The 57,671-nt window shown below is 39.4% G+C and carries 48 protein-coding genes (2 of these 48 cut by a window edge); 31 read left to right on the top strand and 17 right to left on the bottom strand.

Translation table 11 applies throughout. The annotated features are described in order from the left end of the window. A protein-coding gene (locus ACYVHJ_RS17730) for a 1,4-dihydroxy-2-naphthoyl-CoA synthase (RefSeq protein WP_339902155.1) crosses the window boundary here: on the bottom strand, nucleotides 1-341 show its beginning. The gene continues 496 nt to the left of window position 1, outside the view; only the first 341 of its 837 coding nucleotides appear in the window; the start codon lies at nucleotides 339-341; the stop codon falls past the left edge of the window. Between the two features lie 113 nt (nucleotides 342-454). On the opposite strand from ACYVHJ_RS17730, the gene ACYVHJ_RS17725 reads away from it, so the two are divergent. Genes ACYVHJ_RS17725 through ACYVHJ_RS17715 form a run of 3 tightly spaced genes read left to right on the top strand, consistent with a single transcriptional unit; the run spans nucleotide 455 to nucleotide 2,117 of the window. Further along, on the top strand, nucleotides 455-1,516 hold the full coding sequence (locus ACYVHJ_RS17725) for an AMP-binding protein (protein ID WP_339902154.1): 1,062 nt from the start codon (nucleotides 455-457) through the stop codon (nucleotides 1,514-1,516). Then, nucleotides 1,513-1,941, top strand: a complete 429-nt coding sequence (locus ACYVHJ_RS17720) for a DUF2141 domain-containing protein (protein WP_339902153.1) — start codon at nucleotides 1,513-1,515, stop codon at nucleotides 1,939-1,941. Before ACYVHJ_RS17725 ends, ACYVHJ_RS17720 begins: the two co-directional genes overlap by 4 nt. Nucleotides 1,942-1,943: 2 nt before the next feature. Next, nucleotides 1,944-2,117, top strand: coding sequence for a hypothetical protein (locus ACYVHJ_RS17715; protein ID WP_303615485.1), 174 nt, complete (start codon nucleotides 1,944-1,946; stop codon nucleotides 2,115-2,117). A gap of 48 nt (nucleotides 2,118-2,165) precedes the next feature. On the opposite strand, the gene ACYVHJ_RS17710 is transcribed toward ACYVHJ_RS17715, so the two are convergent. Beyond that, the gene (locus ACYVHJ_RS17710) at nucleotides 2,166-3,893 is read right to left on the bottom strand and encodes a phospho-sugar mutase (RefSeq protein WP_460517422.1); all 1,728 of its coding nucleotides are present in this window, start codon (nucleotides 3,891-3,893) and stop codon (nucleotides 2,166-2,168) included. Between the two features lie 202 nt (nucleotides 3,894-4,095). Between ACYVHJ_RS17710 and ACYVHJ_RS17705 the strand changes: the two genes are divergently transcribed. Then, the gene (locus ACYVHJ_RS17705; RefSeq protein WP_339902151.1) at nucleotides 4,096-4,518 is read left to right on the top strand and encodes a hypothetical protein; all 423 of its coding nucleotides are present in this window, start codon (nucleotides 4,096-4,098) and stop codon (nucleotides 4,516-4,518) included. A gap of 231 nt (nucleotides 4,519-4,749) precedes the next feature. Here ACYVHJ_RS17705 and trpS read toward each other — a convergent pair whose 3' ends face one another. Beyond that, a complete protein-coding gene (trpS, locus tag ACYVHJ_RS17700) occupies nucleotides 4,750-5,724 on the bottom strand; it encodes a tryptophan--tRNA ligase (RefSeq protein ID WP_339902150.1) in 975 nt (324 codons plus the stop codon). 71 nt (nucleotides 5,725-5,795) lie between these two features. Between trpS and ACYVHJ_RS17695 the strand changes: the two genes are divergently transcribed. The 6 genes from ACYVHJ_RS17695 to ppk1 all read left to right on the top strand — a co-directional run bounded on the left by ACYVHJ_RS17695 (nucleotide 5,796) and on the right by ppk1 (nucleotide 14,658). After that, nucleotides 5,796-6,893 carry a DUF1573 domain-containing protein gene (locus tag ACYVHJ_RS17695; RefSeq protein WP_339902149.1) on the top strand — a complete coding sequence of 366 codons (1,098 nt, stop codon included), beginning with the start codon at nucleotides 5,796-5,798 and terminating at the stop codon, nucleotides 6,891-6,893. A 168-nt stretch (nucleotides 6,894-7,061) separates the two neighbouring features. Next, entirely contained in the window at nucleotides 7,062-8,033 is a 972-nt protein-coding gene (locus ACYVHJ_RS17690; RefSeq protein ID WP_460517417.1) for a tryptophan 2,3-dioxygenase, read from the top strand. 3 nt (nucleotides 8,034-8,036) lie between these two features. Beyond that, nucleotides 8,037-9,608, top strand: a complete 1,572-nt coding sequence (locus tag ACYVHJ_RS17685) for an NAD(P)/FAD-dependent oxidoreductase (RefSeq protein ID WP_460517414.1) — start codon at nucleotides 8,037-8,039, stop codon at nucleotides 9,606-9,608. A 37-nt stretch (nucleotides 9,609-9,645) separates the two neighbouring features. Then, nucleotides 9,646-10,023, top strand: a complete 378-nt coding sequence (locus tag ACYVHJ_RS17680; RefSeq protein WP_460517411.1) for a CoA-binding protein — start codon at nucleotides 9,646-9,648, stop codon at nucleotides 10,021-10,023. Nucleotides 10,024-10,461: 438 nt separating this feature from the next. Then, nucleotides 10,462-12,423: a DNA topoisomerase subunit B gene (gene gyrB / locus ACYVHJ_RS17675; protein ID WP_460517408.1), complete on the top strand. Its 1,962-nt coding sequence runs from the start codon at nucleotides 10,462-10,464 to the stop codon at nucleotides 12,421-12,423. A 111-nt stretch (nucleotides 12,424-12,534) separates the two neighbouring features. Beyond that, on the top strand, nucleotides 12,535-14,658 hold the full coding sequence (ppk1, locus tag ACYVHJ_RS17670) for a polyphosphate kinase 1 (RefSeq protein WP_339903155.1): 2,124 nt from the start codon (nucleotides 12,535-12,537) through the stop codon (nucleotides 14,656-14,658). Nucleotides 14,659-14,778: 120 nt separating this feature from the next. On the opposite strand, the gene ACYVHJ_RS17665 is transcribed toward ppk1, so the two are convergent. After that, nucleotides 14,779-14,988 (bottom strand): hypothetical protein, encoded by a 210-nt coding sequence (locus ACYVHJ_RS17665; protein WP_339903154.1) that lies wholly within the window; start codon nucleotides 14,986-14,988, stop codon nucleotides 14,779-14,781. 77 nt (nucleotides 14,989-15,065) lie between these two features. After that, a complete protein-coding gene (locus ACYVHJ_RS17660; protein ID WP_339675486.1) occupies nucleotides 15,066-15,341 on the bottom strand; it encodes a DUF202 domain-containing protein in 276 nt (91 codons plus the stop codon). 134 nt (nucleotides 15,342-15,475) lie between these two features. Here ACYVHJ_RS17660 and ACYVHJ_RS17655 point away from each other — a divergent pair, with 134 nt between their 5' ends. The 8 genes from ACYVHJ_RS17655 to ACYVHJ_RS17620 all read left to right on the top strand — a co-directional run bounded on the left by ACYVHJ_RS17655 (nucleotide 15,476) and on the right by ACYVHJ_RS17620 (nucleotide 23,989). Next, nucleotides 15,476-16,378 carry a DUF3078 domain-containing protein gene (locus ACYVHJ_RS17655; protein ID WP_339903153.1) on the top strand — a complete coding sequence of 301 codons (903 nt, stop codon included), beginning with the start codon at nucleotides 15,476-15,478 and terminating at the stop codon, nucleotides 16,376-16,378. Nucleotides 16,379-17,032: 654 nt separating this feature from the next. Then, nucleotides 17,033-17,929, top strand: a complete 897-nt coding sequence (locus ACYVHJ_RS17650; RefSeq protein WP_339675483.1) for an AraC family transcriptional regulator — start codon at nucleotides 17,033-17,035, stop codon at nucleotides 17,927-17,929. Between the two features lie 153 nt (nucleotides 17,930-18,082). Beyond that, nucleotides 18,083-19,465 carry a glycosyl hydrolase gene (locus ACYVHJ_RS17645; RefSeq protein ID WP_339903152.1) on the top strand — a complete coding sequence of 461 codons (1,383 nt, stop codon included), beginning with the start codon at nucleotides 18,083-18,085 and terminating at the stop codon, nucleotides 19,463-19,465. After that, the gene (locus tag ACYVHJ_RS17640) at nucleotides 19,462-20,292 is read left to right on the top strand and encodes a sugar phosphate isomerase/epimerase family protein (protein ID WP_460517401.1); all 831 of its coding nucleotides are present in this window, start codon (nucleotides 19,462-19,464) and stop codon (nucleotides 20,290-20,292) included. The genes ACYVHJ_RS17645 and ACYVHJ_RS17640 overlap by 4 nt, the downstream gene beginning before the upstream one ends. Before the next feature lie 12 nt (nucleotides 20,293-20,304). Next, complete coding sequence (locus tag ACYVHJ_RS17635; protein ID WP_460517398.1) at nucleotides 20,305-21,447, top strand: Gfo/Idh/MocA family protein; 1,143 nt, start codon at nucleotides 20,305-20,307, stop codon at nucleotides 21,445-21,447. 12 nt (nucleotides 21,448-21,459) lie between these two features. Continuing rightward, entirely contained in the window at nucleotides 21,460-22,230 is a 771-nt protein-coding gene (locus tag ACYVHJ_RS17630) for a 3-ketoacyl-ACP reductase (RefSeq protein ID WP_339903059.1), read from the top strand. A gap of 113 nt (nucleotides 22,231-22,343) precedes the next feature. Beyond that, nucleotides 22,344-22,571: a hypothetical protein gene (locus ACYVHJ_RS17625; RefSeq protein ID WP_339903058.1), complete on the top strand. Its 228-nt coding sequence runs from the start codon at nucleotides 22,344-22,346 to the stop codon at nucleotides 22,569-22,571. Then, nucleotides 22,568-23,989, top strand: coding sequence for a sodium:solute symporter family protein (locus ACYVHJ_RS17620; protein ID WP_460517390.1), 1,422 nt, complete (start codon nucleotides 22,568-22,570; stop codon nucleotides 23,987-23,989). Before ACYVHJ_RS17625 ends, ACYVHJ_RS17620 begins: the two co-directional genes overlap by 4 nt. A gap of 219 nt (nucleotides 23,990-24,208) precedes the next feature. On the opposite strand, the gene ACYVHJ_RS17615 is transcribed toward ACYVHJ_RS17620, so the two are convergent. Continuing rightward, nucleotides 24,209-25,213, bottom strand: coding sequence for a Gfo/Idh/MocA family protein (locus tag ACYVHJ_RS17615; protein ID WP_460517387.1), 1,005 nt, complete (start codon nucleotides 25,211-25,213; stop codon nucleotides 24,209-24,211). A gap of 481 nt (nucleotides 25,214-25,694) precedes the next feature. On the opposite strand from ACYVHJ_RS17615, the gene ACYVHJ_RS17610 reads away from it, so the two are divergent. From ACYVHJ_RS17610 to ACYVHJ_RS17590, 5 genes are all read left to right on the top strand, one after another. Further along, on the top strand, nucleotides 25,695-26,081 hold the full coding sequence (locus ACYVHJ_RS17610; protein WP_339903055.1) for a VOC family protein: 387 nt from the start codon (nucleotides 25,695-25,697) through the stop codon (nucleotides 26,079-26,081). Nucleotides 26,082-26,327: 246 nt separating this feature from the next. Beyond that, nucleotides 26,328-26,567 carry a hypothetical protein gene (locus ACYVHJ_RS17605; protein ID WP_460517385.1) on the top strand — a complete coding sequence of 80 codons (240 nt, stop codon included), beginning with the start codon at nucleotides 26,328-26,330 and terminating at the stop codon, nucleotides 26,565-26,567. Between the two features lie 167 nt (nucleotides 26,568-26,734). Next, entirely contained in the window at nucleotides 26,735-29,539 is a 2,805-nt protein-coding gene (locus ACYVHJ_RS17600; RefSeq protein WP_339903053.1) for a DUF1553 domain-containing protein, read from the top strand. Next, complete coding sequence (locus tag ACYVHJ_RS17595) at nucleotides 29,536-31,023, top strand: DUF1501 domain-containing protein (protein ID WP_339903052.1); 1,488 nt, start codon at nucleotides 29,536-29,538, stop codon at nucleotides 31,021-31,023. The genes ACYVHJ_RS17600 and ACYVHJ_RS17595 overlap by 4 nt, the downstream gene beginning before the upstream one ends. A gap of 5 nt (nucleotides 31,024-31,028) precedes the next feature. Continuing rightward, complete coding sequence (locus tag ACYVHJ_RS17590) at nucleotides 31,029-32,480, top strand: c-type cytochrome domain-containing protein (RefSeq protein ID WP_460517380.1); 1,452 nt, start codon at nucleotides 31,029-31,031, stop codon at nucleotides 32,478-32,480. Nucleotides 32,481-32,704: 224 nt separating this feature from the next. Here the strand turns inward: ACYVHJ_RS17590 and ACYVHJ_RS17585 are convergent, their stop codons facing one another. The 4 genes from ACYVHJ_RS17585 to ACYVHJ_RS17570 all read right to left on the bottom strand — a co-directional run bounded on the left by ACYVHJ_RS17585 (nucleotide 32,705) and on the right by ACYVHJ_RS17570 (nucleotide 38,932). After that, entirely contained in the window at nucleotides 32,705-33,694 is a 990-nt protein-coding gene (locus ACYVHJ_RS17585; RefSeq protein ID WP_460517377.1) for a hypothetical protein, read from the bottom strand. A 238-nt stretch (nucleotides 33,695-33,932) separates the two neighbouring features. Continuing rightward, nucleotides 33,933-35,075: a hypothetical protein gene (locus ACYVHJ_RS17580; RefSeq protein ID WP_460517374.1), complete on the bottom strand. Its 1,143-nt coding sequence runs from the start codon at nucleotides 35,073-35,075 to the stop codon at nucleotides 33,933-33,935. 153 nt (nucleotides 35,076-35,228) lie between these two features. Further along, nucleotides 35,229-38,189, bottom strand: coding sequence for a DNA polymerase III subunit alpha (locus ACYVHJ_RS17575; RefSeq protein ID WP_460517371.1), 2,961 nt, complete (start codon nucleotides 38,187-38,189; stop codon nucleotides 35,229-35,231). Between the two features lie 110 nt (nucleotides 38,190-38,299). Continuing rightward, nucleotides 38,300-38,932, bottom strand: a complete 633-nt coding sequence (locus ACYVHJ_RS17570; RefSeq protein ID WP_460517368.1) for a hypothetical protein — start codon at nucleotides 38,930-38,932, stop codon at nucleotides 38,300-38,302. A gap of 497 nt (nucleotides 38,933-39,429) precedes the next feature. Between ACYVHJ_RS17570 and ACYVHJ_RS17565 the strand changes: the two genes are divergently transcribed. The 3 genes from ACYVHJ_RS17565 to ACYVHJ_RS17555 all read left to right on the top strand — a co-directional run bounded on the left by ACYVHJ_RS17565 (nucleotide 39,430) and on the right by ACYVHJ_RS17555 (nucleotide 41,132). Further along, the gene (locus tag ACYVHJ_RS17565) at nucleotides 39,430-40,068 is read left to right on the top strand and encodes a class I SAM-dependent methyltransferase (protein WP_339903096.1); all 639 of its coding nucleotides are present in this window, start codon (nucleotides 39,430-39,432) and stop codon (nucleotides 40,066-40,068) included. Nucleotides 40,069-40,087: 19 nt separating this feature from the next. Then, nucleotides 40,088-40,669 carry a YdeI/OmpD-associated family protein gene (locus ACYVHJ_RS17560; RefSeq protein WP_460517363.1) on the top strand — a complete coding sequence of 194 codons (582 nt, stop codon included), beginning with the start codon at nucleotides 40,088-40,090 and terminating at the stop codon, nucleotides 40,667-40,669. A gap of 97 nt (nucleotides 40,670-40,766) precedes the next feature. Beyond that, nucleotides 40,767-41,132 (top strand): DUF2200 domain-containing protein, encoded by a 366-nt coding sequence (locus tag ACYVHJ_RS17555; protein WP_339903099.1) that lies wholly within the window; start codon nucleotides 40,767-40,769, stop codon nucleotides 41,130-41,132. 69 nt (nucleotides 41,133-41,201) lie between these two features. On the opposite strand, the gene ACYVHJ_RS17550 is transcribed toward ACYVHJ_RS17555, so the two are convergent. Together ACYVHJ_RS17550 and ACYVHJ_RS17545 are read right to left on the bottom strand one after the other, a co-directional pair. Next, entirely contained in the window at nucleotides 41,202-42,722 is a 1,521-nt protein-coding gene (locus ACYVHJ_RS17550) for a RagB/SusD family nutrient uptake outer membrane protein (protein WP_460517359.1), read from the bottom strand. An 11-nt stretch (nucleotides 42,723-42,733) separates the two neighbouring features. After that, nucleotides 42,734-45,895: a SusC/RagA family TonB-linked outer membrane protein gene (locus ACYVHJ_RS17545; protein WP_460517356.1), complete on the bottom strand. Its 3,162-nt coding sequence runs from the start codon at nucleotides 45,893-45,895 to the stop codon at nucleotides 42,734-42,736. Between the two features lie 454 nt (nucleotides 45,896-46,349). On the opposite strand from ACYVHJ_RS17545, the gene ACYVHJ_RS17540 reads away from it, so the two are divergent. After that, on the top strand, nucleotides 46,350-47,087 hold the full coding sequence (locus tag ACYVHJ_RS17540; RefSeq protein ID WP_460517353.1) for a hypothetical protein: 738 nt from the start codon (nucleotides 46,350-46,352) through the stop codon (nucleotides 47,085-47,087). 151 nt (nucleotides 47,088-47,238) lie between these two features. Further along, nucleotides 47,239-48,066 (top strand): glycerophosphodiester phosphodiesterase family protein, encoded by an 828-nt coding sequence (locus tag ACYVHJ_RS17535; RefSeq protein ID WP_460517350.1) that lies wholly within the window; start codon nucleotides 47,239-47,241, stop codon nucleotides 48,064-48,066. Nucleotides 48,067-48,300: 234 nt separating this feature from the next. Here the strand turns inward: ACYVHJ_RS17535 and ACYVHJ_RS17530 are convergent, their stop codons facing one another. Together ACYVHJ_RS17530 and ACYVHJ_RS17525 are read right to left on the bottom strand one after the other, a co-directional pair. Beyond that, complete coding sequence (locus tag ACYVHJ_RS17530; protein ID WP_460517347.1) at nucleotides 48,301-49,074, bottom strand: helix-turn-helix domain-containing protein; 774 nt, start codon at nucleotides 49,072-49,074, stop codon at nucleotides 48,301-48,303. A 159-nt stretch (nucleotides 49,075-49,233) separates the two neighbouring features. After that, the gene (locus ACYVHJ_RS17525) at nucleotides 49,234-50,094 is read right to left on the bottom strand and encodes a ChaN family lipoprotein (RefSeq protein WP_460517344.1); all 861 of its coding nucleotides are present in this window, start codon (nucleotides 50,092-50,094) and stop codon (nucleotides 49,234-49,236) included. A gap of 219 nt (nucleotides 50,095-50,313) precedes the next feature. Here ACYVHJ_RS17525 and ACYVHJ_RS17520 point away from each other — a divergent pair, with 219 nt between their 5' ends. Both ACYVHJ_RS17520 and ACYVHJ_RS17515 read left to right on the top strand, forming a co-directional pair. Next, nucleotides 50,314-50,766 carry a hypothetical protein gene (locus tag ACYVHJ_RS17520; protein ID WP_460517341.1) on the top strand — a complete coding sequence of 151 codons (453 nt, stop codon included), beginning with the start codon at nucleotides 50,314-50,316 and terminating at the stop codon, nucleotides 50,764-50,766. 125 nt (nucleotides 50,767-50,891) lie between these two features. Then, nucleotides 50,892-51,734 (top strand): oxygenase MpaB family protein, encoded by an 843-nt coding sequence (locus ACYVHJ_RS17515; RefSeq protein ID WP_460517338.1) that lies wholly within the window; start codon nucleotides 50,892-50,894, stop codon nucleotides 51,732-51,734. A gap of 7 nt (nucleotides 51,735-51,741) precedes the next feature. Here ACYVHJ_RS17515 and ACYVHJ_RS17510 read toward each other — a convergent pair whose 3' ends face one another. From ACYVHJ_RS17510 to ACYVHJ_RS17500, 3 genes are all read right to left on the bottom strand, one after another. Beyond that, the gene (locus tag ACYVHJ_RS17510; protein WP_339905373.1) at nucleotides 51,742-51,915 is read right to left on the bottom strand and encodes a DUF5522 domain-containing protein; all 174 of its coding nucleotides are present in this window, start codon (nucleotides 51,913-51,915) and stop codon (nucleotides 51,742-51,744) included. A gap of 205 nt (nucleotides 51,916-52,120) precedes the next feature. Then, the gene (locus tag ACYVHJ_RS17505) at nucleotides 52,121-53,947 is read right to left on the bottom strand and encodes a RagB/SusD family nutrient uptake outer membrane protein (RefSeq protein WP_460517334.1); all 1,827 of its coding nucleotides are present in this window, start codon (nucleotides 53,945-53,947) and stop codon (nucleotides 52,121-52,123) included. A gap of 19 nt (nucleotides 53,948-53,966) precedes the next feature. Continuing rightward, nucleotides 53,967-57,119: a SusC/RagA family TonB-linked outer membrane protein gene (locus tag ACYVHJ_RS17500; RefSeq protein ID WP_460517331.1), complete on the bottom strand. Its 3,153-nt coding sequence runs from the start codon at nucleotides 57,117-57,119 to the stop codon at nucleotides 53,967-53,969. 538 nt (nucleotides 57,120-57,657) lie between these two features. Here ACYVHJ_RS17500 and ACYVHJ_RS17495 point away from each other — a divergent pair. Then, nucleotides 57,658-57,671 carry the start of a hypothetical protein gene (locus ACYVHJ_RS17495; protein WP_339903683.1) on the top strand. Its footprint extends 616 nt past the window's final position, so the window shows 14 of its 630 coding nt (coding positions 1-14); its start codon is at nucleotides 57,658-57,660; its stop codon lies beyond the right edge, outside the window.

The raw sequence follows: 57,671 nt of genomic DNA, 5'->3' as shown, positions 1-57,671 counted from the left end.
ACCACTTTTGGCATAAAGCGGATAAGGCGTTGAACCTCCAAAATGTTCAAGCGGTGCATTCCGTCTTCTCCTACATAGCCTTGGTGTCCCCTTGCTTTTTGATCTCCGCCACTACAAAAGGAATAGACCCCATCTTTGGAGGAAGGGCCTTCTGCAGAAAGCAATACCACGCCAATGTTTACGTCTTCCCTTGCATCCAGGAAGGCATCATAAAGTTCACTGGTAGTTTGGGGGCGAAAAGCATTTCTAATATCAGGCCTATTGAAGGCAATTCTGGCCACACCTTCACATTTCTTATAAGTAATGTCCTTGTATTCTTTTACTGTTTTCCAATTGATCATTTCCAGGTTGATTTTTTATTGCAAGTTAACAGGCTATTTTAATTTTGTAAAATTAAGCCTGCTGATTATGGCTGAGAGTTCATAATTTATTTATTTTGTACAGCCAAAAACCTATGATAACATTCGGGGATACAACTTATACAATAAACCAGATACGAAAGGGTGAAGGCCATCATCTGGCTAATCCTTTTAAAGAAGCTTTCGCTTTTTGTGAGCAATGGTTAAATGGCAAGGATAGCTTTGTCTTACAAACCTCAGGATCTACAGGCTTGCCTAAGAAAGTGACAGTTTCCCGAGAACAATTGGAAGAAAGCGCAAAGGCTACCAAAACGTTTTTCGGATTTAGCAAAGGCTGTAAAATGCTCTGTTGTTTGGATACAGAAAAGGTGGCCGGCAAAATGATGCTTGTCAGGGCGCTGGAATGGGAAGGTGAATTAAAAGTCATTGCGGCTGATGCTAACCCTCTGAAGGGTTTTGAAAATGAACATTTTGATTTTGTTGCTTTGGTTCCTTTGCAAGTGGAAAATAGTTTGACTTCAGAGAATGGAACCTTAGCTTTGAGCCAAGTAAAAAATATTATCATAGGTGGTGCCCCCATTTCTTCACGGTTGAGAGCGCAATTGAGCCGGTTACCGGGCAGGCTCTTCCAGACTTATGGAATGACAGAAACAGTTTCTCACATTGCCCTTGCCGATTTAAAAAGCAATGGCGATCTCATTTACAGGGCCTTGCCTAATGTACAGATAAAAGTAGATGACTCCAATCGCCTTATGATTCTAGCTCCCATGGGGGGCAATTCTTGGTTGCAAACCAATGATATTGTAAAGCTCGAAAGTGAAGATGCTTTTACATGGAAAGGTAGGGCTGATCGTGTGGTGAATTCAGGGGGTGTAAAATTACATCCGGAAGAAATTGCAGCAGAAATTGGAGACCTGGTTCAATTGTATTTTCCGCAAAGCATGTTTTTTTTAACAGGTATCAAAGATGACAAGTTAGGACAGGCATTGGCTTTGGTTATTGAAGGAAAGGAAAATGCTGTAGCAGGGGAATTACTGCTTCAAAAAGCGAAAAGCTTGCTTCCAAAATTCCATAACCCCAAACAAATCTTGTTTTTTCCTCAATTCAAGCTAACAAGTTCAGGTAAGATAGATCAATTGCGTACTTTAGCAAAATGATAAACCAAGCCATACTTATCCTATCTACTTTGCTTATGGGGCTTTCCCTTTCAGAAAACAGTACGAATTTGACCATTCAAGTTGATGTCCAAGGAGAAAATGCAGGCCTCGTGCAACTCTTATTGTTTAAGGGAGCAAAAGGTTTTCCTGATCAGGCTTCTGCGGCAATTGAAACTGCGTCTGCCAAGGTTCAATCGGGGAAGGCAGTATTTAAGTTTAAGAATTTGGAAACAGGGGTTTATGCAGTCTCTGCATTTCATGATGTTGATGGGGATGGTGTAATGCGTAAAAATTTGTTTGGCATACCCAAAGATCTCTATGGGTTTTCTAATGACGCAAGGGGCACTTTTTCTGCCCCAACCTTTGAAAGTGCTTCCTTTCAGCTATCTAGGGGAGAGCATACCATAAGTTTTACTTTGAAATAATTATGCTGAAGAATCTTCAAATTATCGTTGCCTTAATTGGGCTTATTGCGGCTATCGTATATATACTGTACTTCTTTAGGGTTATTTATCATCCTTATATTCCTACAATCGCAGGAGGAACGGTTATTTTCTCTTACCTATTCGGGGTTTACGCCAAAAAGAAACAAGGGAATTGAAAGGCGAAAAAAATAATGCCGGCTCAACCACCGGCATTATCTTGTAATTTATTCAAAGAATGATTTCAAAGCACTGATTTTTGCTTCTAGGGAAGCCTCTGTGGCCCTGTACGCCTCTCTGTTAGGTAAATTTTCATTGACAGAGATGTAGTATTTGATTTTAGGTTCTGTCCCTGATGGTCTTGCAGAAATTTTGCTACCATCTTCAAGATAAAACTGTATGACATTGGATTTATCCAGATCCAATTTTTCCTCTGTACCGGATTTCATGTCATATATGACGCTTTCTTGTACATCCACAATCTTGCTAACGGCAATTCCGTTGATTGAGGTAGGCTTGTTGGTTCTAAAACCCTTCATCAATTCTTGAATTTGCTCGGCGCCGTCTTTTCCTTTTTTAGTGATTGAAATGAGGGCCTCTTTGTAAAACCCGTATTTCATGTAAATTTCAGCCAAGACGTCTATAATATTTAGGCCTTTTTGTTTGTAATAAGCCATGATTTCAGCCACTACTGCACAGGCTGAAACTCCATCCTTATCTCTAACAAAATCACCTACCAGGAACCCATAACTCTCTTCTCCACCGGCAATAAATTCTTTTTTGCCTTCATTAGCTAATATTACTGCTGCAATGTTTTTAAAACCTGTTAGGACATCGAAATATTCTACATTAAACCCTTTACTGATTTCTCCCAGTAAACCTGTAGTCACTATCGTGCTTACAGTAAATTGGTTTCCGGTAAGTCTTCCCTGCTCTCTGTACATATTGAGCAGATAATAGATGATCAGCGCACCTGTTTGGTTACCGTTTAGTAATTCATAGTCATTGTTTTCATTCTTAACAACCGCGGCATACCTGTCTCCATCCGGATCACATGCCAAGACTAGTTCTGCATTTATTTCTTTGGCAAGCTTAATAGATAGATCCAGAGCTTCTGTTTCTTCCGGGTTAGGGTATTTAACCGTGGGGAAATTACCGTCCGGTTCGATTTGTTCTTTGACTACATGAACATTCTCAAAACCGAAAACCTTTAGGGCGTCAGGAACCATTTTTCCGGAGGCCCCATGGATTGGTGAAAAAACAATGGTCATGTCTTTTTCCGCTAAATTCGTCAGCGGTGACATGCTTAATTTTTTGACTTCATCAAGGTATATGGCATCGAAATCCTCTTCAATATACTCTATTAAACTGTCGTCTTTGGCCCAATTTACATCATCGATAGATTTGATTTTCAATACCTCGGTAATGATGTTTTTGTCATGAGGTGCCACCACTTGGCCTCCATCGTCCCAATATACTTTATAGCCATTGTACTCTTTAGGGTTATGGGAAGCTGTGACCATCACCCCACTCTGACAACCATAGTGCCTGATGGCGAAAGAGAGCATAGGTGTAGGGCGCATGTCTCTAAAATATTTTACCTTAATGCCATTGGCGGTTAAAACATTGGCCGTAGTTTCTGCAAAAAGCGTGTTGTTGATCCTGGAATCATGGGTAATAGCAAGGCTTATTTCCTCTTCTGGAAAAGAAGCTTTAAGGTAATTTGCCAGACCTTGTGTAGCCATACCAATGGTGTAAACATTCATTCGGTTGGAACCCACCCCCATTAATCCTCTTAAACCTCCTGTGCCAAACTCTAGATCTTTATAAAAGGAATCTATTAGTTCCGTTTGATCTTGAGCATTTAATAAAGCATGTATCTCTGCTTTACTTTTTTCGTCGATGTTACTATTAAGCCAAGCTTGTGCTTTTTCGATTATGATTGTGTCAGTCATATTTTTTAAAAAAAATTACTATGGTTTGAGAATTATAGCCAAAATATAAGCATTTATATGGATTAAGCCTTAATGAGTCTTTAGATTTTTCCCTAGGATAAAATAATAAGTTGGCTGCCATACTTTTAATAATTCTAAGTTGGAATATGGTTTCATATTATTTACCTTCATCTATTTAAAAAATATAATAGTAATAGCTTATATGGATTTTGAGAAATTAGATGTGGAACTCACCAAGATCGTTAAATTGCGAATTAAGTTGAGTGAAATAACTTATGCAGACCCGGAATATGATGACATCGAGGAGGAAATGCATGACCTTGAAGATGATTTGAATGAGGAGTTTGGAGATGAACTGGAAAGTAAATTAGAAGACATTTATGCCAAATTGGTGTCCGACAATGAAGTACTTCTTCCTTCTGCTTATTTGGCAAACAAATACATCCCAATGTTGCCGGATGCAAGAGGCGTCATTACCTATGATGTTCAAGGTAGGGAAGGTGTCCCAATTGAGTCAGAACAATTTGATGGGCAAGATGTGAGGATAGTATTGGTGCCAAACCCTACACGTTTTGTCATGGTAATCAATGGGAGATCATTAAAAGACCTTTGGAGATCCAGATAAATAGAAGAAATATTCAATCAATATTATTGTCTATCAGTTCGTTACTAATCTATTAAATAATCCGAGTTTAATCAATAATTAAGTTTTGACTGATTGCCAGTTTTTTGATGAATTTTAAAAGAACTAAAAATTATAAAATAAAAAAAACAGGTGTTTTTGCACCTGTTTTTTTTATCCTTTCCTTGTTAGAAATAATATATCAAGTCTTAATCAAAACTTGAGATACAGCCTTTATCCAAAGCCAAGTTTTTTTCTAACCACAGATAAAACTTCACCGGCTTCTTCTCGGGCTTTTTCTTCCCCGGCTTCAAGTTTTGCTTCCAATTCCGGAAGGTTGTTCATATAATAGTTGAATTGCTCTCGCTCATTTTTATAGCTATCTAGAATTAAACCCAGTAATTCTTTTTTAGCATGTCCATAACCAAAATTTCCTCCCAAATACTTTTCACGCAAAGCCAAAGTTTGTTCCTCGCTAGCGATTAGCTTGTACAGTTTGTAAACATTACATACATCAGGGTCTTTTGGTTCTTCCAGAGGAGTGCTATCGGTTACAATGGTATTGACATTTTTCTTTAGTTGCTTTTCGGGGAGGAAAATATCGATGTAATTGTTATAAGATTTACTCATTTTTTGCCCATCTGTACCCGGGATAATCATCACTTCATTACTGATTCGTGGTTCCGGTATTTTTAATACTTCATCTCCTAAACGGTGGTTAAAGGCACTGGCAATGTCTCTGGAAATTTCTAAATGTTGCAATTGATCTTTACCTACAGGCACCAAATCAGCACCATATAGCAGAATATCTGCTGCCATCAGTACAGGGTAGGTAAACAATCCGGCATTTACATCTGATAAACGATCTGATTTGTCCTTAAAGCTATGGGCATTGGCTAGCATGGGATAAGGTGTGAAGCAACTCAGGTACCAAGTGAGTTCAGTTACTTGAGGAACCCTTGACTGTCGGTAAAATACAGATTTGTTGATATCCAATCCGAAAGCCATCCAAGCTGCAGCTACAGCATTGACATTGTCTATTCTTGTCGCTGCATCCTTGATCGTGGTAAGGGAGTGAAAATCTGCAATGAAGATAAATGATTCATTGGCCTCATTTTTTGTCAAGGTTATGGCTGGTTTTATTGCACCCAAAATATTCCCTAAATGCGGTTTTCCTGAACTTTGTATACCTGTGAGTACTCTTGCCATTATTATCTTTTTGACACAAATTTAAGGAATTTAAACAATAATTTGCGGTTATTTTAACGTTATTTGCCAATATGAAGTACATAGTGTTTTTATTAAATGTTGGTGTGATAATGCTTTCCAATATCCTAGGTGTTCATAGTCAGGAAGTTGGACAAGAGGGTCTGATTTGGGAAAATAATTTGATCAATATTGGAGGCGTCTTGCCGGAAAATGAAGTAAAGGTGGCAGATTACTATTATTTAAACCAAACAGACTCCAATGCCTATATAAAAGAAGTGATCACAGACTGTGGGTGTGCCGTGGTAGCCTATTCAGCAGATACTTTGGCACCCAATAAAGTTGGACACCTTCAGGTTACCTTCGACCCGGAAACCAGAGGGGGGACTTTCTCCAAAATGATCCTGGTGAAAACCAATGTTAAACCTTCAGGAGATTCATTGTTTTTGGAAGGGGTTAATATTCATTATCCGGAAAACCCTGAAGATCATTATAAAGTAAAGCACAATGGCTTGGGTTTTGTTTTCAGCCAAAATAATTTCGGCACCCTTTATACCAACAAACCCAAGATTAAATTTCTTGATTTTTATAATTTCAATGATTTTCCCATCCAGCTCAATTTAAAACAGGATAGTATTCCCCCTTTTATCAAGGTAAAAATGGAGCCTGCCTTGGTCCAAAGGAATAGTAGGGGAGTTTTAGAAATTGAATACGACCCTGCTTCCAGAGAGGATTTAGGTTTTCTTCGTGATTCTGTTTTACTGTCATTTTTATCAGTAGACCGATTCAATGTCCCCCTTCATTTAATGGCTACCATTCATGAGTACTTTCCTCCGCTACCACTAAGTCAAGTGGATGAAGTTCCCAAACTTTCCATTGATGAAATGGAAATTGACTTGGGTAAAATAAGTGCTGAAAATGTGGTTTCAAGGATTTTAACGCTTGAGAATACTGGACCTAAAACACTGAACATACGAAAAATTGTAACCAATTGTGGATGTTTGACCTATGAGCTGAGTGCGAAAGATTTAAAAGCAGGGGAAAAAGTGGACCTTGTGTTTTCCTTTGACCCGAAAGGGCGAAAGGGTATCGACCATAAAACCATTACTTTCTTTAGCAATGATCCATTGACGCCCACCAAAACAGTGGTGATAAAAAGTAGGATAAGATGATTGTTTCAATTGAATGATGTAAGTCAGTGTTGGGCTATTTTTGGTGAATACAAGAGTTGATTACGCAAAATCTTGTTAATTTGCCATTTGAAAAGGATTAATGCTCGGTTTTCTCCGAGAATAAATCTGTAAAGCGTGTTTTAATGAAATAATGCTGCGGCAACCTGCATGGAAAATAAATATCCCGAAAAAGAAATAGTAGATAAAATAAAACTTCTGGAAGAAAAATTCAGGGCCTCAGGACAGGATTTATCTTCTTACCTTGAGGGGCTTCTGCATGCAGATTACCTTAATTATTGGGATTATATAAATTTGGACACCCTCCTCACGCTACAACAGCCTAGAACTTCTTTTAAAGACGAGAAAATCTTTATCATTTACCATCAGATTACCGAGCTATACTTCAACTTAATTTTGTGGGAGCTGGAACAAATGGCTGCGGTTGAAAATATTACCCTTAAATTTTTTAAAGATCGGCTAAAAAGAGTCATCATGTATTTTGATTTATTGATTTCTTCCTTTGCTGTCATGTGGAAGGGAATGGAAAGAGAGCAATTTATGAAGTTTAGGATGTCTTTGCTTCCCGCAAGCGGCTTTCAGAGTGCCCAATATAGAATGATAGAAATCATGTGCACAGACATACAAAACCTGGTATATCTGGAGCAAAGAGAAGACTATAAAGATATTAATCTTACCAGTATAGATAGCTTATTCGATATTCTATATTGGCAATATGGGGCCAAAGAATTGGCTACCGGAGAGAAAACCTTGACATTAAAGTCTTTTGAAGAAAAATATGGGACAGAATTAAAGGAGTTGATATCAAAATTCAGGAAAAATAACTTGTGGAAAAAGTACGTTTATCTGGATGAGAAAGATGATGAATTGACCAGTTTGATGAAAGAGCTGGATGAGAAAGCCAATGTTTTTTGGCCGCTTGCGCACTATAAATCAGCGGTAAAATACCTGCACAAAAATCCTATGGACATAGCTGCCACCGGCGGTACCAATTGGCAAAAGTTTTTACCTCCCAGGTTTCAGAAAGTAATTTTTTATCCGGAATTGTGGACAGAGTTAGAGATTAAAGAATGGGGAAAACGATGGGTGGACTCGGAATTGCTAGATGGGGTGGAAAAATAAAATATGAAAAAACTATTGCAGCTGGCTTTAAGTCCCGAAGAAGCCTATGATGAAGCTTTATTCAATAAAATTGTAGCGGAAAAATCAGGGCTTTCCCACCACAAAGACCTTATTATTAGGGCAACTAAGAGGTCTATTGATGCCAGGAGTAGAAAGGTAAAAATAAATGTTACTGTAGAAGTTTTCAGCGGGCAAACACCTGAGCCAATTATAAGCAGAGGTAAGGACTATCCCAATGTGTCAAATTGTGACCCTATAGTAATTGTTGGCGCTGGTCCGGCAGGACTTTTTGCTGCGTTAAGAGCCATTGAGCTAGGGAAAAAACCGATTGTTTTGGAGAGGGGAAAGGATGTTCGTTCGCGTCGTAGAGATTTGGCAGCATTGAATAAAGAACATATTGTTAATCCTGATTCTAATTATTGTTTTGGAGAAGGTGGTGCAGGAACCTATTCGGACGGGAAACTTTATACCCGTTCAAAAAAGAGAGGGGATTTGCGCAGGATAATGGAGATATTGGTAGCCCATGGAGCCAAGGAGGATATTTTAGTAGATGCCCACCCCCATATAGGCACCAATAAATTACCTGTGTTGATTGCTGAACTCAGAGAAAGCATCCTGGAAGCAGGAGGAGAAGTACGATTTGAAACAAAAGTTACCGAATTCATTTTAGAAAAAGGTTCCATTAAAGGGGTAGTGACAAGCGAAGGGGAGCGAATGATGGGCTTGGGAGTAATTTTAGCTACAGGACACTCTGCCAGAGATATTTTTCATTTGCTACACAAGCAAAAGGTTTTAATTGAAGCAAAGCCATTTGCTTTAGGTGTTCGCATAGAACATGAGCAAAAATTAATCGATAAAATTCAATACCATTGTCAATCGGATAGAGGTCCTTATTTGCCGGCCTCTTCCTATAGCCTTGTACAACAAACCGTGTTGGACGGAAAACAGCGAGGTGTATTTTCGTTTTGCATGTGTCCAGGTGGGTTTATTGTGCCCTCGGCTTCTTCTCCCGGGGAAGTGGTGGTCAATGGGATGAGCCCAAGCAGAAGAGATGGTAAATTTGCCAATTCTGGTATGGTTGTGGCTGTAGAGTTAGAAGATCTGGACAAATACACCCATTATGGCCCACTTGCAGCATTGGTTTTCCAGCAGGAAGTGGAACGTGCTGCTTGGGAAGCCGGAGGAAGGTCTCAGGTTGCTCCTGCTCAAAGGGTGGTGGACTTTGTGAAAAACAGGCAAAGTAAGGACCTGCCAAATACTTCGTATCAGCCGGGACTTAATAGTGTCAATATGCACGAGTTTTTGCCGGGTTTTATCGCAAAAAGGCTGGCCATGGCATTGCCGATGATGGATAAAAAAATGAGGGGCTATTACACCAACGAAGCCCAGATTGTAGGTGTAGAAAGCCGTACATCTTCACCTGTAAGAATCCCAAGGGGCAAAGAAAGCTTCGAACATCTTCAAATCAACAGGCTTTACCCTTGTGGAGAAGGTGCCGGATATGCGGGAGGAATTGTGTCTGCAGCCATGGATGGAGAGCGATGTGCAGAGAAATTAATTGAAAAATATGGGTAAAAGGAAAAAGTTACAATTGTAATTTTAAGGAAATTAAATGATGGCAAATAATAAAAAAACTGTGGTTTTAGGGGCTAGTCCAAACCCCTCTAGATATGCCTTTACTGCTGCTAAAATGTTACATGAACGGGATATTTCATTTGTACCTGTAGGTATCAAAACCGGAGAGGTTTTTGGAGAGCCCATTCAAAATTTGAGGAAAAAACCTTCATTGTCAGGTATTCATACGGTTACCCTTTATATAGGTCCTCAGCATCAAGAGGAGTGGTATGGGTATATTTTATCTTTGAAACCCCAAAGAATAATCTTTAATCCGGGGACAGAAAATCAAGAATTAATGAATTTGGCAAAAAACAATGGGATTGAAGTCACCTCGGCCTGTACCCTTGTACTTTTAAGTACCGGACAGTATTAAAGTCTACACCAATTATTTTTTTAGGAGGATTTATTTGAGATGATTCTTTTCCAGATATTTAAATAAGCAAGTATGCCATTGCTTTCAAGCCGGTATTGGCTTGAGATCTGATTGGTTTTTATTTCTCGTTCGTAAAAAAAAACCTGTTTAGATGATTAGAATTTAATGGATGCTAAACTGTGAAAATGGAATTTTAATTTATATTATTAGGGAAAATAAGGTGTTAATCCTCGGATTGAAATATTAAAATCCTTGTGTAGAATGATTGTTGATGTTTGATTTACAGTTACATGTAGGTTAAGTATCCATTGCTTTTTAATATAATAACAATAGCCGAAAAAAGGGTTAAAGTCTCGTTTTTTTTGTGTATTTTTGTCTTTAGTTTAGTTGTAAATATTTGAATTTGAAATGGCACTTCTTAGGCCATAAAATCTAACTATGAGTAAGGAAAAAGCGTCGTCGAATAAAAGCGATTATTCAGCCCAGAATATTCAGGTGTTGGAAGGGTTAGAAGCGGTTAGAAAAAGACCCGCCATGTATATTGGTGATATTGGGATTAAAGGACTTCATCATTTAATATGGGAAGTTGTTGATAATTCCATAGATGAAGCACTTGCCGGCCATTGCGATACCATTTCCGTAACCGTTCATGAAGATAATTCTGTATCGGTACAGGATAATGGTAGAGGGGTTCCTACCGATTTTCATGAGAAGGAGAATAGATCGGCCTTAGAGGTAGTAATGACCGTGCTACATGCCGGAGGAAAGTTTGATAAAGATACCTATAAAGTTTCGGGTGGTCTTCATGGAGTAGGGGTGTCTTGTGTGAACGCTTTGTCATCTTCCATGAAAGTGACCGTTCATAGAGGAGGGAAAATTCACGAACAAGAATATGTAAGAGGTGTTCCTCAATATGAAGTAAGGGAAATTGGAGAGACTGAAAGCAGAGGAACTCATGTGCATTTTAAGCCTGACCATGAAATCTTTCAAATTTTAGACTACAAATATGAAACAATAGCAAATCGGTTACGTGAGATGGCCTTTTTGAATGCAGGCATCAAGATTACGCTAAAAGACCTTCGAGAAAAAGATGAAGAAGGCAATGTCAGAACAGATGATTTTTATTCAGAAGGTGGTCTAATAGAGTTTGTTGAATACTTGGATGAAAACAAGCAAAAAATTATTGAAACCCCGATTTATATAGAATCAGAAAAAAATGGTGTGCCGGTACAAGTGGCCATGGGCTATAATAATTCATACACAGAAAATGTAGTATCCTATGTAAATACCATTAACACCTATGAGGGCGGGACTCACGTTTCTGGCTTTAGAAGGGCGCTTACCAGAACCCTTAAAAGTTATGCTGACAAGTCCGGGATGCTTGATAAGGTGAAGATTGACATTTCCGGTGATGATTTCAGAGAAGGGCTTACCGCTGTTATTTCTGTTAAAGTTGCCGAGCCTCAATTTGAAGGACAAACGAAAACCAAATTGGGTAACTCCGATGTGACAGGTGCTGTAGATGCCTCTGTTTCGGAGACCTTACAATTTTGGTTATTGGAACACCCGAAAGAGGCGAAAATAATCATTGGCAAGGTAGTGTTGGCTGCACAAGCCAGGCATGCGGCTAAAAAGGCCCGTGAGATGGTGCAGCGTAAAAATGTTTTAGGTGGAGGTGGTTTGCCCGGCAAGTTGGCGGATTGCGCTAATTCTGACCCATCCATTTGTGAATTGTATTTAGTGGAAGGGGACTCTGCAGGAGGTTCTGCCAAGCAAGGAAGAGATAGAGATTTCCAAGCCATATTGCCTTTAAAGGGTAAAATCTTAAACGTAGAAAAAGCTCAAGAGCATAAAATCTACGACAATGAAGAAATAAAAAATATTTTAACAGCTTTAGGTGTTAAATTCGGTACCGCAAATGATGAAAAGGAATTGGACTTGTCCAAACTTCGCTATCACAAAATTATAATTATGACAGATGCGGATATTGATGGCTCCCATATCAGGACGCTTATTCTTACCTTGTTTTTCAGGTACATGCGTAATTTGATTGAAAGTGGTTATGTTTACATTGCTCTTCCACCATTCTATTTGTTGAAAAGAGGCAAAGAAGAAAGGTATTGTTGGACAGAAGAAGATAGGCAAAGGGTTGTTAAGGAATTGGCACCTGATGGAAAAGAAGACAGTGTCAATATTCAAAGGTATAAAGGTCTTGGAGAAATGAACCCCGAGCAACTATGGACCACCACTATGGATCCTGAAACGAGGACTTTGAAAAAAGTAACCATAGAATCCGCTGCAGAAGCTGACCATTTGTTCAGCATGCTTATGGGTGATGAGGTGGCTCCTCGAAGAGAATTTATTGAAAAGAATGCTAAATATGCAAAAATTGACACCTGATAAATGGTTGAAGTGTTCATAAAAGAATAAAAAAGGGCATTTCGCCCTTTTTTTATTCTATAAATAATTTAGTATCATTGGTCTACTTTTACCATATATAATAGAAAAAACATGAAATTGATCCAGCTTGATAAAATTGAAGAAACCATCAATAATAGCAAATTAATCAGTAGGGATCTTAGTTGGCTAAAATTTAATGATCGGGTTTTTGACCAGATTAAAAAGGAAAAAAGGAATATTTTCGAGAAATTTAAATTTCTTGCCATAGCCGCTTCTAATCTTGATGAATTTTTTATGATTAGGGTTGGCTCATTGTACAATTACCTTGATTATGATAAGGTTAGAATAGATTATTCAGGTCTTAGAGAGGATAGCTTTAAGAAAAAGTTAATGATTGAATCTCAGGTTTTTCATAAAAAGCTTCAGAAGCAATTTGTTGATGATTTGCTTGCCATTACCAAAGAATCAGGTTTTCAACTGAGCAATGTACGTAACCTTTTGCCGGAAGAGCAAAAAACGGTCGAAGACTATTTCTATAAAGCCGTTTACCCCATGTTGACGCCTATGGTTTTTGATGGTTACCATACTTTTCCAATTTTAATGAACAAATTGTTAATATTTGGAGTGGTAACCATAGGCCCCGGGGAGAAAAAGGATAATAAAAAGCTTTCTTTTGTACAAATTCCTTCCAATATCCCAAGGTTTTTTGAACTTGAGAGAGAAGATATGACCATCTATGTTCCCATAGAAGAAATGATCAGGGAGCATATTGTGTCCTTGTTTAGAAATGTAAACATAGAATCCATTAACCTTTTCAGGATTACTCGAAATGGTGATTTTACCTTGGAGGAAAGTGAAGACATGGATACCAACTTTCTGGAAGAAGTCAAACGCAAATTGAATGAAAGAAAAACAGGCAGGGTTGTTAGAATAGAAATTGAAGAAGGGTACAGCAAGTGGATGGTTAATTTGCTCAAACAACGGTGGACCTTACATGATGACAGTATCTTTAAAATAGAGCGGAAAAGTCTGATGGACTTTACCGGACTTTGGCAGGTAATAGGCAACAAAAGGTTTAAAGATAAAATGCCAGCTGCTCCTACTCCCATACCGCCATTGTCTTATCCTGAGGCAGCCTCTGAAGATATATTTGAGGTGTTGAAACACAAGGATGTTCTACTTCACCACCCTTATAATGATATGGAGCCTATTTTGGAGCTTTTAGATAAAGCGGCAGATGATCCACATGTGATGGCCATCAAAATGACCATTTACAGGTTGGCTAAAAATTCTCGAATTGTAGGAGCTTTGCTTAAAGCGGTGGAGAATGGGAAACACGTTTCTGTGTTGTTTGAGGTGAAGGCTCGATTTGACGAGGAAAACAATATCAGAGAAGCCAAAAAAATGCAAAAGGCTGGGTGTTTTGTAATCTATGGCGTAAGTAATTTTAAAACCCATACTAAATTACTTTTAATCGTTAAGAAAGAAGAAAACAGAGTTACACGTTATGTGCACTTGGGTTCCGGAAATTACAATGAAGAAACCAGTAGGATATATACGGATATCGGTCTATTAACTACCAATGAAACCTTAGCCAATGATGTGTCGGAATTCTTTAATGTAATTACAGGTCATTCTGCACCTACTAGCTATCAAAATCTTATAACCTCCCCAAGAGATATGAGAAACAATTTGATAGAATTTATAGAAATTGAATCTGAAAATGCTAGAAAAGGCTTGCCTTCCGGCATTTTTATTAAAATCAATTCGTTAGAAGATTCTGAATTTATTCATGCACTTTATGGAGCTTCGCAAGCTGGCGTACCGGTTAAGTTGATTGTGCGCGGTATATGTTGTTTAAGGCCGGGGCGAAAAGGCTTGAGTGAAAACATTGAAGTGATCTCAATTGTGGGAGATTTCCTTGAACACTCAAGAATTTATCATTTTCATAACAATGGTGATCCCAGAATTTATGTTGGAAGTGCTGACGCAATGGTAAGAAGCTTTGACAAACGTCTGGAGTCTTTATTTAAAGTTGAAAATGAGTTTCTTCAAAAACAACTTATGAATATCCTCAGGTACAATCTCTTGGACAATGTAAATGCCTATGTAATGCAAGAGGATGGGAAATACATAAGTAAAGAACCAAAAGACGGAGAAGAGATTTTCAATATTCACCAAAGGTTTTTTGAGTTAGAACCTGCGATGATAGAGGATGTCAAATTAATAGATTGAAATATTTAAAAAATAGCATTTAAAAAAGCTACGACTATTTGGTTGTAGCTTTTTTTGATCTAAACCCTGCTTGTCTATTTATAGGTGTAATGAAGGAGTGTCAATTCCCCCTTTTTTTGCTCATTTCTTTTTTCCCGCTGCCATTAAAATAAAACCTGCCACGATAGCTATGCCTCCGGCGTAAGGAGGCCATTCGAGGTTGTTTTCTTTGTCTGTACTAATTTTTAATGGTCCGGCATCAATTATAGTTTCTTCGGTTGTAAAGGAAATGCCTGTAATTAAAAGCATGACTGTTCCTGCAATGATTAAAATTATTCCTAAAAATTTCATCTTAAATAGCGTTGGTGTTATAGGTTAAGTTGCAAATAGTCTACCAATTTTTTTGGTATTTTGCAATCTAAGTCAATTTACATTTTTTGGTATTTACCTTTGGATAGTTTGTTTTTTAATTTGAAATAGTTGATAAATCCGGTGATTAATAAAATTACGCTGATCAGGAAAGATAAATATCCGAGGCTCCTAACGTTCGCAAGGTCATTAACTTTAATTAATGCCGTACCACTTACAATAAAGTATAAACTAGTTCTAATATAGGCCAATAGGGTGCGGTCGTTTGCAAGCTTTGTCCTCTGGCGAGCTAAAAAATCTCTAACAATCAGTGTCTCTTCTGTTTGATTTTCCATAAATTTGCGCTTTGTTTAGATTTAGCAATCAAATTAGACTTATAACCGATAAATTTAAGTAAAGGTATTTAGGTATAAGTTTATGAGCAGTTATATTTAGAATACGCAAATATTGAAAATTAATGAAGCAAAGCATGAAAAATTTTATACTAACATTACTGGTTTTTGTTTTAGCAGTAAGTTTAACTATGGCGCAAGGTGGTACCAACGTTCCGGAACCAATTCCAACAGATACATCCTATTGGCAATCCGAATTCAGTGCTGGATTGAATTTCAATCAAGCCGGATTTAGTAATAATTGGAAAGCCGGCGGGGTTAATTCTGTGGCATTTGGTAGTATCATTGCAGGAAAAGCCCTTTACCAAAAAGATAAAATATCCTGGGACAATGAATTGGAGCTATTATTCGGAATAGTAAGAAATGAAGGGGAAGGAACTAGAAAGTCCAATGACAGAATATTTTTAGATTCAAAATTAGGCTACCAGATGAGCAAAAAGTGGTCAAGTTACTTCTCCGTAAATTACCTTTCACAATTTGCAGAAGGTTACAAATACAATGAAGATGGCACAAAGTCTTTGATCTCTAAATTTATGGCTCCTGGCTATTTGACATCATCCTTAGGTTTTGAGTTCAAACCAAATAAAGAGTTTTTCTTAAGGATAGGTCCATTTTCCCCCAGGTTTACATTCGTAACAGACGATCAAATTATTGCAAATGTACCGGCAAACTATGGGGTGCCCGCAGGTGAAACGGTAAGGGTAGAGTGGTTGGCCATGCAGGTATTCGCCAGTCTTGACAAAAATCTTTCAGAAAACCTTAACCTAAAATCTAGATACACCATGTTTGCCAACTATGAGACCTTATCATTGAAAAATATAGATCATAGATTGGATGTAACACTTACGGCAAAAATTTCAAGTATTATCAATGTTACCCTTACAGGGATATCTTTATATGATATAGATCAGGATCCGGGGGTTCAATATAGCCAGGGCTTAGCATTGGGTATATTGTATAAAGTGGGTAACAAAAAATAGATTATCAACCATTTTTTATCAGGTTAATTTGGTTTTTAATCAGGTATTGTTAATTTTGTTTGTATTATGGTAGTTAAATAATAGTTGGTTTAGTTTTCAAAATAAAAAGCAGGGGATATTCCCCTGCTTTTTTATTTTTATGGCTATTTTATTTTTCCTTATTACCTATTTTATTACCCCTTTTGACTGTTTAATATGGGCTAGCAAACAAAAAAAGCTATGAAACAATGTCTCATAGCTTTAGTCAATTAACAATAAACCCAAAATAACCTGCTGTAGGAGAAGGAGTCGAACCTCCACGGAGCAGTTAGGAAAAATACGAGCTCGCTATTTTCTTTATCCTGTGGTCTCCACCCTCGAGACAGGAGGGCATGTCTGCCAGTTTCATCATCCTACAGTATATATCAGTAATAAAGCTTCCCTTTACTACCCAAAGACCTTTTGTCTCTGTCTGATATTTCAAAGGTAAAACAAACCTATTAAAGTTAAAAATATGATAATGAAAATACTTAATTAATACATTATATTTAATTTTAAGGTTTCATGGTTATTGTATTGATAAAAATTGTATTGTTTTAAGCTCGCTTATTAACGATTTTTGAAAAATACATTTTATTTTTTTGATTACCTTAGAGTTTTAACGCAACGATTGACATGCAGGAGCCTATCAAGACGTATGAGATGCCCAAAATCACCAACAAAAGGGCGTTCCAAATTTATGAAGTTCAAGGAAAAACCATTCAAAATAGTACCTACCCTCATGAGACTGATAGACCTCATCGACATAAATACTATGAGATATGTGTTTTTGTAAACGGAGCAGGGAAGCATGAGATTGATTTCAATAGCCATAGCATCCATTCGCGAAGTGTACATTTTCTAACCCCCGGACAAGTACATAAAATAAGTAGAGAAAATGATTACCATGGTTACCTTATGGTTTTTTCTAGAGAATTTTATGCCTTAGATACGAAAAATGAAGAATTTCTTTTTCAACTTCCTTATTTCAATAACCCTACTTTGGTCCCAATTCTTAACTTAAATGAAGAGGATTTTAAGGAACTTTTAGATTTGATTGAGGCGATTGGAAAAGAATACAAAAAATGGAACAGCTTTACCACGGCCATTCTAAATAATTACCTTCAAATTTTTCTGATCAAATGCAAGCAATATTACCTTAGGTATTTTGCTGACAAAAATAATACATTGGATCCGGATTTTGTTTTGGTTCAACAATTCAATGCCCTCGTTGAACATAATTTTAAGCAAGTACATCAGGTTCAGGATTTTGCAGATCGAATGAAGCTTTCGCCTAGTGTTTTAAACAAACATGTGAAAAAAATAACCGGTATGACTGCCGGAGAGGTGATTTTGGAGCGTCTAATGCTTCAAGCCAAACGGTATCTTATCTATACGGACCTTTCGAATAAGGAAATTGCTTATGAACTGAATTACCCTGATCCATCCTATTTTAGCAGAATTTTTAAAAAGAAAACAGGGGTTTCCCCATCAGAGTTTAGGTGGGTAGAAAACGAAAAGTACCAGCAATAGAGTGAATAATGCCTTTATACTTGATAAATTTTAAGATATCTTTATCATCTTAAACAAAAAGTGCATGATTTGACGTTTTAGAAATCAGATTATAATACTGAATTTTAAAGGTACAAATCTCAATTCCAAAATAAACTTAAACCCATTAAATTTATGATTGCAATTGATTCTGAAATCCAAGCCAAAGATTTAAAATCTGCTCTGGATAAATTTTGGCAACTCTCTGCTGAGAAAATCTCCGCAATTGAAAAGGAATATCCCCAAAATCAAGGTTCCCCGGTTTTTACTGTAGACGGAAAATATGCAACCAGAGGATGGACCGAATGGACACAAGGCTTTCAGTTTGGCTCTTCCATCTTGCAGTTTGATGCCACAGGTGAAAAGAGTTATCTCGAAAAAGGAAAGCTAAAGACACATCAATACATGGCCCCTCACATCAGCCACACTGGAGTACATGACCATGGTTTCAACAATGTCAGCACCTATGGTAATTTGTTGAGACTAATGGTGGAGGAAAAAATTCCATATGTTGAATGGGAAAAAAATTATTACGAACTGGCCTTGAAGATTTCAGGAGCTGTGCAAGCCAGCCGATGGTCTCCCATCAAAGATGGTGGATTCATGTATTCCTTCAATGGTCCCCATTCCCTCTTTGTGGATACCATTAGAACCGTAAGGATTTTAATGCTTAGCCATAGCTTGGGACATGTGCTCCAAGAAGAGAATGACAAGAAAGTCAATCTTCTTGTTAGGGGATTACAACATGCCAAAGCAACTGCCGATTATTCTGTCTATTATGGTGAAGGTAGAGACAGGTATGATCTCTGGGGTAGGACGGCACACGAAAGTGTCTTTAATACCAATGACGGCAATTTTCGTTGCCCTAATTCTCAGCAAGGATATACTGGGTTTTCGACATGGACACGTGGATTGGCCTGGGCCATGTGTGGTTTTGCTGAGGAGCTAGAATACATAGAAACTTTATCGGAAAATTCGTTAAAAGCCTATGGAGACCCTGCAGAGATCAAAGCGTTTTTGCTAAAGGCAGCTACAGCATCTTGCGATTTTTATATTGAGCATACACCTACGGACGGCATCCCTTATTGGGATACAGGAGCACCTAATCTTCATAAACTTGGAGATTATCTTTCTCGTCCTGCGGACCCTTACAATGACTTTGAACCGGTAGACAGTTCTGCAGCTGCCATCGGTGCTCAAGGATTATTGAGACTAGGTCATTACCTAAAGAAAAACGGGGATGAGAAAAAAGGAAATACATACTGGCAAGCAGGGCTTACCGTTCTCAAAACTTTGTTGGACGAGCCCTACCTAAGCACAGATAAAAATCACCAAGGATTGATTTTGCACTCCATTTATCACGAACCAAACGGATGGGACAATGTGCCTGCAGGTCAAAAAATTGCCTGTAATGAATCCAGCATGTGGGGAGATTATCATGCAAGAGAGTTGGCTTTGTATGTACAACGCATCATAGATAAAGATACTTACTACACTTTCTTTAATTGTCTGTCATGAGTCCGAAACCTATAAAAGATTTAAGTAAGCTTTGTATTCACACCATTACTACAAAGCCTTGGAGTTTGGAAGAAGCTGCTGAAAACTATGAAAGAGTAGGAGTCAAAGGAATTTCCGTGTGGCGCCAATATCTTGGAGGACGAGATATAGCTGCTTCCGGAGAAAGGTTGAGAAGCCATGGTTTGGAAATTGTATCTTTGGTGAGGGGAGGGTTTTTCCCGTCGGTGTCTTCAAAGACCCGAGAGCAGGCCATTCAAGACAATTATAAGGCCATTCAAGAGGCTGCTGCATTGGGTGCTCCAATGATTGTATTGGTATGTGGTGCTGATCCAGGTCAATCTTTAGTAAGGTCTCGTGAACAAATCCAAGAAGGGATTGAAAAGGTATTGCCTTTTGCAATAGAGCATGGAGTGAAGTTGGCCATAGAGCCTTTGCATCCCATGTATGCAGATACCAGATCTGCAGTGAACACCATGGGACAGGCCAATGATATGGCAGAAGCCATAGGTTCAGATCATGTTGGTGTAGCCGCTGATGTTTACCACCTGTGGTGGGATCCTGATTTAAGAGAAGAACTTTTAAGATGTGGTCGAAACGACAATCTTTATGCCTTTCATATATGTGACTGGATGAGCCCAACTGTTGATTTCTTGAATGACAGAGGTTTAATGGGAGAAGGTTGTATAGACATTCCAACCATCAGAGGATGGGCCGAGGAAGCAGGATTTTCCGGCTTCAATGAAGTAGAAATTTTTTCTGACAGGCACTGGGCAGGAGACCAAAAAGAGTTCTTAGACAAGATTGTTGAAAGTTATTATAAGAGTTAAAAAAATATAGAAATGGAACACAAGGTAGGAATTATCATGAACGGTGTCACCGGAAGGATGGGCACCAACCAACATTTGATGCGTAGTATCGCAGAAATTATCAAACAAGGCGGGGTGAAGTTAGACAATGGGGATACCATTATGCCTGACCCGGTTTTGGTAGGTAGAAATGAAGACAAATTAAAAGCTTTAAGTAAGCGATCAGGAGTGGCCAAATACACTACGGATTTGGACAGTGTCATGAATGACGACCAATACAGTGTTTACTTTGATGCCCAAACCACAGGCAGAAGAGCTGATGCTGTAAAGCAAGCGGTAAAAGCAGGTAAACATATTTATTGTGAAAAACCGGTAGCTGTAGATACGGAGACAGCTTTGGAATTGCATAAAATCTGTAAAGAAGCTGGTGTAAAAAATGGGGTAGTTCAGGATAAGTTATGGCTTCCCGGTTTAAGAAAGCTTCAAAGACTTATTGAAAATGGATTTTTTGGCGAGATTCTTTCTGTAAGAGGTGAGTTTGGATACTGGGTGTTTGAAGGACAGACCATTCCTGCACAAAGACCTTCCTGGAATTATCGAAAAGAAGATGACGGAGGAATCATCGTAGATATGTTGTGCCATTGGAGATATGTATTGGACAATATCTTTGGTAAAGTAAAGGCGGTATCTTGTATGGGAGCTACGCACATCAAGGAACGTGTTGATGAGCAAGGAAAACCTTACAAATGTACAGCAGATGATGCTGCTTATGCAACATTTGAATTGGAAGGTGATATCATTGCCCAGTTTAATTCATCTTGGACGGTAAGGGTAAGAAGAGATGACTTGCTTACAGTACAAGTGGATGGAACCAAAGGTTCTGCAGTAGCCGGTCTAAGGGAATGTTATATACAGCATTATGGAAATACCCCAAAACCGGTTTGGAACCCTGATATCCCTCAACCAATTGAGTTTTACGAAGGTTGGTCTAAGGTGCCGGAGCAAGAGCCTATGGACAATGCATTTAAAGTACAGTGGGAATTGTTCTTGAAGCATATTGTTACGGATTCTCCTTTCCCTTGGGATATGAAAGAAGGTGCAAGAGGTGTACAATTGGCTGAAAAAGGCTTGGAAAGCTGGGAGAAAAGGGCTTGGTTAGATATCCCGGAACTATAAATTAACAAACCCATGAAAAAAGTAGCCTTAGTCACGGGGGGATCCCGTGGAATTGGTTTGGGGATTGCGAAATGCCTGGCCAAACAAAATTTTGATCTTGCCATCAACGGCATGCGAAAGGAAGAGGATGTACTTTCCAGTCTTGAAGAATTGAAGGCTTTGGGAGCTGATGTTGTCTATTGCAGGGGAGATGTAGGAAGTGCTGAAGAGAGACAAGGAATCATGGACAAAATCAAGGCCCATTATGGTCGCTTGAATGTGCTGATAAACAATGCAGGCGTAGCACCCAAGGAAAGAAAGGACATTTTGGAAGCCACAGAAGAGAGCTTCGATTATGTGTTGAAAACCAACCTTAATTCAGCTTATTTCCTCTCTCAATTGGCTGCCAATTGGATGATTGAGCAGAAAGGTAAAGCAGAAGATTTTACAGGTTCGATTATCAACGTTTCTTCAATTTCTGCCACTGTCGCTTCAGTAAACCGTGGTGAATACTGTGTTGCCAAAGCCGGAATGAGTATGGCCACCCAATTGTTTGCTGTTAGACTTGGTGAATACAATATTCCTGTATATGAAGTAAGACCGGGAGTGATCGCTACAGATATGACTTCTGGTGTCAAAGAAAAATACGACAAGTTAATTGGTGAAGGACTGATGGTTCAGCCAAGATGGGGATTGCCGGAAGATGTAGGTTTGGCGGTAACAGCCTTAGCTAAAGGTGATTTCCCATATTCTACAGGTCAAGTGATCATGGTAGATGGAGGTTTGACTTTGCCAAGATTATAAATCGTGCCAAATGGTCGGAGCTTACTCCGGCCATTTGGCCTTTTATATAAATATTTGCGCAGAATCAACCAACAATTGTATATTGTCAATTCAAGATATTAAACCCAATTCAAATGGAAAAAAAGAAATTATACTGGAGAATATGTTGCTTTGCAGCAGTTTTCTTATGCATCATTACCTACACACCCTTGATCATTCCTCAAGGGGTAGCCAAACCCATGTTGGGAGGCGTTCCTTACAGTCTTTGGACAAGTTTTATCATTACCGTATTATTGGTTGTCATTACCTTTATAGGTACTAGGATACATCCGGGCATGCAAAACGAGGAGGACGATTTATGATTTTCTGGGTTTGGGTTTTTGGTCTGATATACGCAGGCATGCTGGTATTTGCTTCTCTCAAGTCTTATAAGAAAGGGAGATCATCTGAGGAATTTATGATGGCCGGTGGTAATATTGGCCTTTCTTTGGGGGTGCTGACATTTGCAGCAGCACTTTTTAGTACGTTTACCTTTTTGGGAATGCCTGATTTCTTCCGAATCAACGGAATTGGCGCATGGATTTTTCTGGCGGTTTCGGATGGTGCCATGGTATTTGTATTGCTTTGGTTTGGTTACGAAATTCGTAAAAAAGTCAGAGGAATGGAGTTTAGAGGAGTGTCAGGGCTGATTTCCCGTTGCTATGACAATAAATTGGCAGGTTACACCTTCTTCCTTAGTGCCTTTTTGTTCTTGATTCCTTATGTTGGGATCCAAATTCAAGGGATTGCCATATTTATGGATGCGGCTTTCCCGGAATCATTGCCGGCATGGGGATGGTCCTTGGGGATTGTATTGATCATGTTGACTTATAGTGAAATTGGAGGTCTAAAGGCAATTATTTTTAGTGATGCCATTCAAGGCGTGCTTTTGCTAGCCGTCATTTGGATCATCGGGTGGGTTTGCTTGGATCACTTTGGAGGTATTGGACCAATGTTCGAAAAAGTAGGAACCGTAAAAGAAGAACTACTTTCAACGCCTGGTCCTCAAGGTTTGTTAACCCCACAGTTTCTACTTGCATCGCTTATTGCAATTTTGATGATACCGGTTACTCAGCCTCAATTTACGACGAGAATTGTGGTAATGAAAAGCATGAACACGATGAAATTGATGGCGGTCTCATTGGGAGCTTTTGCTATATTGGTGATTCTTCCTACAGTTTTTATCGGAATGTATGGAGCCGACCTCTATGGAGAATTAGGTAGAGATGAGTTCTTTGCCAACGCTTTTCTTACAGATCAGCATGATGCGGTTGCCGCTTTGGCCATTATAGGATTGATTGCCGCCGGATTATCCACTACCAATGCCATGATTTTTGCCATGGGTTCTGAGTTGAGGGGATTGCTTACAGGTGCAGAGAAAGTAATTATGAAGCGAACTAAAATAGGAATATTCGTTTTCTCAACCATTGCTTTTATCTTTTCAATCATCGTTTTTGATCAGTTGGTATTGCTGGCAAGGGTGAGTTTTGCCGGAACAGGAATTATGGGACCAATGATTTTATTGGGGATTTTAAGTGATAGAAAAATTTCCCCGGTTATGATTTATTTGTCTTTAGGTGGATTGGCCATATTCTTACTTTCTTTGGGAGGTATAATTCCAAGCATGTATTTTGGTTATCGTCTAGACTTATTGTTATTTATAATTCTTGGAATTTCTGCTGTAGGAAGTTACCTGAGCAGTGAAAAGCGTGTGGTTTCTGACACTAAAGTCAATGAATAATTAAAACTATAAATGGATATACCTCTTGATTGAATAGCAATCTAAGGAATCCAATCAAATATTTATTACGCCTCTGCTTTGAAAAATGCAGGGGCGTATTTATTTAATACCATTTAAAAATTATAAAAAAACTACAAAAAGTAGATTGGTCTTTTAACTAAACCGTCTACTTTTTGTAGTCCATTTAACTAAATAATGGAATTCAATATTGATTGAGTATCAATTAATATTCACCCATTTTTCGCTATTGTCAGATTCAAAAATAGCTTGTAAAACCTTAGTATTGGCTTTGGTGTTTTCTAAGGTGACCGGCACTTCGGTATCTTCGATAATAGCCTTGGAGAAATCAATGGCTTGTTCTGTGTATTGATTACTCACCGGAAGAACAATCTTTTCTGCATTGTCTTTAGAAAAGTCCCCCTCATGGATATATATTTCATTGGGTTGATCCGAAGGTGCATTAAAAGGGATCCTTACCTCTAATATTTTTTTCTCACCAAAAAACAGCATCCGCTGATATGGGGTCAATTGTGTACTGATGGTGAAGGTCATTTGGATTTCATGGAAATCTAATAGAACAGAACCTATTTTATCGGTTCTAAACTGAGGATCATATTCCAGCATTGAAACCAATCTTCCCGGTTCTTTTTGTAAGACAAACCTGGAGGTAAAAACAGGATAGCATCCAATGTCCCAAACGCCTCCGCCTCCCATTTCTTCGATATTTCTGATGTTGTCTTTGTCATCATTAAAATAACTAAAAAATCCTTGAACCGCTTTTATTTTACCCAGATAACCACTTTTTACCAATTCTCTGGCTTTTATCCACTGAGGATTTGAGGCCACCATAAAAGCCTCACCAACTTTTACATTGTATTTATTTCTTGCAGCGATAAGTCCGTCGAGCTCCTCATGATTCAATGCAAAAGGTTTTTCGCAAAGGACATGCTTTCCTGCTTCAATACACTTTAGCGTCAGCGGTACATGCATGTCATTTGGCAGTGGGTTGTATATGACATCTATTTCCGGATCATTGATAAGCTCCTCATAAGAACCATAAGCCTTTGGTATACCCAGACTTTTTGCTGTTTCTTGTGCCCTTTCCAAGTTTCTGGATGCAATGCCGTAAACTTCATACAAATCACTGTTTGCCATTGCAGGAATGACCTTTTCTCTGGCGATTTTGGCAGTACTAAGTACTCCCCACTTCAATTTTTTTTTCATTGATATTTGAGTTTAAAGACAATTTAAAGAAAATACCCCCTAAGCGTAAGGGAGCGTTTGCTATAGCAATTTACTATTAATGTGAAGCAAAGCCAAAATCAGAAAGGCTTCTTTGATGAATCTACAATTAATGGGCATGCTTGAGCTGTAAATATACCTTTCCATTTAGTTTGCTGATTGCTGAATTATTATCGCCACATTTGCCCAAGACTAAAATGCGTTATTGCCAGGTTTTCAGATGGACAATAAATTGTCGTCCCTAGATTATTTCATTGAAAAATGAATTTTAGACTTATTCATTCAAATAATTTTTTACATTTGTTACAAGTAAAAGTCTTGAGTCAATTTTGCCCAAAATTTATAACTAATTCAATAAAGATATTTTTAATTTTCCCCTCCATAAAGATTTCGCGATCCATGGAGGGGTTTTTTGTGAGCAAATTTAGTTAAGACAAATCGTTTCATATTAAATTAAGAACGCATGAAAATTGAACACATCGCTTTTAATGTAAAACATCCTCTTGAAGTATCGGATTGGTATGAGGAGCATTTGGGTATGAAGGTGGTAAAAAAAATGACCACTTCCCCCTACATGATATTTTTATCTGATGACAGTGGGAAAGCAATGATAGAACTGTACAATAATCCTGCTGCTGAAATATTGGATTATGCGAACCAGGATCCTTTAATGGTACACTTGGCTTTCGTTTCTGAAAAACCGGAAGAAGAAAAGGAAAGGTTACAAAAAGCAGGTGCTGTCCTTGTAAGTGACGATACTTTAGAAGACGGTACCCGATTACTAATGATGAGAGACCCTTGGGGACTTGCCATTCAATTTTGCAAAAGGGCAAATCCAATGCTGAAATAAAAGATTTCGCTTCCAAAAGACGGTAATATAAAACAAGAAAGTCTGCTTGTCAATAATTGATAGCAGACTTTCTTGTGCATAAATGCCAATCAAGGAGTCAAAGTTCTTCAATTCTTGAAATTGATTAGCCCCTTACTTTCAATAATTATAAATGAGGGTATAATATTTTTTTAAAAAAGTCACTTTTTCAGGACAAAAGAAAAAAAGAATACGTAGAGTCTATAAAGCCAATCTTATTTCATCGAAATGAAAAGTAAATTATTGTTCTTACCGGATGTTCTTTTGCTATTGTTTATATGCTTGTCATGTGAACGGAATGAGTTTCGACATTCCGGATTAAATAGTGATGATGAAAAAACAGTTCTTTCAGTTAAAAATAAACCCATTGCAAGCGATCAAAATGCGCAAGAAAAAAGTTGGAAAAAAATACAGGATACCTATTTGAAGCATCTGGCAGATTTAAAAGTTAAGATGTTGAAAGATTAGTTGGTGAACTTTTTAATCTTCTTTTTGGTAAAGGTAAGTGTTCGGCGCTTACCTTTTTTTATGGCCTAATAATATTGTTTTTACCTTTCCTTAAATCTTATATTTGAATTGAACATGTTTTTCTTTACTTTGTTTGGTGATTAGGCGGATTAGCCAAAACCATAATTATGATCAGTAAAAAAAACGTATTAATAGTATTATCATCTGCATTTGTTTTAGGGTTATTATGGTGGATTGTTCGTGTAGTACCCTTAGAGAATAAGCATCAATATATTCCTCAGGTAATGCTGGGAGAAAGGATCGATTTTAATCGTGACATTCGACCTATAATTAATAATAAATGCATTGCTTGCCATGGAGGCGTGAAACGTTCCGGGGGCTTCAGTTTATTATTTGAAGAGGAAGCATTGGAAGTCAATGAATCGGGTGAAAGGGCAATCGTTCCGGGGAATGTCAAGAAAAGTGAGCTCATTCAAAGAATTACCCATAGAAATCCTGAGTATCGCATGCCTCTGGAAGAGGAACCACTTTCTGATGAAGAGGTGGCTTTGTTTTCCCGGTGGATCAACCAAGGTGCCCAATGGGAGGATCATTGGGCTTATAAAGCACCTGAAAAACCTGATGTTCCCAATACAGATGAAGGGTGGGCAAAAAATGAAATAGATCATTTTATTAAAGCTAAGCTGGAAGAAAAACAACTGAGCCCTAATCCCATTTCGGACAAACAGTCTTTATTAAGAAGGCTAAGCTTGGATATCACAGGCTTGCCTCCCAGTCTTAAAGAAATGCAAGATTTCCTGAATGACAATTCAGACAATGCTTATGAAAAGGCTGTGGACAGTTTATTGGCTTCACCTGCTTATGGGGAACGCTGGGCTGCCATGTGGATGGACTTGGCCAGGTATGCTGACTCAAAAGGCTATGAAGCAGATCGGCCAAGGGAAATTTGGAAATACCGAGATTGGCTTATAAATGCATTCAATGCAAATATTCCCTACGATCAATTTGTAATGGACCAATTGGCAGGAGATTTAAAACCCGATGCTATTGACCAGGATTTTATCGCTACCGCTTTTCACCGCAATACAATGAACAATGATGAAGGGGGCACAGACAATGAAGAATTTCGGGTAGCCGCTGTATTAGATAGGGTAAATGCCACATGGACGGTATTACAAGGAACTACCATGGAATGTGTACAATGTCATAGCCATCCCTATGACCCTATTCGCCACGAAGATTATTACCGTAGTATGGCGTTTTTTAATCAATCGGCAGATGCTGATGTTCCCAGTGAGTCACCTGTTTTGATAAGCTATAAGGAGGAAGATGATCTGGAGAAATTAGCTCAAATTAAAAATTGGGCGAATGAACATGGTGAGGAGGGAAGAAAGGGCAAGTATTACACCCAACTGCTTAGGTTGGGGGTGCCCAAACTCTATGCACATTATTTTTATCAAATGGACAAAGGCCTGCCCATTCAGGGAACGGCTACTTTTAAGGTGAATGAGAAAGTATATGCATTCACTAAAGGCCTTTCATTCGAAGGAGAAGATCGGTTGGTATTTAAGACAAGGACCAATGGGGATGAGGGGAAGATTACTTTTCGTTTAGACAGTATCAATGGTACTGAAATTGGAGCATGGAAGGTAAAGGCAAGGTTCAAAAAGGAATTTAATGAGGAGGAAAATAAGGAGGTAACCTATTACCTGAATGAGGTAATTACATTGCCCATAAAACCTATAATAGGAAAGCATGATCTGTACCTTGTGTGGGAAGGAAAAGATGAGGTAGAGCAAACGAGCACCTTTGAATGGTTGATGCTTCATCATGCTTTGCCGGGTGGGGATAAAGAAAATTACCCTGAAATTGAACAAGCCATGTATTCGCTTTTTAATTCTGAAAAAGAGAAGGAGACAACCCCTGTAATGGTTGATCTTCCTGCTAATCACCAAAGGATTTCTAGGGTGTTTGAGAAAGGGAGCTGGATGGTGCCCGGAGATGAGGTAATTGTGGGCGTTCCGGAGATTTGGAATCCTTTTGATAAGTATGAAGAAAACCGTATGGGTTTGGCACAGTGGATGTTTAGTGAGGAAAATCCACTTACGGCTAGGGTCATGGTAAACCGAATTTGGGAACAGTTTTTCGGTAGAGGGATTGTATCCTCCTTGGAGGATTTTGGTTCCCAGGGATTTGCCCCCACACATCCTGAATTACTTGATTGGCTGGCAATCAAATTTATGGAGGACCTCAAATGGGACATGAAGAAATTGATGAAAGCGATTGTCATGTCAGCTACCTACAGGCAGTCATCCCATTATACTCAGGAAGCCAAAGAGAAAGATCCTTTAAACGAGTGGCTGGCTAGAGGGCCCCGATTGAGGCTGAATGCTGAGCAAGTAAGGGACCAATCACTCGCAGTATCCGGGTTACTCAGTAAAAAAATGCTTGGAAAAAGTGTGATGCCCGAACAGCCGGAAGGAATTTGGCAAGTGGTTTACAGTGGAACAAAATGGGAAACCAGCAAAGGAGATGATAAATACAGAAGAGCATTGTATACCTTTTGGAGACGAACCAGTCCCTATCCATCCATCATATCCTTTGATGCCCCCAGCAGGGAGTTTTGCTTACCCAAAAGAATAGCAACCAATACACCGCTTCAGGCTTTGGTGACGTTAAATGATCCTGTTTATCTGGATGCTGCAGTAGCTCTTGGTAGAAGAGTGTTGAAAAACGAAGCGGCTGATGTGGATAAGCAACTTTCCTTACTTTATAGTTATGCAATGATAAGGGGAATTAGTGAAGAAAAGTTGGAAGACTTAAAAGATGTTTACCATCAAACTGAAACTTATTTCGAAAACAGCCCTGAGGAGATTTGTAAATTAACAGGGGAAGAGGACAAAGCATTGGCAGTGTTTACAGTAATGGCCAATGTGGTAATGAATTTGGACGAATTTCTGATGAAATCATGAGTAAAAGAATTGATTTAACGAGTGAATATCAATATAGGGAACTGCAAAGCCGGACGAGAAGACACTTTATCAAACAGTGTACCACCGGTTTGGGTGGAATTGCTTTGGGAAGTTTATTGGGTTGTGGAAGAAGCAATCCTACAAATACTCAGGCAGATATAGAAGCCTTTGTTCGCAAGCAGGTTCCTCATTTTGCACCCAGTGCCAAGCGGATCATATACCTGCACATGGCCGGAGCACCTTCTCAGTTAGAGCTGTTTGATTACAAACCTGAGTTGGCCAAATTGGATGGGAAAGATTGCCCCCAGTCTCTCTTGGAAGGCAAGAAATTTGCCTTTATTCAAGGTGTACCTAAGATGTTGGGACCACAAGCTGAATTCTCACCCAGAGGGAATTCAGGGATGATGGTTTCCGACAATTTGCCCCATTTTTCAACCATAGTGGATGATGTGTCTTTGATTAAAACCATGCACACAGACCAATTTAACCATGCGCCTGCACAATTGCTTTTGCAAACAGGATCACCACGACTCGGACGTCCAAGTATGGGAAGCTGGGTTACCTATGGCCTAGGTTCCGAAAATGAAGATTTGCCGGGTTTTATGGTTTTGGTTTCAGGAGGAAATACCCCTGATGCAGGAAAATCAGTCTGGGGAAGTGGGTTTTTGCCTTCTGTCTATCAAGGCGTGCAATGTCGCTCGGAAGGTGACCCGGTACTCTATGTTTCCAATCCTTCCGGAATAGATGGAAACCTTAGAAAGCAAACCATAGATGCCATCAACCAAATCAATGAGAAAGAATACAAAGAATTTGGAGATCCTGAGACCCTGACCAGAATTTCTCAATATGAAATGGCTTACCGCATGCAAACCTCTGTTCCGGAGGTAATGGATATCAAAGATGAACCTGAATATATCCATGAAATGTATGGGACTGAGCCCGGAAAGACTTCTTTTGCCAATAATTGTCTGCTAGCCAGGAGGCTGATTGAAAAGGGTGTTCGTTTTGTTCAATTGTTTGATTGGGGCTGGGACATGCATGGCGTACAAGAGAGAGAAGCATTGGACACCGGCCTACCAATTAAATGTAAGCCCATAGATAAGGCCATGACAGCCTTGGTCAAAGACTTGAAACAAAGAGGTTTGCTTGATGATACCCTGGTTGTTTGGGGAGGAGAATTTGGGCGCACGCCTATGCAAGAAAATAGGGGAGGAAAAGAGTGGCCATTTAAAGGCAGAGATCATCATACAGAAGCTTTTCCGGTATGGATGGCCGGCGGTGGTGTAAAAGGTGGTTTTACCCTTGGAGAAACCGACGAAATAGGTTATTATGGTATTCAGGATAAAGTTCATGTCCATGATTTGCAGGCTACCATTCTGCATTTAATGGGTATGGATCATGAAAAGTTCACCTATTTTGCACAGGGAAGAGATTTTAGATTGACGGACGTGTCCGGTAAAGTAGTTAGTAAAGTTATCGCATAAATTAAATGGAACAAGGATCAGATATTATTATTTTCTTCGGCAGGTTTCACCCCCTGTTTTTACACTTACCCATTGGCTTTTTAGCCTTGGGATTTCTAATGGAGATTCTATCCCGTAGAGATCAGTTTTCGTATCTGAAACCTGCTGTGGGTTTTGTTTTGGCCCTTGGCGCATTGTCTGCACTGCTCACCGCTGTGCTGGGCTTAATGTTGGCCCAAGCCGGAGACTATGGAGAGGACCTTTTGTTTATTCACAAATGGGCAGGGATTTTATTGGTGATCTTCGCTTTTGCAGCTTGGGGATTACATTATAAACGAGAAAAAAAACCTTCGGTACAAATTCAAAGGACCTATATAGGCACGCTCTCTGTGATGATGTTGCTCCTTGCTGGTGCCGGTCATTATGGTGGATCGCTAACGCATGGTTCTACTTACCTTACCCAGTACATGCCCGATACCATGAAAAGGTTGGCCGGGATACCTGTGGAAGAAAAAGGACCTAAATTAATCGAAAATTTGGATGAAGCGGTGGTGTATGTAGATATCATCCATCCCATCATGGAGCAGCGCTGCAATTCCTGTCACAATGCCAGCAAGAAGAAAGGGGACCTACAAATGCACACCCCAGAAGCCCTTATGAAAGGTGGAGAGAATGGTGCCATTTTTGAACCCGGAAGTGCGGCAGAAAGTGAAATGATCAAAAGGGTACATCTGGAAGAAAACCATGATGACCATATGCCCCCTAAAGGCAAGTCACAGCTCACTGATGAGCAAGTGCTATTGCTAGAATGGTGGATCAATGAAGGAGCGTCATTTGATAAGAAAGTGGCTGAACTTGAGGCGGATGATGAAGTGCAAAATGTATTGCTTACGCTGTCTGATCCCAATGCAAACAAATCCGCTGTAGAAATTTTACTGGCAGAAGGTACCACAGCCATTGAAGAAGAAAAATTAAACGCATACGTGAATGAAGGCATTGCGATTAAGCGACTTTCCAATGAAGACAATTGGTTGCAAGTTACATTGTATAGAAAAGATTCAGTAGATGCCATTCTTACAAGATTAGCAGCAGATTTCCCTGAGCAAATAACCTGGTTGGATGTAAAAAATACCCAACTGTCGGATAATGGACTTGCGGAAGTGGGAAAATTGAAAAACCTTACAAGACTAAGGGCAGAAAAAACAGCAGTAACAGATGCCGGGCTGGCAAATCTGCAGGGGCTTACTTACTTGGAATCACTCAACCTGTATGGCACAAGTATTACAGATGAAGGGCTTGCCCACCTTGCAAGTTTACCTAATTTGAGACGTTTGTACGCATGGGAAACGCAGGTAAGTAGGGAGGGTGCAGCCGCCTTTATGGAAAATTCTGGAAATCTTGATATCAATCTGGGCTATGAAGTAAATGTTCTGGATTCAACCAATGTAGAAGTAAAACCCATAGCGGTTAGTAATTGATTTAAGCCGGATTCTGCAATAGGATTTCCCGAACTATCTAAGGAAGTGTTGCCACCAAAATGAAATCAGCTTGTTTGAATTGATTCTAGGACGTAATAGTATTTCGCATTTAACTATTTGAGCCACATTGATCTTGGAAGACCAGGGTAAAAATAATACCAAGCCCCAATCCTAGACGGAATTAAGGCTTGGTTGTGATAATACTTCCAGTTTGATATGGATTGTTAATTCAAAGTTTGACCCGCCATCGGATTGGCTTCAATATGGTTCAACAATATATCTTTTACATCTTCTACAGTTCCTGATTTCAATCCTCCATTAGTGGCTCCGGTAATCCAATATAGCACCATGCCGGCATCAGAGCAATCCCATTTATCTTTTTGAAATTTGACTACATCATCTACTTCTGCTATTTTCCCAAGCATCCAAACCCACTGAATTCTTGGATCAGCGTGATTTTTAGCCCAATCCCACTGGGCTAAATCCACCTTTAGGTTTGTATTTTGATCCGGAATACGAACTTCTTCAACACCAAAATCCAATAGCTGCTTCCAGGTGTAAAAATCTCCCGCATTGTCATTTGCCGGATGATGGGTAATTACCTTTACGAATTGGGATTTATCATTATCGGCCACCTCCAAAGCGAGTGCTATAATGTCAGGCTCACCTGCCTCAATGATCCACAATGGGTTTTCGGCCGAAGAGGCATTTATTGCTTTAGCCAAATCATTCACCGTTTCCTCTTGTTGCCAAAGGGCATCGAAAAACACCAGAGAATCATATCCACCCCATCTACGTGCTGTAACATCGCAGGCTACTTGCATCAAATAGTGCCGCTCTCTTTCAGCCCTTGCAGAAATCCTTGCCCCTCTAACCAAATCACAACTGTGGGAGTAATGCACCAATCTATCGGTTAATCCTACAGCCCGCAGCAGCGCTAAAGAAACGGCTGTTCCACCAAGATCATCCGGGTCGGGGGAATTGCCATCCGCCACAATTGCCAGTCTGCCTGGTGGAGGAGAAATTACTATACCGGCTTCAATATTGATGCTTTTCAATGATTTTTCCTCAGCCCTATCTCTGTCAAATAAACTTCCGTTAATCGCATTATTTGGTTTTATCCCTATATTACTATCATCCATTTCTGAATTTTGTGCTCCTGCATTCAAACATAAGCAGACCAAAAAAATAGCGGAAAGAAAATTTATTCGCATAGTGATCGTCTTTTGAGGTTATTCGATGATGTGTTTCACATCAACAGTGGTTCCAGCATGTCATCTGCTGGATTAAATCTGAATTTGATTTGTAAAAATATCATTTTAAACCAAAAAATCCCCTTTAACCAAGGCTAGTAAGCTGACTTCGAGTTAAAACGGGCCTAAGATCTACTAAATCGTAACTGCATATCTTTTTTAGAACTACCAGGTTTCTCGCTACTTTCAGTAATGACTTTTACTCCGGCACCAATGCTACCTGATAGATGGTGTAGAATTCAGGTTCCTGATCCAAAAGCTCAACATGCTGTCGCGCCCACAACCGATTTTTACCATCTACATGTGTAGGGGTAAAATTGGTGGGACAGAGGCCTACTTCGCTGTATACCCCTTCAGCTTCTCTTACAAGAAATTTTAAAGGGTTTAGTCGAGCATTGATTTCCTTCCATTCCTCCCGGGAAGTAGTTCCTCGGAGTGGGGTGTTTTCAAGAGATAGGCCGGACTGGTAAAGGATCAGGTCTTTTTCATCCACCTTAAAATAGCTTTTTACTTCACCTTTTTTAGGTTTAGGGGTGTCATAATCTTCACTTCCCCCAAATGGGTATCCTGGATTGAGGATAAAATCATCAAATGGGATACCTTCCACGGTTAATTCATTTTCCGCTTTGCTCAGGTCGTGGCTGTGAAATAAGGTGTCTGTGGCAAAAATAAAATGAATCTTGTCTTCATTTACCTGAAACATCGGCCTGATAAAATTAAATGCCTTACCCTGCTTATACCTGCTTTCGGGATGCAGGGGAGTAATGGGTACGTAGCCACCGGAATCAAGGTTGATTAGATCAAAGGTGTTGAAATGGCTGTAATAGGCCTCCTGATTTGTAGCGGCTGGATGTTGGGGGCCTCCGGTAAAGGCAACTAAATGGGTTTCATTGGCTATATTGGCCTTTTGCAAATGGTCGTATCCGGAGTAAAACATTCCTTTACCCGCGTAGGGTTTTTTATGACTTTTGATATAATCAAAATTAAGATCATAAATTACCAGCTTTTGTCTCCCCATGACAACAATGCTGTCTCCGACAAAAGTAGCGGAGCCCGGTGTATTTCCATAAGAGGTGGGTGCATCGCCCGGTTGATCGAAGGAGGATAGAACTTCCCCGTTTTTATCCGTGAGGATGAATTGATTTTTTCGGAATTCATGGAAAAGAAATAAATCCCTAGCCGAATGAACCGCATAAAGTTGCAGGTTTCCTAGAAAATCCACCTGCACAGAATCTACTATTTCTAAAGTGTATGAGGTGTTTGGGGAGTTTTCATTATTGGTAGATCCACATGAAAACAGGCAAGTGATCAAGCAGAGTTGCAGTAGGATTGTTTTTTTCATAGCCAGGTGATTGAACTATTAAGTTAATTAAAATTTAGTGGATTTCCATTTCAATAGTGGTTTTATTCATTTTTAAAGTGAATGGTCAAATGCTATTGGAGGGTTTGCTTGTAATGGCTTGTCTTGAAGTGTATTTCTCCTGTTTTTCTAAGGTTAATCCTCTGCATTCCAGTATTCCATCCTTGTGCAGCTACTTACCTCTATGCTGTAAAAATCAAATTCCTCCGTTACCTTGCCTTTAATAAGGTAGATGCCTCGCCCTTTTAAGGGTGTTTTTTTAACTACCGGAGGAAAATGAACCGTGTCTATCCAGTATCCATCTTTGTCTATAAAAGTACCAAAATTCATTACATCCCCTTTCACGGTACGTGTATATTTGACCGTAACGAGATATCCAATAAGTTGCACACGCTTGCCAAGGAATTGCTTCATTTCCAAGGCGGCAATTCCCGTAGTTTGCTGATCTTTTACCAAGTGGAAAGGGCTGATCAGCGGAAATTCCAATATTTCAAGTTGATCGATGATTTCCTGTCTCAGGTCCAAATCTTCCAGCACCGGCGCCTTCAACTCACGAAATCCTGCATTGACAAATAAACGCTGACTTCCACCGGTAGGGCTTTTTTTGCGGTGCATGATAAAATGGGCCTCCCATAAACACTCTTGCTTGCTTTTGCCCGTGAACCGAAAACAGCCGATGCGGATAAGTATCAGCAATTGCTCCAAACTGATGTCTACCCGGGAAATAAAATCAGTTAGTCCGGTAAAGGGGCCTGCCTTTTGTCTTTCAGCCAATAATCTGCCGGAGGTTTCTTGTTGCAGGTATTTCATATGTACAAAGCCCAGGTAAACGGTCTTCCCCTTGATATTGGTAAAGTAGTCACTTTCGTTAAGGTGTGGGGCCTGTACATCAGCCCCATTCATGCGTAATTCGTGTATATAAAATTCAGTATGGTAAAAGCCACCAAAATTATTGATAACCGCCACCATAAACTCCAAAGGATAATGGGCTTTCAGGTACAGGCTTTGATAGCTTTCCACAGCAAAAGATGCAGAGTGCCCCTTGGCAAAGGAATAACCGGCAAAGCTTTCGATCTGATGCCATACTTCTCCTGTTACAGTTGCATCCCTGCCCATTTCCTGACAGTTGGAGAAAAAGCGTTCTTTGACTTTTTGTAAGGCGCCTTTAGAACGTGATTTGCCACTCATTCCTCTACGGAGCACATCCGCTTCGCTCAGTGTGAGTCCGGCAAAATGGTGGGCAACTTTGATGACATCTTCCTGATAGACCATGATGCCGTACGTTTCAGGCATGATGTCCTTCAGTACCGGATGGGCTCTTTCTCGGCGTGCGGGATTAACATGTCTCAGAATGTATTCCCGCATCATGCCTGAGCGGGCCACACCCGGCCGGATGATGGAACTGGCAGCTACCAGCTCCAGGTATTCATCGGCTTTCATTTTGGCCAATAGCATGCGCATGGCGGGAGATTCTACATAGAATGCCCCGATGGTTCGACCCTCACGAAGGTGTACCTTAATCGCAGGGTCTTTCTTAAATGCAGCCACCCTACGTATGTCTACTGTTTTTCCTTGGTTGGTATGGATCAGCTCCAGTGCACTTTTGATATGGCCCAGCCCTCTTTGACTCAGGATATCAAATTTATGCAGTCCAATGTCTTCTGCCACATGCATGTCAAACTGGGAAGTAGCAAAGCCTTTTGGCGGCAACTCGGTAGCGGTGTAATAGTGAATGGGCTTGTGGGAAATCAATATTCCGCCTGCATGAATGCTCAAATGAGAGGGCATATTGCGGATCACTCTGGCATATTGATAGATTAGTTTGCCGTATTGATCAGGTATATAGTTGCTACTGTTCAGTTTGTCTCCATAATAGATCAGAGATTCTATTTCTGATTTGGGTAGTCCAAAAACTTTCCCCAACTCCCTCAATACAGAGTTGTACTGGAAGGTGTTAAAGGTAGCCAATAAGCAGACATGGTCCTGTTGGGCTTGGTTATAGGTATTGAAGATATATCGGGTGATTTCATCCCGGTCTTTCCAAGAAAAGTCAAGGTCAAAATCCGGTGGGTTTTCCCTGTAAAGGTTGATAAAACGTTCGAAATACAGGTCCAATTCTATGGGGTCCACATCAGTAATGGCCAGGCAATAGGCCACGATGCTGTTGGCTCCACTGCCTCTGCCTACATAAAAGAAGTTTTTGTGTTGTGCAAAATTGACAATGTCATAATTGATCAGAAAATAAGAAACAAAGCCTTTTTGCTGGATAATCTCTAGCTCTTTAATGATACGTTTTTCTTTGGTTTCATCCAAACTTCCGTAACGGCGAATGGCTCCTTTGTATGTTTCTTGCCGCAGGTAATCAAAATCCTCCCAGTCGGACCCAAGAATGTCTCTACGGTTTTTTACGGCCTGAAAATAAAAGGAAAACTGGCACTGTTCCAGAAGTTTTTGGGAATTGTAAATCAGGTAACTGTGTCCTTCACAGCGCCCAACCATATCGGCATAGCCATAAAATCGATCTGCAGGATCTCCTTGTTCGCTGAGAGGGAGTTTGCTGAGCAGGGTATTGCCATCCATGGCCCGCAATAGGCGGTGGGCATTAAAGGCTGTTTTGCTGGCGAAGGAAACCGGTTGTAAAAGCACCAGCCGCTCTTTGTGTTTGGCCCATGGACTGTAGGGAAGCCGATTGAGTTGCGAAGGATGTATGCCAAGGTATTCATTCTCCTTCAGGGTAAAGAATGTCTCCGTGAAAGGGTAGATCAGCACACTGTGATCGAATGTGGGAGCCCTTTCGGGAAAAGGCAATTTGTTCATCAGGTGATGGGAAAGGTACCTGTTCAACTCATAAAAGCCCTCCTGGTTTTTGGCCAGGCCTATAAACTGCTGTTTGCTACCATTGCGAAAATCTATTCCTATGACGGGATGAACGCCATTTTTCTGGGCCTCGCGGATAAAAGGAAACACCCCCGAACAGCTGTTGATATCTGTCAGGGCCAGGGCGTCGAGTTTTTGCTTCTTGGCTTCCACAACAAGCTGTTCAACAGAAAGGGTGCCGTACTTGAAGCTGTAGAAACTGTGGCAGTTAAGGTGCATTTTGTTTATATTATTAACATTTAATGGTTAATAATATAAACAAAATGAATTGAATGTGGATGTTTGAAGTGATTATTTTTATTGTCTATGAATCTTTGCTGCCAATCTCCTTACCTTGCTATCGGTCTGCCATGAACTTCTATCCAGTCCAGCCTTGAACAAGCTTTTGATTGTCCTCCGGGCATTAAATCCGTAAAACCGATTTCTTCTACATTGGATAGGTCGGGATCAGTGGCCGGACCGATGGCTACTATGCCTTCAGGATCCAGGTGGTGCCAGTTGATGTCCTGTATATTGAATTCCCAGATGCGCCAGTCTTTAGAGGCACCGGCCGATTGGTCGCTTACCAGCCACTTGTCGTCAGCTAGTTTTAAAGCAATGCGAAGTTCTCTTAGCCCGACTTGTTTGGTGCGCATTTTTACTTTGGCAAAGCCTGTAAGGTTCACATTTTGTTGCCGGTGTTTTAGGCTTAGCATCCAGTTGCCCTCACATAGTCCGGACCAGATATAAAAAGGATCGTCTACAGGTTTCTCATGGTTGCTTTTTTTGATAACATCTTTTCCAGGTCCATATAGCTGAACGGTTAAATTCTCATTCTGGACATGGTTTTGGTTGACAGGGATTTCTGCGGGTGTTTCTTTCCAGTCTTCTCTAAAAAAGAGGTCAGGTCGGTAGCTGCTTTGAGCGAGGATAATACTGGTAAACAGTAGGTAAAAACTAAGGGTTAGGAAAATGTTTTTCATGAGTGAATGGTTATTTTGATACGATGCAAGACCTTATTCTGCCATAATGCAAACAATTTACGGCTATTTCCCCAATAAGGAAAATAGGAGGTAAGATGCAAAATGTTTTTTATGGGTAGGTTTCTGAGAAAATTAATGTTCTTTTTCAAGATCAATTCAGGTTTGATTGGCTATAATGGGGTGCCGTTCCACTAGAGCTCCTGATCAGAGACGATACAATAGGATGCAAAAATATTGCTCCGCTGGAGCATTTAGATTTTCAACTGAATTATGGAGGGATTCAATGAGTCTAAGTTTCTAAATTTGAGTAAGTTAAAATGTTTTATCATTTTGTTTAATCCAAAGCTCTGTAGGAGTTTTTTTTTGTAGCACCAAATGCTTGAATTATTAAAAGCTCCCTAGGAGCGACACCTTAATCTCGTGATATGGCATATGCCAATTGAAAAAATTTATAAATTGGTAGACAATGCCAAGAATTTTGGTGAAAATGTGAAACCATGACGGAATTTTGGGAAGAAAACTTTAGAGAAAAGCAATCCATGTGGGGGTTGAGCCCGGCAGATGCTGCTCTTGAAACCGTGAAACTTTTTCAAGAGCATGGACTGCAAAAAATCCTTGTCCCCGGCTTTGGCTATGGGAGAAATGCAAAAGTTTTTATGGATGAGGGCTTTGATGTCACAGGAATAGAAATTTCAGAAACGGCAATTGATATTGCCAGAAAGCAATATGGAAACCAAATAAAGGTTCACCACGGATCAGTAAGTGGAATGCCTTTTGACAATGAAACTTACGGTGGGATCTTTTGCTATGCCTTGATTCATTTGCTTGATAAGAAAGATCGGGCCAAACTAATAGCCGATTGTTACCATCAGCTCAGCGAAGGTGGCTTTATGGTTTTTGTAGCTATTTCTACCGAAGACCATGCTTTTGGGAAAGGGGAGGAGATTGGCAAGAATAGATTTTTGACACCTCATGGTGTTGAATTGTTTTATTATAACCTAGATTCTGTAAACGATGAATTTGGTGATTATGGGCTGCTTGAATCAAAGACAATCATGGAGCCTGCGAAAAGTAAAAAAGGCAAGCCCGGCCAAAAATTTTGGCAGATTGTATGCAAGAAAGCTGCTGTAGGTTAAAAGAATTAAATTATAGCACATGACCAAGGTAATAATTGAGGATTTTTGTCCATCAAATAAAGAAGAATGGAGCAATTGGCTAGAACGCCATCACTTAATAAAAGAGGCTGTTTGGCTCATTGTTTATAAGAAAAAATCACCTACTCCAAACCTTACTTGGAGCGAATCTGTAGATGAGGCTTTGCGGTTTGGTTGGATTGACAGTTTGAAAAAGCCTATAGATGATGAAAAGTACAGACAATACTTCAGCAAAAGAAAGGCAAACAGTATTTGGTCAAAAACGAATAAAGACAAAATTGAAGTTTTACTAGAGAAAGGCTTGATGTCAGAGTCAGGCATAAGAGCGGTGGAAATTGCCAAAAAAAATGGCTCCTGGTCTATCTTGGATGCTGCAGAAACCTTGGAAGTACCCATGGATTTAGCGAGGAAATTCAATGAGTTTCCGGGGTCAAGGGACTTTTTCGATAGTCAAAGTAAATCTTTGAGGAAAAGTTTATTAATATGGATTGCAATGGCAAAGCGACCGGCTACCCGAGAACAAAGAGTATTGGAAATAGCAGAAAATGCTGGGCAGAATTTAAAACCTAAGGCATTTCGATAGGTGCCGAGTGCTCGTCTTTTGGCCCGGACATTCGTTAATCGTCTTGAGCATTTTAATACAGGTATATCTAATAAAGAAACATAAATCCCAAAATTCTATGAAAGATACAAGTCACCACGATGAGCGGATTGCTAAAATGACATTCGCTACGGTATACCCACATTATGTAACAAAGGTGGAGCGGAAGGGCAGAACAAAAGAAGAATTGCATCAGGTAATTGAATGGCTCACAGGGTTTAATGAGGAGAGAATTCAGGAGCTTATTGAAAATCAAGTTACTTTTGAACATTTTTTTCAGGAAGCCACGCTAAACCCCAATGTTGACCTGGTTAAAGGAGTTATTTGTGGTTACCGTGTGGAGGAGATCACCAATCCTTTGACACAAAAAGTAAGATGGATGGACAAGCTGGTAGATGAATTGGCCAAAGGTAAAAAGATGGAAAAAATTTTACGGGATAGTTAATAAGATAAAATTGAAGTATAATAGCAAAAGCCGACAGTTTTTGCCGGCTTTTGTATAAGAAAATGAATATTAATTTGGAGGGAAAACATCCTGTAAAGGATGTCTGATTGGTACACCTTCTCTTGCATCCCACCAAACGCGGGTTAACAATTCATCGCCTCCCATTCTATCTGCTGCTGCTTTGACATTCGCCTCATTTTTTAGGTATTCGTCATTTGGATAAGTTAATCTTCTTGGGATCTGTCCATTGGTTACTCCCGCATCACTTCCAATCCATACTGTTGGATAACCTGTTCTCCTAAATTCAGCCCATCCTTGGTAGTGCTGAAAAAATGTGGAAATGTATTTTTGGGTAATGATCTTTTCAAATTGCTCCTCTTCGGTACCCATCAGCGTTCCTGAAGCTCCATTTAGAAAATCTTGAATAGCTGTTTCAGGAATCTCATATTGTTCCATAGATGCCTGTATTCCCATTTGGTATAGTTGGTTGGCATCTTCTCCGGTTATGCCTGCAAAGACAGCTTCTGCTTTTAAGAAGTGGACTTCAGCAGCATTCATCACTATGATATCATAGGTTTCCTCTTTTAATAACGGCCCTACACTGGCCACCATTTCCTGTCCATAAGGTTCTTTTTCCTCTTGAAGCAATTGTATAGGCCTTCCTCGAAAAGATCCGGACCCGTCTAGTGCAGGACTAGCCAAAATTGGCAATCTCGGATCATTAGTTGGAATCATTACATCCATTATGGGAAATCCCACAAACATAGGTGTGGTGGCCGTTAATTCTCTGGTCCATATATAATTAACGTTGTTGGTGTTTTCTGATGAACTTGGTGGGAGGGTGCTCAATGATGCATTTTCTGAATTTTCATCAATTAAAGGTTTATTAATTAGATCACCAATATGCTCAGAAGCCAGAGATGGGCTTGCAAATCGGACTCTGATGGCAAGCCTAAAACGTAGAGAATTGGCAAACTTTTTCCAGTTTTCCACATTCCCCTGATACAGGATATCCGCATTACCGAATGATAATTGGTTTCCTTGGGCTCCCAATTGAGCTTCGGCTTCTTTCAACTCATTAAGCATGTCGGTATAAACCTCTTCTTGGGTATCGTACTTTGGTTGGTTAATTACATTGTCCACTCCTTGAGCAGCTTCAAAATATGGAATATCTCCATAAGCATCCGTAACCCAGTGGTACAACCATACTTTCCAGATTCGGGCCATGGCATTTTGGTCATTTTTCTGAGGGTCTTCAGCGGTGAGCCGCATGACTTCACTTATATTAATGATGTAATCTCTGTAATAATTGAAAGGGGAGGTGTAATCCGTATTGGCGAAAATATTACCACTTGCCTGACTGGCATAGTACCCTGAAAACTCTCCAATTGTCCCACTTCTGTAAGACTCAAAAATGGAGCTCTTTAATACATTGGTGAAAATGGTCTTTGGTTGAACCTTTTCCTTTGTCAACAATGTTGGGTCCGTATTAATAGCGTCAAAATCGGAAGTACAAGCAAGGCATATCATAAGCAGCAATAAGAGAGACGCATTGCTTTTAATCTTTATGTTTAATTTTATTAATTGCATAACTCAATTTATTAGAATGTCAAAAATAAGTTAAAACCCATGCTTCTGGTTGTCGGTAGGCCTCTTGCTTCTACCCCTTGGGCCGCTGTGGAGCTGTTAAAGGCTGTTTCAGGACTGATGCCCATCAACTTAAATTCAGGATCACGGTATAGGTACAACAGGTTTCTTCCTACAACGGATAAGCGGGCATTGGTAAAAGGAGTTTTGCCTAAAAATCCTTTGCTAAAATTATAACCAAAAGTAACTTCCCTTAAAGCCATATAATCGGCGTCGATTACCATGGTTTCTGCAATCCCTCCCCAAGGGCCCTGTTCTGCGTAATATTGATGAGACAGTAAGGAAATGTTATTTTCCGTAAAGGTTCCGTCAGCATTTTCTATCAGGCCATCCACAATAAGATCCTCTGTATCTCTTGCTTCTGTAAATTTCCCAGTGCCTTTGGCCATTTGATCATATTTGCTATATGAATAAACCTGACCTCCTAATCTAAAATCGATCATTCCACTTAACACAAACCCTTTATAGGAGAAAGTGTTGGTAATGCCACCTAGAAAGTCTGGCTGAATATTTCCCAAAACTGTCATTTCATCTGCTCTTTGCCATTTACCAAGTTCTGAAACCAGAATCCTTCCGTCCTCATTTCTCTTTTTAGCAAAACCAACAATGTTTCCATAGGGTTGGCCTACTCGAGCTTCAATAGTTCCGGTACCGCTCAATAAGGTGTGGCTGTTTATGCCTGGCGCCAGTGATACCACTTCAGACCTGTTTCTAGATCCATTTATACCCAAGTCCCAGGTAAAATCACCTGCTTTTACCAGCTTTGCATTAATCATTAATTCCAAACCTTGGTTCCTGATTTCACCTGCATTGATTAAGCGAGTATTAAAACCGGTGGCTGCAGAAATCTCTACAGGAAGGATTTGGTTGGTGGTTGATTGGGTATAATAGGTAAAATCAATACCTAGCCTGTTGTCGAAAAACCTTAAATCCATTCCCAGCTCAAAAGATGTAGTCAGCTCATTTTTTAAATCTTCTAAGGGAACATTGCTTCGGATAGCGGCAAGGCGTAGACCGTCAAAAGTTTGGGTACTTAAAGAATAGCCTGCTTTGGTCAAATATGGATCGGCATCATTACCTGCTTCCGCATAAGAGGCCCTAAACTTGCCAAATGTTAAGATAGGAGAATCCATTTCCAAGAAGTCCGTAAAAGCAAAACTGGTACTAAATGAAGGATAAAAGAAAGATTGATTTTCTATACCTAAAGTGGAAGACCAATCATTTCTACCTGTTATGTCAAGAAATAGATAATTTCTAAATGCCAGTTGACTTTGAAAATAGACTGAATTCATTTGTTTTTGAATACTATAATTGCGTGGAAAAACTAGGGAGGCATTGTTGATATGGTACAAATCTGGAATATCCAAGTTTTGCCCACTCACTTGTACCACTTCTTGATCTCTGTTCAAATGATTAGCTCCAATAGAAAGCGTTCCGTGAAAATTACTGTTTAAATCTCCCGTGGCAGTCAACAGTACATCACTGTTTTCTTCCTTCACACGCCACATAGTATTTCTAACCTGGCCATTAATATTGGCTCCACCGGGAGTTCCCTGGGGAACCATTGCAAACCTGTTGTCGGTATAAAAATCTGTACCTGTTCTACCTTGGATGCTCAACCAATCTGTAAAATCATATTTTACCCTGGCCATGCCTATGATCCGGTCTCTGGTGTCATTGTTCTTGAACTTTTCAGTAATCCAATAGGGATTATAAGGTGATCCTGGCTTAAAACTTGACATAAGCCCATTAGCTCTGGTATGGTCCTTGAGCCAATCAAGATCAATACTTCTTGGCATCACTTCCAGACTTGCCTGTAAACTACTGAAACTAATACCATTCTGAATTCGGTTATTGCCTTCTTGCCTGGTATAATTAATCTTTGCATCTACAAGAAGCTTTTCAGAAACCTGGTGAGAACCTCTCAGTGTAATGGTTTGCCGATCTAGGGTGTTGTTAGGTACAATGCTCCTGTTATTCATGTTTGAAAAGGACAGCCTCAAGGTACTGGTTTCATTTCCTCCAAATATTGAAACCGTATTGGTGCTGGTAGTTCCTGTTCTATAAAAATTCTCAATATTATCGGTTGGCTGGGCAGTGTAGGCTTTTACTCCCCAGTCTCTGGCGTAATCATATATAATAGGCCTTCCATCCATGGCCCCACCCCATTGATCCAATAACCAACCGGGCCATACTAAGGTTTCTTTCCCATCGATGACTTCTGTACCAAATGCGCTGTAATCATCATCGTATCCACCTCCCCAAGTGTTTTGAAATGTAGGGTTCACACTTGGTGTCTCAAAAGTATAATTGGAATTTATTTCTACTCCTATACCTTGTCCTTTTTTACCTGATTTGGTAGTGATTAAAATAACGCCATTGGCTCCACGGGCGCCATACATAGATGCAGCACTTGGCCCTTTTAATACCGAAATATTTTCTATATCATCGGGGTTGATATTGCCTATTCCATCTCCATAATCATAACCAGAGAAGCTGGATGCAGGATCCAGTGTTTGGTTATCAATGGGAATACCATCAACTACATATAAAGGTTGGTTGTTTCCTGTTAATGAGCTGTTTCCGCGGATAACTACGTAGGATGATCCCCCTGGTCCACCAGATGTAGGGTTGACATGAACTCCGGCCACTTTTCCTTTGAGGGAATTCACCACGTTGGATTCTCTTGCTTCTGTTAAGCCTTCGGTATTTACCTCTTGGACAGAATAGCCCAAGGCCTTTTTCTCTCTCTTAATTCCAAAAGCAGTTACCACCACTTCTGAAAGTTCACTAACGTCAGGGGCTAATTGGATATCGATTTCAGACCTATTTCCCACCCTAATGGTTTGTGGGATGTATCCAATACTAGAAACCACTAGTGTAGATTCAGGCCCTTGAACAGAAAGGCTGTATCGACCGTTTACATCTGTCACTGTTCCTTGACTTGAATCTTGACCACCCTGCAGCAAGAGAGTAGCACCAATAATTGCCTGCCCATCTTCCGAGGACGTTACCGTTCCTCGAACAATTGTTCCTTGAGCCATTGCTCCCTCTAAAAAGATGAGCAAAATTATCATAAGGGAAACCATGCCCTTAAAGCGTAAATAATTTCTCATAAATAATGTGTTTAAATAATTAATAATCGAAACAAAATATTATGTGGTTTTTATGTATAAATAATTACTTTAAATATAATAAATACAATTAAATAATTAATGTATACTAATTAGTTTTTGTTTAACGATTTTTTGATAATTAAAAAGTGATATAAGAGATGTTTCACATTTATAGCTAACTTTGGTATAGAATTCTATCTATTTTTTAATGACTGTATTGGCCAAGGTCCCTCAATTATTTGATTCTTATTTTGACCATTTCTAAGGGGGACTTGGGGTAAGCGTTTTAGTAAAGGAAAATCGTAATCCTATAAGAATTATAGAAAAAAGAAAAGTTAAGAAGGAGGATGTCAATTCTAGGCGTACTTGGAAAATCTATCGTAGACCTTATATAAGCGAATACTTTGGCCTAAAAGATAAAATCCATTAGTTTCGTTTCTTTAAGCTGCATGAAATGAAAAAAATATTGTTGTTGACCTATTTATTGGGGGTTCTTTCCTGTTCAGAAGAAGAATTACCTTCTCAGCCGGTTGTATACGACGGTGATCTTGAAATTAGGTCAATCTCTGACCTTAAGGACATTGCAGAAAGAGGTTATACCACCATCAATGGAGTGCTGGCCATTCATTATACCAATGAAGTGGAAGATTTTTCACTGCTGAAAAACCTGCAGGAAGTTTCGGGTCTTATTGTACGTTATAATGATGACCTTCAATCCTTAAAAGGATTAGAGAATATTGAGGAGGTGGGTTTTCTGGAGATAGAAAGTAATCTCGAATTAAAGGAGCTGACCGGTTTGGAAAATTTAAAGTCAGTAACCAAAATCCTTTCCATTAAAGACAATGATCAATTGGGGTCCTTGGCCGGTTTAAAAGCATTGACTTCCTTGAAAGAGCAGTTTGTATTATTCGATAATAGGTCTTTAACCAACCTTCATGGTTTGGAGCAATTGCAAGAAGCCCAACAAATGCTGATAACGAATAATATCAACCTAACAAGTTTAGATGGCTTAGAAAACTTAAATAAAGCTGAAGATATTAGGGTCTATTCCAATGGTGCACTCATAGATTTTTGTGCCCTGGCAAACTTTATGGAAAAGAAGAGAGAAGCGGATTCCTTTGTTGCTCGATTAAATGCCTTTAACCCTACCATAGCCGATTTTGAGAACAATAACTGTGTATATGTTCCTTAGAAATTGACATCAACTAGATCTTTTTTTAATTAAAATTCAGTTGTTTTAGATTTATCAAAGGACAAGGCTTAATTTCTAAAATCACAATGGCCTGCCTTCAACTTTTGAAAGTATAGCTTTAGTGGTACTTTACATAAGATTTATAAAGCATATGCATTGGATTAAAAAAAGAATTTTAGCATCATTATTTTTCCTTTTTCTTTTTGTTCAATTTGGCCAGGCACAGGTTGATGAAATCAAGGAAAAGTTTCTTAAAACCGAAGAATTGATGGTTATAGCTCACCGGGCAGCCAACCAAAATTTCCCGGAAAATAGTATTGTTGCCATAGAAGAAGCTATCCGTATGGGAGTGGATATTATTGAACTTGACATTAGGGTAACTGCTGATGGTGTAGTGGTTTTGATGCATGATCAAACAGTGGATAGAACCACCACCGGTACAGGAGATATTGAGACCTTGGATTATAGCTATCTACAAACTTTAAACTTACTTCATAAAGGAGAAGCTACCAAGGAGAAAATTCCAACCTTAGAAGAAGCATTGAAAGTTACGAAAGGGAGGATTATGGTGGATATGGACATGAAAACGGATAAAGTGGAAGAAGTGTTGAAGGTGGTAAAAGCCATGGATGTTGTTGATGAACTTTTGTTTTTCGATTCAGATTGGGATGTTTTGGCGGCTTTTCAGACAAAGCTTCCGGATGCGTTTATTATGCCAAGAACTTACAAAACAAGAGAGATTAAAAAGGCGGTTAAGAAATTTAATCCTAGGGCAGTGCATATTGACCCGAGTTTTTATACCCCTAAAACAGTGGCAAAGGCAAAGAAGTATGGGGTAAGGCTCTGGATTAATGCTCTTGGAGATGTGGACAGGGAAATGCTAGCCAATCCCGACCAAGAATGGGCACGAGAATGGCTAAATAAAGGAGCTAACATGGTACAGACTGATGTGCCAAGCTTTTGGACAAAACTCAAGTAAATTGACCCTAATGATTTGAAGGTGTGATAGTGTGAGTTGTCCCACTTTTTTTATAATCTAAGGCGTTTTTTCAAGCCTTATGGACAACTTTGGTACTTTTTTGAAAAAATGATATGCCTCCTTTTCGGCTTTTGAGGGCAAATAACCCTTTGTATTTATTTTTAATTTTCAAGACTGTATCTAAATGATTTTGTCTTTTAACCCTAAATTGGTAATAGATTATCTATGGCCAATTTAGGGTTTAAGCTTGCTATAGGCACTATACAAAACAAATAGAAGGAGAATTTCACTAGTTGCCAGGAATAACAAACCCAACAAAGCCAATACTACAGACATAAAAAGCAAGCCCGTAATCATGACCGCAATGCCAGCACCTATGGCCATGTTTCCAAATTCTTTTTTGTACCGATAAAGTCCGAACCCAAATATCATGTAAATACTTCCGAATAATATGGCTTGAGCAGCCATTAGGGGCAATGGATCTGTATCCATATTATAAAACAAGTAGAGGTCAGCAGCTATGCAAATCACAATTCCTGCAATTGCAAGTAAGGAAGCTGGTTTTATCCAATTGTTTTCCCAAATGCGCCCCATCTGATGAAATCCAAGCATAAAAAGGGAGTAGCATACCAATATGCTTATTTTGACCATAGTGTATTGCCAAGCCGAGACACTTAAAGACGGAGAAGTGCTTAACTCATAGTCCATATAAGCCTCCCAAAAGGCCAATATAAAATAGATCAATCCACTAATAAATGCCATGAGCAGCCATTGCGATTTTTCCTTTGAGGGGTTAGGTAGTGCAGCCCTTGCTTGTAATTGATCGAGGTCTATTTCCAAAGCCGCAAAGATAGACCGAACAGTGTGCGACCTAGGAGTTACTTCACCTGCCTCGATGCGTTGAATAGTGCGAACATTGATATTACAGCGGGCAACCAATTCTTCCTGAGTTAGTCCATTCGCTTTTCTTAATTCAAGGATTTTTTTTCCCAATTCCGGTTGTTCCATGAGATTCTAGTCGTTTGATTTCCTTTGCAAGGTCTGCTAAAAATTGCTAAATGGGCGAGTATCTGTTACGGATTTAACCCGACATTTACCCGACAATTGACTTATTCAATGGTTTTTGACACCAATAGTTAAATTTTTCTCATCAATAGGGCTTTTGTTCTATGAAGGATTGGGCTGTTTCGTAAGGATAATAAAATCAGCAAGGGCCATTTTGTTTTTTATATCTCTATCATTGGCAAAGCATGAAATGGTTTTTACACTTAATTTCGGTTTCATTTTTTTTAATTCAGCAACAGTTCCTAGTCGTTCATCACTATGAAACCTGCCAGTGAGGTGTAGTATTTTTGTTTTTTTGTCTTTACGCCAAGCCTTGAGAATGCTTTCAGCCATGGTAGCGTCACGGAGCAATTGAGCATGAAAAACCGATGGTCCCATACTATGTCCATGAGCACCCATGGCTTCATTGAATTTAAGCAGGTAAGGGTCTCCGGCTTCAGGAATTTTTATTTTTGCAAAAAAATGTCGGGCTTTCCGTTGGAGCTGGTCTAATGAAGCTAAGCCTTTTCTGCTTACCATATTTGCAAACCTGCCGGGTACATTGGCTGCAATCACTTGTTGCTTGTTTTCTTTGGCTAAATTTACCAAAGGAGCGTAAGCTGAATAATTGTTCCAAATTTTACCTTCTTGCCGGAGTTTCTTTTCTGTAATAAAACCTGCAAGGTATTCATCCATTACGAGCTGCACATCTCTCTCAAACATTTCCATACTGAGGGTCAGGGAGCTGTTCTTTGCTAGTAAGCTTTGGTACAATTGGTATTGCAGCACGTGAGCAATGCTGTCATTGTGTTCTTCTCCAAAAAATATGACCTCTGCCTCAGTTAGTTTATCTACCAAAGCAACCAAAGAGAGCTTATTTCCTGTTTCTGTTTCAATGATAGTATAGCAGCTTTTTTGCGAGGAGGTAGGTGGAAAGCTGACCTGTAAAAAAATAAAGAAGAGAGAAGCGATAGAAAAATTCATATTAAGGGAGTTTAATAGGTTAAAGTATAAAATTTTACCTATTTTATCAAAAACGAAATGCCAAGAGGATATCATCATAAAATAAAAGAATTGCTTGAGTTATATGTTTTAATTGAGTGAATACCTTTTTTTATTAGGGGAAATCACAACATTTCTAAATCTAATTTCGTCTAAGTTTTAATGTTTACTCAAAATTTAACAATTTAAATTATTTCAAAGATGATCAGAAAGGGCATGTTCACCCTATTGCTAATGGTAGGGTTTGTTTATATTGAAGCAAAAGCTCAACAGGAGTTTAAAATTGTGACTGTGGTAGAATCTATCGTACCAATGGGAATTGGTAGGTCACGTATCATTGACAGTCAGACGGAAAATAATTATGAAGAATATACCACTGATAGAACGGATGGTAAAAAAAGTAATCAAAAAGAAATCAAAAGGTCTGATATTAAAGTCGATGAGTTGGAAGAAACGAAATTACTCAATTTTTTCAGTTTGACCGGTATCAACTTTCAGAACATTGCTTCAAATGATGCAGTTATCGCTTCAAAAATCAATGCCATGCTGGCAGAGGGCTGGAAACTGACTTATGTTGCAAGTGGAGTGGAAAGCAATGCAGGAGCAGATGATGGCAAGGGGATTTATATTACCCGCTTGTTTTTTTCCAGATAGGGTGATGAATAAAGATTAGGAGTAAAGGTGGATATAATACCTCCTTTACTCCTATAATGTGGTTTGTAAATGATTTAAAGAAGTTTATTTTCAGAAGTCGGTCCTTAATTGTACATTTAGAACTGATGGCTATTAAACCTTTTACACACCAAATCGAGGAGCTAGATCCGGCTGAAGATTGTGAGAAAATTTGTTATCTCCTCACTTTTCATTGTTTCCCCTGGGACATGGAGAAGGCCCTTGAATTTGCCTTGTTCAGAACTTTTGCGGTTCCATCCGTTTCCCGTTTACTTGTAGCAACAGGTGAATTTATCAAACATACACGTAAGCGGTATGATGATACCGAGTTGCTCTTGTATGAAATCCTCGAAAATGGCATGGAAAGTGAACGTGGAACCATGGCAATAGATCGAATTAATACTATGCATGGTAGGTATAAAATAGCCAATCGAGATTACCTCTATGTACTTTCTACCTTTATTTTTGAGCCAATTCGTTGGATGGATAAATGGGGATGGAGACCTTTTTCAACAGCTGAAAAAACGGCAATTCTTAACAATTACATAAGGTTAGGTAAACGGATGCACATCACCGGTATTCCACAAAACCTCGCAGATTTTGAAGCCTTTAACATGGCATATGAGCAAGAACACTTTATGTTTCATAATGCCAATGCAATGGTAGGTAACAAAACCCTTGACCTTTTGCTTGGATTCTATTTGCCCAGTTGGTTATTCCCTATGGGAAGGCCTATAGCTTTGTGTCTTATGGATTGTCCACTTAGAAAAGCAATGGGTTATAATAAACCGGCTGATTGGTTAATTAAAACGGTACAGCAAGGAATGCTTATTCGGAGTAAGTTGTTAAAATGGTTGCCTGAAAGAAAAAGTCCCATGTTAGGCACAGCGCGTAAACGAAAAACTTATCCAAGGGGATATAAAGTGGAGGAATTAGGTACTTTTAGATAATAATGCTTCACTTAATTTTTTGTTGTTTCGGAGGATATGGACAATGCCTGCAATTGTTACCACAGCAACTTCCCCTTTCCAAATGATAATTCTCGGTAAAGACCATAAGCCCATTTTCAAAATAGTAATGAAAGCCTTCTTTTAATAAATGGGGAGGAGTAAGTTTGTTTTCCTTTTTCAATTTGATGATGCTGCTAACCAGCTTTACGTTGATAATGTCAAAGGTGATTTGGTGAAATTACTTTCTTCAAAATAGGGATTATTAGTTAGCAGTCATTCAAAAATAGGGTGTAAAGGTAAAGCGTAGATTATAAGGCTCCATCTTTACACCCAATTTCTTTTATTCCTTTAGCCTCCGCCAAAGTAATCAACAAATTATTTCATAACTAGTACCCCGGATTTTGTAACAATTGCGGTGCTCTGTTTAGTTCGTCCTGTTGTATGGGGATCCAATAAAGTTTTTCGGAAAAGTTTCTTTTAGGGGCTGCCGATATTTTCTTCCAAGTAGTGGTAATGACACCGTCCTCTGTGACTTCTTTGATATCTACCCCATAAAGGTCAGGAGCGAAATTTTCCTCAAGCAGTTTCCATCTTCTGGTATCATACCAGCCTACATTTTCAGAAAAGAACTCTATCTTACGCTCATACCTTAAGGCTTCCATTATGTCTCCTGTAAAATCAGGTAATGCAACCCTGTTTCTAACCATGTTGATATAGGTTGTGGCCGTTTCAGTATCCCCTAGTTCCAGTGAAGCTTCTGCGTAATTCAATAGTATTTCTGGATAGCGTATCCATATAAAGATATTTTCATTGGCCATATCTCTGCCAATAATCTCATCGTCCATGAATTTTTTCAATACGTATCCGGTATAATTTCCATTGGAAGGAGAAACCGGGCCTTGTCTGGTATCCAAGCCAAAGCGCTCGCTTACTACAACACCATTTTCGATTACAGTTCTTGTTCTTCTTTCGTAGATGCCAAGTGGATCGATATGTGCCAAATCATCGAATCTTGGTTGGAAAACAGCACTGTCATATAAGATGCTACCATAGAACCTGGGTTCCCTATGTTTGTATGGGTTTTCATTTGTAAATTTAGTTGACACATTGGTGTACTCATCATTAGAATTGAAGGTGAAATGGTCAAAGAAGTCAGTGCCATCAGCCATTTGGTAGCTGTCTACAAAATTCCCATAAGGTGCGTTGTTTCCATGACAAGATAAGCCGTTAAGGCCGTTTCTTAGATTGGTGTTAATCCTAGGGCCATCATCCGCTCTATGCATTTTCCCCCAAATAACTTCAGGACTGGATAAATCTCTGGCTTTAAATAAAGAGAAATAATTATAAGCAGCAGCTTCTTGATCAGGAGCACCAAAATCTTCCAATGAAACTGTTCTTAGGTCTATTAAATCTTTAGCAGCATCTCTGGCAGCAGTCCATAGTGCTTGCCGGTTGGGGTTTTCATAACCAACATATTTATTAACTGCCGTGCCATCTGCTGTTAAATCACTGGCTGCAAATAAAAGCATTCTGGACTTGAGGGCCATAGCGGTTTCTTTGGTAGCTCTGCCCATTTCCATTTCACTTTTGAGCAACAATAAATCGGCTGCTGTGTCACAATCCTGAACTATAAAATCAATGGTTTCTTCAAAAGAACTACGCAAGTAACTGGAAAAGTCCTCACCCAATTCAGCTGGTGTATCCAATAAGGGAACACCGCCATAGGATCTGCAGATATCGCTATAAAATACTGCCCTAAGGAAAGTAGCTTCACCTTTTAATACGTCTACCTGGGCCTGAATATTTGCCCTCTCAGATTCAGGATAGGCCTCTGGCAGGGCATCGATTTCAGATAGAAATAAATTTAGCTTATGAATATTGGAATAGTGCTGCCAGGTTAAGTGTCCCCTGTCAATACCAGGGTTTCCTGCACTGATGGTTCCTCGTCCATAATCTGTTAGCTGTGCTCCTTTTGTCATGGTGGTTTCCCCTACAAAGAGACCGGTTTGGTAACCATGGCTTCGTTGGTTCCATCCATATTCCACGCTGTTGTATAGATCGTTTAAGTAGTATTTCACCAGGTTGATGTCTGACCAAACTACCGGGTCAGAATAACTGTCTAATGGTGATCTGTCCAATAAGTCATCGTTGCAAGAGAAGCATCCAAAAAACAATGCTGCTAATAGTGTCAGTTTATTAATATTTCTTTTCATAACGTCTTGTTTTTAGCAATTAAAAGGAGATTTGAGCACCAACAGAAATTACTCGCATAATAGGGTAGGCTCCCATTCCACTTACTTCGGGGTCCATGATATCATTCCCCGAATAAATCAACCAAAGGTTTTGGCCTGAGGCATAAACCTTGGCCGACTCAATACCCACCATGTCAAGGACAGGTCTTGGTACGTTATAATTAATTTGTAGATTTTTTAGCCTGGCATAAGATACATTGGCATAGTTGTAATCTGTGATGTGGTCATTCCTCCAATATTCTTCCAACCATTGGTAGGCACGAGGTTTTGTGGCGTCTATATTTCCCGGGGTCCATCTGTCTTCCGCATCATACTGAAAATAATTACCTGCTGTCCCGGAACGCATGTCATCGTATATTGCCCTAATGGCATTGCCATGGCCTTGAACAAGGGCCGACAACTCCCAATTCTTATAAGAGAAGTTAAGGTTCAGGCCGAAAGTTATTTCCGGGGTTGTTGTCAAGGGGAATAACTGTCGGTCATCGGTAGTGATTTCACCATCATTGTCGTAATCTTCTATAATGATGTCCCCAGGCCTTGCTCCTGCAATATGAGGCATAGAATTTACCTGCTCCTCATCCCTAAAGATGCCGATAGACTTGTACAGTAGTAAAGCTCCTTGTGGATGTCCTGTTCTCACTTGCCATGGAACCGGACGCTCCGGTTCATCAGATTCGATGATTCGGTTTCTTGCAAAGGCAAAATTACCTAGAACACCATAACCAATATCCCCTTTTTGATCCTCGTAGCTCATGACTACTTCAACCCCATAATTGTCTACAATTCCAAAGTTTTCGTCCGGTAAAGAGAAACCTACAAATCGAGGTATAGATACATCTCTTTGTACTAAAATATCACTTCTTCTTTCGTAGAAAAAGTCTGCATCAAAGCCTAATTTGGTGTCAAATAATAAGGACTCCCAGCCCAGGTTGAAAATGCTTGCTTTTTCCCAGGTTATATTAGGATTGGGGATTCCTTGTTGTCTTAAGCCGGGCAAGTAAGTTTTGCCTTCACCCAAAGCCAATCCCTGAACAAATCCGTAGCTAGCCAAATACTGGAAAGGTGACACCAGATCATTTCCCATTTGACCCCAGCTGGCTTTTAATTTAAATTGGTCGATTAAGCCCAAATTATTTTTCCACCAATCATATTCTGAAGGTCGCCAACCTGCCAAGACAGAAGGGAAATTTCCCCATCGTCCTGCTTCTTTGGAGAAATTCACGGATCCATCTCTTCTAAAACTAAACTGGAACAAATAAATCTCTTTAAAATTGTAACTAATTCTGCCAAAGTAATTTTGTCGGGCACCGAAACTAACCGATCCATCATTGTCTTTTTCTGCATCACCCCCTGCAAAGAGATAGGGAAGTTGATCAGATACAAAATACCTTCGGTAGGCATTGAAATTTTCTTGGAAGCCTTCATTTTGCTCATAGGCTACAAAGGCATCTAGATTATGAACTTCATTCAATGTTTTGGTATAATCAATTTTAAAGTTGAAGGTACTGTTGTTAGAATAATTTGAATAATCTCTTAGCCTAGGTTCGGGAGGACCCTTTTGACTCCCGATAATATAATCTGAACCATCTTCAATTCCCGTATTACCATCAGCCAAATAGGCTTCCTCATTGAAGCTATACAAGGTGAAAGGTTTTTGAAATAATTTTCTCTTTTGAAAATAAAGGTCATAGGCAAAATAACTGCTGGCCGACAAGCCTTCAACCCATGGGATCTTAAGCTTTGCTGAAAAGATATTATTGCTCCTAAATCTTTTGTCATCATCGAAACCGGTTTGGTCTGAAGCCATTACCATAGGCTGGTATCCAAATTCAATGTCAGGACCAGGTAATCCGTTTGGATAAACGGCATGATTGGTTGGATACATTCTACGAATAGTTTGGAACATACTTGATGTTGACATTCCGGAATACATTCTGTTTTCTTGAATACCCGTGATGTCTACTCCCAAATCCAGGTATTCATTGATTTTGAAATCTACATTTGCTCTTAAATTGTACCTTTTATAGGAGGTGTTGGAATTGGTATAAATACCATCATCCGCCTGAGTTCCAAAGGAGGTGAAATAACTCACTTTTTCTCCACCTCCTGTAACAGATAAGTTGTGGTGATTGGTACTGCTGAAGTCTCTTAGGGCGACTTTGTTCCAATCTGTATTGGGGTGAGTCCAGGGATAGTCTCCTGATCTGTATTTTTCTACGTCTTCTTCAGAAAAAAGCATATTGGATTCGTCTACTCCACGATAGGACTGGTTTTCTCGAATCATGGTAGCATAAGTCGCTGCATCTGCCATCTCCGGGAGCTTTGTTGGAGACAGCCAGCCTTTGTAAAACCCGTAAGTAATTCGGGTAGGGGTGTCTTTCCTTCCTCTTTTTGTGGTTACTAAGATTACACCATTGGCAGCTCTTGCACCGTAAATACCTGCAGATGCATCCTTTAATACCGTAATGCTTTCTATATCATTCGGGTGAAGGGAATTAAGGTCTCTTCCTAAAATACCATCGATAACCACCAAGGGTGAGTTGTTTCCCAAGGTAGCATTCCCTCTAATTCTGATATTCGCTTGATCTTTTCCGGGTTCACCACTGCTTTGCATGAAAATACCCCCAGGGAGACGGCCTGCAAGGGCATTGGAGACAGCACCAACAGGAGCGGAAGAAATTTCCTCCGCACCAACAGTGGTCACGGAGCCGATAACATTTACTTTTTTCTGAGTACCGTACCCGACGACAACCACCTCATTTAAGGAGGAGATGCTTTCTTCCAAGGTCACGTTCAGGATACTTTGGTCACCTATTTCTATTGATTTTGAATTGAAACCAATGAAGGAGAAAACCAATGTAGACTGTTCAGGTACTGATATGGTGTAATTACCATCGATGTCAGTGGCCGTACCTAGGCTGGTGCCCGGGACTGATACGGTTACCCCGGGAATGGGTTCACCATTTTCATCGGTAACCTTACCAGAAATGGTTACATCAACAAGATTAAAGGCCTCGCTTGCAGGAATTTCAGCTTTGGAATCGGCAGCCTTAATAGGCCCCAATTGTAGCCCCAAGAGAAGCATACAAAATAGCGGGAACCAGTAAAATGTAAAAGATTTTCTTTTTTTCATACTGTTGAAAGGGTTAAATATTAGTAGATGGATTATTATAATAATTCAATTGGGCTGTAGTGTGAAATATTGATTATGGTATTTCTTGTTTTGATTGGGTAAAAAATAATTCTCTCCGATTTTATCAAAATTAACTGTGGTTAAAGCTTTAGGTGGTCAATATAATATTTATAAAATATAAAAATTNTATCTAAAAAATTGATTAAAAAAAAACTAAAAATCTTTAATTTATTATATTTAATAATTATTGTAATTTTTGATTTTATTATAATCTAATTTAGATGATATTGTTTAGGTATGTTTAAGACTTAGTTAATGAAGTTTTGGTCTTTATTTAAATACCAGGTAATCTCATTTTTAAATGAGCCATGGTGGGGCCCACTTGATAAGTGAGGTATAGGGATTGGCTAGTACGAATAGTTTTGATTATTAGTGCTGGCTCAATCAATTAAAACATGACTTTTATCATGTTTACACCTTCTTATAGTCAAGTTTGCTTTGGTATTTGAGGATTAGCTTTGTAGAAAATAAAAGGTATATGCAAGCCAAGCT

The organism is Cyclobacterium sediminis (genome assembly GCF_054781075.1).
The sequence above is the reverse complement of the archived record's forward strand: the minus strand, read 5'-3'. Positions and strand labels throughout refer to the sequence as shown.

Excerpts from the sequence above, each read along its gene's own strand:
- ACYVHJ_RS17725 (WP_339902154.1), top strand. The coding sequence starts at position 455 with ATGATAACATTCGGGGATACAACTTATACAATAAACCAGATACGAAAG.
- ACYVHJ_RS17720 (WP_339902153.1), top strand. The coding sequence starts at position 1,513 with ATGATAAACCAAGCCATACTTATCCTATCTACTTTGCTTATGGGGCTT.
- ACYVHJ_RS17715 (WP_303615485.1), top strand. The coding sequence starts at position 1,944 with ATGCTGAAGAATCTTCAAATTATCGTTGCCTTAATTGGGCTTATTGCG.
- ACYVHJ_RS17710 (WP_460517422.1), bottom strand. The coding sequence starts at position 3,893 with ATGACTGACACAATCATAATCGAAAAAGCACAAGCTTGGCTTAATAGT.
- ACYVHJ_RS17705 (WP_339902151.1), top strand. The coding sequence starts at position 4,096 with ATGGATTTTGAGAAATTAGATGTGGAACTCACCAAGATCGTTAAATTG.
- trpS (WP_339902150.1), bottom strand. The coding sequence starts at position 5,724 with ATGGCAAGAGTACTCACAGGTATACAAAGTTCAGGAAAACCGCATTTA.
- ACYVHJ_RS17695 (WP_339902149.1), top strand. The coding sequence starts at position 5,796 with ATGAAGTACATAGTGTTTTTATTAAATGTTGGTGTGATAATGCTTTCC.
- ACYVHJ_RS17690 (WP_460517417.1), top strand. The coding sequence starts at position 7,062 with ATGGAAAATAAATATCCCGAAAAAGAAATAGTAGATAAAATAAAACTT.
- ACYVHJ_RS17685 (WP_460517414.1), top strand. The coding sequence starts at position 8,037 with ATGAAAAAACTATTGCAGCTGGCTTTAAGTCCCGAAGAAGCCTATGAT.
- ACYVHJ_RS17680 (WP_460517411.1), top strand. The coding sequence starts at position 9,646 with ATGATGGCAAATAATAAAAAAACTGTGGTTTTAGGGGCTAGTCCAAAC.
- gyrB (WP_460517408.1), top strand. The coding sequence starts at position 10,462 with ATGAGTAAGGAAAAAGCGTCGTCGAATAAAAGCGATTATTCAGCCCAG.
- ppk1 (WP_339903155.1), top strand. The coding sequence starts at position 12,535 with ATGAAATTGATCCAGCTTGATAAAATTGAAGAAACCATCAATAATAGC.
- ACYVHJ_RS17665 (WP_339903154.1), bottom strand. The coding sequence starts at position 14,988 with ATGAAATTTTTAGGAATAATTTTAATCATTGCAGGAACAGTCATGCTT.
- ACYVHJ_RS17660 (WP_339675486.1), bottom strand. The coding sequence starts at position 15,341 with ATGGAAAATCAAACAGAAGAGACACTGATTGTTAGAGATTTTTTAGCT.
- ACYVHJ_RS17655 (WP_339903153.1), top strand. The coding sequence starts at position 15,476 with ATGAAAAATTTTATACTAACATTACTGGTTTTTGTTTTAGCAGTAAGT.
- ACYVHJ_RS17650 (WP_339675483.1), top strand. The coding sequence starts at position 17,033 with ATGCAGGAGCCTATCAAGACGTATGAGATGCCCAAAATCACCAACAAA.
- ACYVHJ_RS17645 (WP_339903152.1), top strand. The coding sequence starts at position 18,083 with ATGATTGCAATTGATTCTGAAATCCAAGCCAAAGATTTAAAATCTGCT.
- ACYVHJ_RS17640 (WP_460517401.1), top strand. The coding sequence starts at position 19,462 with ATGAGTCCGAAACCTATAAAAGATTTAAGTAAGCTTTGTATTCACACC.
- ACYVHJ_RS17635 (WP_460517398.1), top strand. The coding sequence starts at position 20,305 with ATGGAACACAAGGTAGGAATTATCATGAACGGTGTCACCGGAAGGATG.
- ACYVHJ_RS17630 (WP_339903059.1), top strand. The coding sequence starts at position 21,460 with ATGAAAAAAGTAGCCTTAGTCACGGGGGGATCCCGTGGAATTGGTTTG.
- ACYVHJ_RS17625 (WP_339903058.1), top strand. The coding sequence starts at position 22,344 with ATGGAAAAAAAGAAATTATACTGGAGAATATGTTGCTTTGCAGCAGTT.
- ACYVHJ_RS17620 (WP_460517390.1), top strand. The coding sequence starts at position 22,568 with ATGATTTTCTGGGTTTGGGTTTTTGGTCTGATATACGCAGGCATGCTG.
- ACYVHJ_RS17615 (WP_460517387.1), bottom strand. The coding sequence starts at position 25,213 with ATGAAAAAAAAATTGAAGTGGGGAGTACTTAGTACTGCCAAAATCGCC.
- ACYVHJ_RS17610 (WP_339903055.1), top strand. The coding sequence starts at position 25,695 with ATGAAAATTGAACACATCGCTTTTAATGTAAAACATCCTCTTGAAGTA.
- ACYVHJ_RS17605 (WP_460517385.1), top strand. The coding sequence starts at position 26,328 with ATGAAAAGTAAATTATTGTTCTTACCGGATGTTCTTTTGCTATTGTTT.
- ACYVHJ_RS17600 (WP_339903053.1), top strand. The coding sequence starts at position 26,735 with ATGATCAGTAAAAAAAACGTATTAATAGTATTATCATCTGCATTTGTT.
- ACYVHJ_RS17595 (WP_339903052.1), top strand. The coding sequence starts at position 29,536 with ATGAGTAAAAGAATTGATTTAACGAGTGAATATCAATATAGGGAACTG.
- ACYVHJ_RS17590 (WP_460517380.1), top strand. The coding sequence starts at position 31,029 with ATGGAACAAGGATCAGATATTATTATTTTCTTCGGCAGGTTTCACCCC.
- ACYVHJ_RS17585 (WP_460517377.1), bottom strand. The coding sequence starts at position 33,694 with ATGCGAATAAATTTTCTTTCCGCTATTTTTTTGGTCTGCTTATGTTTG.
- ACYVHJ_RS17580 (WP_460517374.1), bottom strand. The coding sequence starts at position 35,075 with ATGAAAAAAACAATCCTACTGCAACTCTGCTTGATCACTTGCCTGTTT.
- ACYVHJ_RS17575 (WP_460517371.1), bottom strand. The coding sequence starts at position 38,189 with ATGCACCTTAACTGCCACAGTTTCTACAGCTTCAAGTACGGCACCCTT.
- ACYVHJ_RS17570 (WP_460517368.1), bottom strand. The coding sequence starts at position 38,932 with ATGAAAAACATTTTCCTAACCCTTAGTTTTTACCTACTGTTTACCAGT.
- ACYVHJ_RS17565 (WP_339903096.1), top strand. The coding sequence starts at position 39,430 with ATGACGGAATTTTGGGAAGAAAACTTTAGAGAAAAGCAATCCATGTGG.
- ACYVHJ_RS17560 (WP_460517363.1), top strand. The coding sequence starts at position 40,088 with ATGACCAAGGTAATAATTGAGGATTTTTGTCCATCAAATAAAGAAGAA.
- ACYVHJ_RS17555 (WP_339903099.1), top strand. The coding sequence starts at position 40,767 with ATGAAAGATACAAGTCACCACGATGAGCGGATTGCTAAAATGACATTC.
- ACYVHJ_RS17550 (WP_460517359.1), bottom strand. The coding sequence starts at position 42,722 with ATGCAATTAATAAAATTAAACATAAAGATTAAAAGCAATGCGTCTCTC.
- ACYVHJ_RS17545 (WP_460517356.1), bottom strand. The coding sequence starts at position 45,895 with ATGAGAAATTATTTACGCTTTAAGGGCATGGTTTCCCTTATGATAATT.
- ACYVHJ_RS17540 (WP_460517353.1), top strand. The coding sequence starts at position 46,350 with ATGAAAAAAATATTGTTGTTGACCTATTTATTGGGGGTTCTTTCCTGT.
- ACYVHJ_RS17535 (WP_460517350.1), top strand. The coding sequence starts at position 47,239 with ATGCATTGGATTAAAAAAAGAATTTTAGCATCATTATTTTTCCTTTTT.
- ACYVHJ_RS17530 (WP_460517347.1), bottom strand. The coding sequence starts at position 49,074 with ATGGAACAACCGGAATTGGGAAAAAAAATCCTTGAATTAAGAAAAGCG.
- ACYVHJ_RS17525 (WP_460517344.1), bottom strand. The coding sequence starts at position 50,094 with ATGAATTTTTCTATCGCTTCTCTCTTCTTTATTTTTTTACAGGTCAGC.
- ACYVHJ_RS17520 (WP_460517341.1), top strand. The coding sequence starts at position 50,314 with ATGATCAGAAAGGGCATGTTCACCCTATTGCTAATGGTAGGGTTTGTT.
- ACYVHJ_RS17515 (WP_460517338.1), top strand. The coding sequence starts at position 50,892 with ATGGCTATTAAACCTTTTACACACCAAATCGAGGAGCTAGATCCGGCT.
- ACYVHJ_RS17505 (WP_460517334.1), bottom strand. The coding sequence starts at position 53,947 with ATGAAAAGAAATATTAATAAACTGACACTATTAGCAGCATTGTTTTTT.
- ACYVHJ_RS17500 (WP_460517331.1), bottom strand. The coding sequence starts at position 57,119 with ATGAAAAAAAGAAAATCTTTTACATTTTACTGGTTCCCGCTATTTTGT.